The following is a 54365-nucleotide window of genomic DNA, read 5'->3' as shown; positions in this document are numbered from 1 at the left end:
CCACGGTCTCAGCGAAAACGTCGGCAAGCTCTCGCTGTTGCACGCCCCATTTTTCCTGGGCCTGGTAACGGGCGGCGCCATGATCTACTGGTTCACCGGCGCTTCCACCCAGGCGGTGAGCACCGGCGCCTACCGCGCCGTTGAGTTCATCAAGGCCAACATCCGCCTGGAAGGCGTGGAGAAGGCTTCGGTCAGCGACAGCAAGAGAGTGGTAGAGATCTGTACCCAGTACGCCCAGAAGGGCATGTGGAATATCTTTCTTGCGGTGTTCTTCGGGACGCTGTGCTTCGCCTTCGTCGAGCCGTTCTTCTTCATCGGCTACCTGATTGCGATCGCCATCTTCGGCCTCTATCAGGCGATGTTCATGGCCAACGCCGGCGGCGCTTGGGACAATGCCAAGAAGATCGTCGAGGTCGAGTTGCAGCAGAAAGGCACCGACCTGCACGCCGCTACTGTCGTGGGTGACACCGTTGGTGACCCCTTTAAGGACACCTCCTCGGTGGCCATGAACCCGGTCATCAAGTTCACCACGCTGTTCGGCCTGCTCGCGGTCGAATTGGCAGTGAAGCTGACTACCGAAGCAGGCTCGGGGCTGACCCACATCCTTGCTCTCGGCTTTTTTGCTGTCTCTTTTTTCTTCGTCTACCGCTCGTTCTTCGGCATGAGGATCGGCGGCTTGGAGAGCGCGAAAACGGCGGTTGTGGAGAAGGAAGAGACGATGGCTCATCGATAACGTGCTTTTCAGGCACCGGCCACCGACCAGGGCCGATGGTCCTCGGTCGATGGCCGCTGAGGGTCGGTGTTGTCATCGGCTATCGACAATCGACTTCCTCTGCCGACAGGCAACCGCACCGGGTAGCCCGAATTACTTCTTCTCCTCTTTCATCGGCTTGGCTGCGGATGCTTTGCCTTTCAACTCGACCAGGATCAGCTCGAGAGGTTTGTCGCCGGTGTCCTCGGGCTGGTGAGTTACGGCCGGCGTATATCGCGCCTCCCCTGCCTTCCACGACATCGGTTCCTTTTTCCCATCAGGGTAGTTAAATTCTCCTTTACCGTCAGCGAGGAACACCGCCACCGAATTGGGGTGACTATGCATCACGGACTTTTCGTGCGGTCCGTAGTGCACTTTCAGAATCCGCACTTGGTCGTTTTCCTCCACTACCTTGTAATGCTTGGGATCCACCTTGACAGCATCCTGGGCCGACAGGATCGGGGCAAGGCACAGGCACAACGCCACCACCCCATACAGCACTCGTCGCAGTTGCATGTAGTTCTCCTTCTAGTCGTATTGGTTGTTTGTGAAAGCGCAACACGCTACCCGTAGAAGTCCAACGCTGTCAATCGGAAACACTGGGAGACGATCGAGCGCCGGCTTTATTCCAGCTCCAATTCGATTTTCTTTGCCGCCGGGTCGAGGCGGGCGATGCGAAAGCTGCGCACCTGGCCGGAGCTTGGAGCCAGCGCCTTGCTCGTTGATGTTACTTTTGCAGTGCCTTTCCAGCGCGCATTCAGCATCGATGTAAGCGACGACAGATCGGGCTTGGAAGACTGGGGGCTGTCCTCCTCCTTGCCCTTCGATTCGTGCTTGTTCCCCGCTATTTCCGGGATACGGCAGGTGGCATGGATGCCTTCGCCGAGTTCGACCCGGCCTTGCGTGCCTGAAATTTCCATCAGCCTTCCGGTGACGATATCGCCGGGCTTGTGCTCGGCCAGGTATTCATCGAGACCGGTGGCCGCCAGCTGTTTCATGCCGAGCGAGATGCGGCGCTTGTCGCGGTCGAACTCGAGCACCTGGACGCGCACCGTTTGGCCCACGCGCAGTACGTCCTTGGGATGTTCAATGCGTTTCTCGGCGCTGATGTTGCCGACGTGGACCATGCCCTCGACGCCCTCGGCGAGTTGAACGAAAGCGCCGAAACTCGTCAGGCTGGTAACCGGGCCTTCCAGGATGGAGCCGGCGGGAAAACTTTCCGCGGCTTGCGCCCACGGATCGCCGAGTGCCTGCTTGAGTCCGAGCGAAATGCGCCGATCGGCCAGGTTGACGCCAAGAATGACGGCTTCGACCGTGTCGCCTTGCTTCACCACGTCGCTGGCCTTCTTAATTCGCTTGGCCCAAGACATTTCAGAGATGTGAATCAGTCCTTCAACGCCGGGCTCCAATTCCACAAAAGCGCCGAAATCGACGATGCGCGTGACCGTGCCGCGCACGCGATCGTTGACCTTGTATTTCTCCGCCGCGGAATCCCACGGATGCGGTTGAAGTTGTTTGAGGCTGAGCGCTATGCGGCGTTTGTCGGCGTCGATCTTCACCACTCGTGCTTCCAGGCTTTGGCCGACGGTGAGAACGTCCGCGGGTTTGTTGACCCGGCTCCAGGAGAGCTCGCCCACATGGAGAAGTGCGTCAACGCCGCCGATGTCCACAAAGGCGCCATAGTCGGTGAGGCTGCGGACGGTGCCGGTTACGGTGTCCCCTTCTTTCAATTCGGAGTAGCGGTGCTGCCTCGAGGCGAAAGCTTCTTCTTCGAGAACGGCGCGACGATCCACCACCACGTCTTCATCGGTAACATCGAGCTTGGTGATGCGGCAGCGGATTTCCTGGCCGACAAGCTTTTCCATTTCGGCGGCATCGCGCGTGCCGGTGCGAGAGGCCGGCATGAAGGCGCGCACACCGACATCCACGCTGACCCCGCCTTTCACCACCGCCGTCACGGTGCCCATGATCGGCGCACGCTCGGCGAAAGCCTGCTGCAGCGAAGACCAGTCGGTGGGACGCTCCACGCGTGAGCGGGAAAGCTGGTAGTAGCCCTCGGGATCGCGTCCGGTCACGGAAACCGCGACCTTGTCGCCGGCTTTTACCGCTTCGGCCGATTCCTGCATCGCGGAAAGCGGCAGGATGCCCTCGGTCTTATAACCGATATCGAGGAAGACGGAGTCGGCGGTGACGGCGACTACCGTGCCTTCCAGTTGCTTGCGCCCTGCGGTAGGCTTGCGCGCGCTTGCCCGCTCGAATTGCTCCAACTGATCAGAGAACGATTCTGGTTCGGACATGGCCATTACGATAGCAGACAGGCCGGTCCGCGTTCACGCGCGCCGGGTTTCGCGTTTACTTGGTTGCCGCTGGCTCGGTCTGCTCGGCGCTTTTGTCTCGCTCCCCGAGCCCGATCAGCATCGACATGTCCTTCGGGTAAACGACATCGCGTCCGCGGGCCAGGAAGTGCGAGTAAATCGACATCGACGCCCCGTAAACACCCATCCCGGTGCCGAGAGCGCGTGAGTGCGCGAGCGCGCCCGCGATCATGCCAACCGCTTTGAACCCGGAGGCGCCGGTCGCGACTGAGCCCCCTGCGTCACCGCCGTTGCCTCGTCCGAGGTCGCGATCATGGTCGGGTGAAGCGGAGGCCGCCGCGAGCGCGACCGCGATGCCGGTGTTCAGGTAACGAGTCTTGGGAGTGGTGACCTGTGCTCCGCCTTCGGAGTCGAGCGCCAGATTCTCGCTCCGGCCCACCGATACGCCCTCCAGGCTGGCTTGGATTTGCTGCGCGATTCCGCTGGGCGGTACCAGCTGATGAAATACGATGCGCAGCTGCCCGTTGCGTTCGAAGCGGCGCGCCGCGCGCGCTTGCAGCACGGTGCCTTGCAGGCGGGTGCCCTGGGGAACGTAAAGACGATGCTCGACGATCAGCGGTTCGGTGATCACTGCTTCCACGCTGTCGCCCGCCTTCGATGTCGCGGAGCTGAGCGGTGTCACTAGTACGGCATGGACCACCGTACCGGTGGGCGGCGCGCTGCCGATGGTCATCAGCGCTTCCGGTTCGATCGCCTCGGCGCCGAAATTCAGCGGTTGCCGCAGGTCGGCGTTAAAGGCGGTCCCAGCGTCCAGGTATTGCGGACGATACGGCAACTGGGCCAACCCCATGCGCTCGACACGATGCACCTTGCCGGGCTCGTGCAGTTGGCGTTTGGCGAAGTCCCACTCCTGCTTGGCCTGTTGCCGAGCTTGTTGAATCTTCTTCGCTGCCAAATTTTTCCCTTTGCCAAAGGTGCCGGCCGGCTCGGCGGCAGGAACGAACTCCAATACGCCGCGTGATGCGGGCGATACGTCGGCGTCGAGCGGCACCTCTCGGCCGTCGGCCAGGCGCAGCGAATGAAATTCCACGTGCGCGGCGCGATACGGCGACAGGTCGGCATTCATGGCGGAAAGAATGCGCGTCTTGGTGGAAACGCGATTGATGGCGGAGATGCTGCCCAGAACCTCTGTACCGGCGGGCACGACCATGCGATCAAAAGCGAACAAAGGCTCCAGCAGTTTTCCGTGGACCTCGTCTCCGACGTGGTGAATCCGCACATCTTTGTCGAGGCCAACTTTCAGAGGTGTTCCTGCCGGCACGGACAACGGAACCAGGGCGGGCGCTGGCTCGGCTACCGCCGTCGCGGGCGCAACCGGGGCGGGCGCGGTGGAGCGCGGGGTCAGGACTTGGGCCCATCCGGCGCTAGACAAAAACACCACTCCAACGACGCTGACTAAGGTCGTTTTCACAAGAACTCCTTCGATGAGGTTGAGCACGCCCCGGCTGGTACCAGTTTACACGGTTTTGCACGGGGTAGCGCTCCGCTAGTCGCGAGATCGCCGGCACGGGCCCGGCAGCCGCCCCTGGACATCAGTGGAGTTCAGCGATGAGTTGAGCGGCAAGTCGCTGCTGACGCTCGGAGTCAAGCTTGCGACGCTCCGAGGTGAGATAGAAAACATCCACTGCCATGTGTCCCTGGGTGTCGATGAGCGCGACCTCGATATTGCATTGTTCGGCAGCGAGCAGGGAAGCGACGTCGTAGAGCAACCCGGGCCGGTCCTGCGCGATGATCTCAATCACCGTGCTGTGCGATGAGCATTGCCCGTCGAATTCCACTTTGGGCTCGATCTTGACCGGCGGTGTGCCGGGCCGCTCGCTCCTGAGCCGGTTCAGCACCAGCTTTTCCAGGTTGGCTTCGCCGCACAGAACTTCCTCCAGGTTGCGCTTGAAGCGCTCGCGCTCGGGCGGATTCATGGTCAGGGTTCCGAAGCGGTCGGAAAAATGAAAGGTGTCCAGGATGATTCCGGAATTGTGGGAGAAGGCATCCGCCTTGATGATGCTCATGCCCCAGGCAAAGAGAAATCCGGCGATGGTGGCAAACAATCCGGGCCGGTCTCCGGTAACGACCGTGAGTTCGAACAGATCGCGATTCAGGTTCAGCGATAGCTGGATGGCGCCATTGCGAAGCTGCGAGACGAGCTGAAAGTGGAACGCGGCCTGTTCGGCGTAAGTGCGCAGGTAACGCTGCGGCAAGCCGTTGAGGAATTCACGGATTTCCGTGGCCCGATCGGGAAAGGTGGAGATAACGCGCGCCACCTGGGCTTCGTCGCCGTGGACCCGCTCCTGGTCCACGCTGTGGTTGAGGCGCCGCACGGTGGCGATGTAAAGCTGCCACAGCATTTCGGCTTTCCACGGCGTGAGCGCGGCCGGGTTCACCGACTTAATGTCCGACCAGGTGAGCAGGCACAGCATTTGCAAGCGCTCGGGCGTGCCGATTTTGTCCGCCAGGTTGCGGATGGTTTCGCTATCGAAGATGTCACGGCGCAGTGTCGCCGACAATTCCAGGTGATTGGCGATGAGAAAAATGACGGTCTCGCGCTCGTGTTCGTTCAGCCCCAGCCGCTCCAGGATCCCTTCCGCAATCGCAACACTCGATTGCACGTGCTGGTCTCCGGGGCCGCCTTTGCCCAGATCGTGCAGCAGGACGGCAAGGTAGAGCAGATCGGATTCCTTGACCTCGCTGAGCATTTCCGCGAAGCGGCGCTCGCGATCGTCGTCCGAACCGTTTAACCGCTGCAGATTTTCGATGGCGAGAAAGGTGTGCTCGTCCACCGTGTAGCGATGGTAGAAATCCCGTAGCACCAGCGAATCGACCAGCTTGAATTCAGGAATGATTTGCGTCAACAGGCCGAGCGAATGCATGGCGCGCAAGGTCGGTGCGGCGTGCGGCGCCAGCAGGATTTCCCGCAGGTGAGACCACAGCGCGGGGCCGCGCGGGAGTCGCTCCGCGATTGTCGGGAGCACCTGTTCGGCGCGGCGCTCCGTGTCAGCGCTGAGCTTGAAACCGTGGCGCGCGATGAATCCGAACAGGCGGAGCAGGAGGTCGGGATCGGAGATGGCGGTAGCCTGCTGCAGGAAGACACGCCCGCCAACTACCGAGAAATCCTGGTTCGAAACCCGCGAACGCCACTGCTGGAATTGCTGGAATAGCGAGGAACGCGCCGGTGGAATGTCTTCCAGCACCTGGCTCATGAAGCGATGAATGGCGCGGGCGTGTTGGAAATACGTACGCATCCACGAGGCCGCATCGACGGCGGCCCGGTTGGACAAGCCGATCCCGCTTGCAGCGGCCTGCTCCTGCGCGTCCCAGGTGAGCTTGTTGTCATCGCGGCCATGCCGGTAGTGAAGAAAACAGCGCACGTCGGCGAGGAATTCGCAGGCGCGCCCGAACTGCACCTGCAACGCGGAAGGCACCAGTGACGCGCGATCGGGCCAGGCGCGCTGCTTGTCGAGGGCGGCGATCAGCGCCAGCCAGTACGCGGTGTGCTGGTCGCGCAGGCCGCCAGGGCATTCCTTCACATTGGGCTCGAGATGAAAAATCGTGTTGCCGAACTTGCCATGGCGATCACGCGCAAGCTGGGCAACGCCTTGCACCAGGGATTGCCATTCCCGGCGCACCAGGCGGGGGAGCAGATCGTCGTGTAGCTGCCGAAAGAGCGCCGCGTCACCGACAAGAAAACGGCAGTCAAGCAGCGAGAGCGCGCCTTCTACGTTTCCTGTGTCGAGGCGATCACACTCCCCCAGCGTGCGCATGACCGGGCTCGCCCGCAGCCCGGCGTCCCAGAGTTCGCGGCAGAGCGTGCTGATGTTGAGTTTGACCGCAGTCGGCGGCGCCTCGGCGCACAGGAACAGAAGATCGATGTCGGAGTGTGGGAAGAGTTCGCCGCGTCCGAAGCCGCCAATGGCGGCGAGCGCGAAGCCGCGGGCTTCTTCGCCGAGCATGGTGCGCCACAGCTTAACCACCAGGGTTCCGGCCAGTTCGGTCCGTTGCTGGACGGCGAGCCGGCCGTTGCCGCTGAGTTCGAAGCCGCGCGCGATGCGTGCCGTTTCCGAGGCGTAAAACTTATCGAGCGCGCCGGTGCTTGAGGCCGTGGACATGGAATTCCTCTCCGGCGGACGCGGTCATAAGGCGGTGACTCCCCGCTCTTCATTGCGAATGCGAATGGCTTCGTCGACGCGGGAGAGGAAGATCTTGCCGTCGCCGATTTTGCCGGTGCGGGCGGCATTCAGGATGGCCTGCACGGTGTTGTCCACGAGTTCGTCGTTGAGCACGATCTCGATCTTGATTTTGGGCAGCAGGTCCACCGTGTATTCGCGTCCGCGGTAAAACTCGGTGTGGCCCTTTTGGCGGCCGTGGCCGCGGGCCTCGATCACGGTCATGCCGTCCACCCCGATTTCCAGCAGCGCGTCTTTCACCTGGTCGAGGCGGGACGGTTGGATGATGGCTTCGATTTTTGTCATAGAAACTCGTCGTCGATGATCGGTAATCGGTGATCTGGAGGCACCTGAACACGGAACCTGAACGCGTTGAAATCCCGAAAGCCTGCAGCCTGCAGGCCCGAGGGCTGCGTTATGGCGTCGTGGCTTCCCAGTAATAGCCTTCCTCTCCGTGCTGCGTCAGGTCGAGGCCCTGGGCTTCTTCCTCGGCGGAGACGCGCAGGCCTACGACCAAATCTACGAATTTCAAAATGATCAGCGTCCCCACGATGGCAATTACCCACGCGATCGCGATTCCGGCCAGCTGGTTTCCCACTTGGCGCCAGTTGCCGTCGATCAAGCCCACGGCGCCGGCATTGCCCTGCGCGTCGTGGAACATAGGGTTGACCATGCGCGAGGCGAAGATGCCGGTGAGCAGCGCGCCGATGGTGCCGCCGGCGCCGTGGACACCGAAGGCGTCGAGGGAATCATCGTAGCCAAATTTCGTTTTCACCTTCGCCACCATGGCGTAGCAGGCAATGCCTGCGATCAGTCCCATGAGCAGCGCCGACATCGGTGAAACGAAACCGGCAGCGGGTGTGACGGCGACCAGTCCGGCAACCGCTCCGGAGATCGCTCCCAACGCGCTGGGCTTTCCGTTGCGAATCCATTCCGCCGCCGCCCATCCTAAGGCAGCGGTGGCCGCGGCAAAATGCGTGGCCACGAACGCGCTGGTGGCTAGACTTCCGGAACTGAGCGCGCTGCCCGCGTTAAAGCCGAACCAACCCACCCACAGCAGGCAAGCGCCGATGAAGCTCAGGACCACGCTGTGCGGCGGCATCAATTCCTTAGGGTAACCGAGACGGCGCCCCAGATAAGTGGCGCAGATGAGGGCAGACACGCCCGAGGTGATGTGAACCACCGTCCCGCCGGCAAAATCGAGTGTGGGAAAACGCCCGCCCAGGGCCGCGTTCAGCAGTCCACCCTTGCCCCACACCATGTGCGCCATCGGCGAATAAACCAGCAGCGACCATAGGATCATGAACAGCGCCATGGCGCTGAACTTCATGCGCTCGGCAAACGCGCCGGTGATTAATGCCGGCGTGATGATCGCGAACATCAACTGGTAAATCATGAACGTCTGCTGCGGGATCGTCGCCGAGTAATCGGCGTCCGGGGCAGCGCCGACTCCGTGCAGGAATGCGTGGCTCAGCCCTCCAATGAAGCTATTGCCCGGCGCGAAGGCGAGGCTGTAGCCGATGATCGCCCACAGCACGGTGACGATGGCCATCATGGCAAAGCTTTGCATCATCGTGCTCAGCACGTTTTTCTTACGCACCAGGCCACCGTAGAAAAGCGCCAGTCCCGGCCCGGTCATCATCAGCACCAGCGCGGCGCACATCAGCATCCAGGCATTGTCGGCGGAACCCTTGGCCTCGGCCACCTGCTGCTCGAGCTTTGCAATGCGGTCTGCCGGCGACTGGACATCCGCCAGCAGGGCGGTAATTGCCGTAATCGGAGGGGCCGTCGTGACGGCGAACGCCGAGCCTGTGGAACAAAGTATGAGAACCGTTACCACTGCCTTGATGCACAAATTCCGCATCGCAAAAACACTCCTACGATCGTTTGCCGGCGAAGGCGTATCGGAGAGAAATCCGACATCGAGCCTAACCTGTGGGGAAGGCGCCGGTCGAATTCATAAATTCAATCGAGCAGATAAATGGTTCTTATGGCAGTCGATAGTCCCAACCAGCGGCCGACGACTGGGGACGAACGGCTGCTGATAAGCTACCTGGGTGTCGCGCTCGGTGAAGGCCCACATTCTGCTGGTGCTGGTGACGCTGGTCTGGGGGGCGACCTTCGTTCAGATCAAGGACGCTCTGCGCGATATCTCGCCGCTGCTGTTCAACGCGGTCCGGATCACGCTGGCCTCGGCACTCTTGGCGTTGTTCTACAGGAGGGAGCTCGCTGCCATGTCGCGTGATGCGGTTCGCGCTGGCGTGCTCGTGGGTATCCCGCTGTGGCTGGGGTTCTCCTTCCAGACCACGGGCCTGCGCTTGACCACGCCGTCCAAGTCGGCTTTCTTAACCGGTTTTTCCGTGATTCTTGTGCCAGTACTGCTGGCGCTGGTCTGGCGCAAGAAAGTGAACGCCTGGACGGTGGCGGGCGTCTTCATCGCCTTTGTCGGTCTTTATTTCATGACGGTGCCGGCTGCAAACGGGAGCGGTTGGAACCTGGACAGCATCAATCGCGGCGACCTGCTGACCATAGGGTGCGCGGTTATGTTCGCGCTGCAGATCATCTTTATGGGACGCGCCATGCGCAAGCACCGCTTCGAAGGTGTCGCCACGGTGGAGGCGATTACTTGCGCCGCCATGATGTGGGCAAGCATACCCGTGCTCGAGCATGCGCATGCGCTCTGGTCCGGGCGCGTCATCGCGGCGATCCTGGTCACGGGAATCCTCGGCACCGGTGCGGCATTCACCATTCAGGCTTGGGCACAGCAATTCACCCCGCCCACGCACACGGCGCTCATCTTTCTGCTCGAGCCGGTGTTCGCGTGGATCACTTCGTATATCGTGCTGCACGAACGGCTGGGCATGAGAGCCGGCGCCGGCGCAGTGATGATCTTGGGCGGGATCGTGGTGTCGGAGATCAAGGGCAGCGAGGCCGAGCTCGAAGCGGAACTCGGAGAAGAAGTCACCCCGAGTGCCTGACACCTCTGCGCAACCTGTCCCGTGAATCTTATGGTTCCTCCCGCGAGGTTTCTTAGACTTTTCCATCCCCTGTACGTCTAATCAAAAAGAGGGAATTTCGCAAACCTCCGCCGCTGTAAACACGTATTCATGTTCATGGGCGAACCTTCAGGTATATCAGTGGAGGATCCGAGTGCTGTTCGAGATCGATGCTGCTTCTGATGTTACGGTGGTGCGCTGCTCAGGCCGGATCGTTCAGGGTGACGGGCGGGATGACCTGGTCGATGCGGTGATGTCGCAGGATTGCCCTCATATTCAGATTGATCTTCGCCGCGTCACTGCCATCGATGCCAGTGGGTTGGGAGCGCTGGTGGCGTTAGAGCGCTGGGCCAGGGACGGCGATCGCAAGCTGGAGCTGATCAATCCGTCAAAACGGGTTCGCCAGACCCTGGAGGCCACCAAGTTGAATTCAGTGCTGCACATAACCCCGTCCCAGGGGCGTGGACAGGCGGCGTAGTCATAGCTGGCGAATTTGTTCGGCAGAATCGGCGCGTTTCACGAGCTCAGAATGGTGCTCCACCTGATGTCTCGTGGGATACTTCACCCGATACGTACCGCTTTGGCCGAGTCTTCTTCGCGTAGCACCTTCAAGCGCTGACCTCCTATGGAGAGCACGGCGCCGCTGGGAATCGGCGTTTTTTCCCGGGCCATGACAAAGGTCCCGTTGGTCGAGCCCAGGTCCTCGAGAAAAAAGTCTTCCCCACGGTGGTACACCTTCGCGTGCGACCGGCTCATGGCCGTGTCCGTCGGAAAGGTGTAGGTGGCCTTAGTGCGGCCCCAGGTGGTCTGCTGGTCATAAATCGGGTAGCGCCTTCCATCCGGATTGAGCGAGGTGAACTCGGCGACGGCGCCATGCAGCATGGCGGTGAGTTCGCCCAGCCCTTTGCCGATCTGTGCCGCTTCGGCGAGCGCCGCCTCGTTTTCCTGGAACTCGAGCACCTGCGCGCCAAAGCTGATCACGTCTCCCTGCTGCAAACGATAAGTGCCGACCAGGCTGAAGAAGCAATCGGCATCGGGCATTGGTTCCAGGAACAATTGCCCTGAGTCGACCAGCATGCGCGCGTGCGCCGGCTGCATGTACTCGTCGTTGGGGAAGGTGAACTCACCCTGGGTGCGCCCGATCATTATCGGCTTCGACGTGATCTCGAAGTCGCGGCCGAGCTTTAGGTCGTTGCGAAGCTGCGCCAGCCTGTATTTGACCTGGAGCGGACAGACCATGGCGACCATGCTGTGCGAAGTAAGCGGCAGGGCGGCGTCGCGCCAGATCACTTCGTAAAGATCGCTCGCCTCAGCTTTCCCCTTCAGCGAAAACTTGCCGGCGTGACGCACCCGGAAGCGGCTGGCTGCGCCCAGCGCCCGTTGCAGCGTGTCGGAGATGAGGATTTGCTCCGGGCTGGCGGCCCCTTCCACCCGCGATGCCACGTTCACCACATCGCCAAATACGTCGTTCGACTTAACGAAGCCCATGCCTCGATTGATGCCGATGCGCACGGTGATGCGGTGCGCCTCCGGCTTGGCGGCGCTGTCGGCGGTGATTCCTTCCTGCATTTCGATGGCGGCGGCCACCGCTTCGGCGGGGTCATCGAAGGCGGCCATGATGGCGTCGCCGATGGTTTTGATGACGCGACCGCCGTGGCCCTCGACGCACTTGGCAAGCAGCGCGTTCACCTGGAACACCATCAGCAACCCCGCCGCATCGCCGAACTTCTCGAAGTAGGCGGTGGAACCCTTGATGTCGGTGAACAGCACGGTGATGTTGCGACGGAGTTTTTCCAGTTCCGCGGCGCGGTCCAGTTGTTGGGCGTCGAGGTTCAGGATGCGGGTAACGCCGTCATTAGAACTCATTGCAATCCCGGTTCCGTTCAGACCTCAGCGGCCTAGAAATTTCTCCAACGCCTCAAGGTCGGACGCCGCCATCGACGAATATCGTTTCGCGCGTTCCAGGTCGCTGTGGCCGATCGCGTCCTGGGCTTTGGCGAGGTTCAGTTTCATGCTCGCCGCTTTCGACGCGATGTCTCCTCGCAGCCCGAGCCCCATGCTCGCCTGCTGCCGTTGCAGGTTTTCAATGCTGCTGTTGGCCGATGCGGCGCGCCCGGTGAGCTGATCGATTTCGTGCTCCACTGCGTCCAGTTCGGCGGCGCGAGCTTTGGCGGCAGCTTCGGCGGCGGCCGCAGCTTGGGTGTCGGCGGCGGACAGTTGTGCGCCCGTCTTGCCCATCGCCTTCCTGGTGCTCGCCACCGGTTTGGCAGGCTCAGGCGGTGGAGCTTCAGCCGCTTTTGTTTCTGGCTGCGCCGCCTCCGGCGGGGGTGGTGACGCCGGCTGTGCTGGGGGCGCTGCCGGCTGCTTTATGGCTACCGGCGTTTCCGGCGCGGCCGAGGCTTTCCTGGTTTTCGGGATGTAGAGTCCGGCCAACACCAGCGCGACCAGCACGACCACCGCACCCAGGCTGATAAACAGCCCGCGATTGCTCGACGACGGCGCCGGCGCATACCCAGCCGGCGCTGCGGCCGCCGGCGTGGCGGGCAGCGGCGCAGGAGTGACTTTTGTGGTCGGCGCGGTTGGAGCCGCGGCCGACGTTGCTGCGGCCGGCACCGGGGTCGACGGCGCTGTTCTCGGCCTGGTGATCGGCGCGGTGCGGATGGCCGGGAGAGGGGTACGCGAGCTTACAGAGGTCGCGTCCTGCGATCCCTGCATCACCGTCTTGGATTCCTGCACGTCGCGCAGCACAATGCGCACCGCGTTGCGGAATGCATCGGCGGACTGGAAGCGCTGTTCCGGCACCTTCGCAATCGACGTCAGGATGATGCTGTTCAGACCTTCCGGCAGGTCCGGTCGCAGTTCAACCGGCGGGGTCGGCGTTTGGTTGATGTGCGCTGCCATCAATGAAAAACTGCTGTCGCCATGAAACGGGCGCTCACCGGTGACCATCTCGTAAAGAGAAATGCCGAGTGAATAGAGATCGGACCGCTCGTCCGTGCGCTCTCCTTTCACCTGCTCCGGCGACATGTAATTCATGGAGCCCAGCGTCGAGCCGGGCGCGGTCAGCAGGGTGGGTTCGTTCTCCGAGCGCGCAATGCCGAAATCCATCAGCTTGACCATCCCATCCAGCGTGACCATCATGTTGGCCGGCTTGATGTCGCGGTGGATCACGTGCTGCTGGTGCGCGTAGCTCAGGGCGTCCAGCACCTGGTCAATGTAGGTGAGCGCCTCCGGTACGGGGATGGGGCCGTTGGCGAGCAATGCCGAGATCGGCTGGCCTAAGACGTATTCCATGATCATGACCAGCTGATTGTCGATGGTGAGCGCGGTATGAAGCCTGGCGATGTGCGGGTGATTGAGCGCCGCCAGCACCTTGATCTCGCGCAGAAACCGCGCTGCCACCTCTTCCTGCCCGCTGATTTCCGGCAGCAGGACCTTCATCGCCTCAATGCGGTCGGTGATGACGTTGCGCACCTGGTAGACCCGGCCCATGCCTCCGGCGCCGAGAACTCTCAGGATTTCATAATCGCCAAGCCGTTGCGGGGTGTCGCTGGCCATGCTCGACTCCTGGATGAGACGGTGAAGCGGAATTGAAAGAAGGTCGCTTCGGCGATACGATTACCATCCCGAAGAGAGCAGGATTATGAGGTCATCTGGCGCGGGGGTCAAGGGCACGTGCGGGCTGCGGCAGCCATCCCAGCTCGCCCGAGAGAAGCAAATTTCGTGACCAAATTCGACCGGTTCACCGAATTTGTAGCAACGAATTTATTAAGAGCGCGTCTAAGCAGGTGTCGAGCTAATCGGGCGTAACCTTGAACTCATCCACCGTCACTTGCAATAAGTTTCCCTCTCGTGTATCGAATGAGTTCGAGAGCCGGAGGAATTAAGAAGATATGATTCTGCGCGCCAGCGCTTTTTGGCAGCGATTGAAGTCGCATCGATGGGCATCAACGTTCGCGGTGCTGTTCACCCTGGCGGTGGGCATCCTGATCGGAACCATCATCTCGTACGGCGTGAAGGGGCAGGAAAAGAGCAATGCTGCCGCATCTGACGCCACGCCGCTGACCGTCCCGTCCCCCAAGATGATCTCCAACCAGTTCACCCAGATCGCAAAACAGTTGGAGCCGGCGGTGGTGAATATCAATACCGAGTCGACGGTGCAAAATCCGCATCGCCGGCGGATGCCGGCTCCCAACACGCCGCAAGGTCCCGGCGGCGATGAAGACAATCCCTTCCAGGACTTTTTCGATCGTTTCTTCGGGCAGGGCCAGGGCCCGGGCGGTCCCATCCGCCAGCGCTCCCTGGGATCGGGGGTGATTGTTGATCCCAAGGGCTACATCGTCACCAACCGCCATGTGATCGAGAAGGCGGACCGCATTCGGGTGAAGTTCCAGGACGACCCGCAGGGTGCGCCCGGCCACGATGCAAAGGTGATCGGCAGCGACTCGGAAACCGACCTTGCCGTCATCAAGGTGGATGTGCCGAAGACGCTCCCCTACGCCAAGATCGGCAATTCCGATGGCATGCAGGTCGGGGACTGGGTGTTGGCCATCGGCAGCCCCTTCGGGCTGAACGCGACCGTTACCGCCGGCATTGTCTCTTACATCGGACGAAACATCGTTCCGGGCCGGCAATTCCAGTCCTTCATCCAGACCGACGCGGCCATCAATCCCGGTAACTCCGGCGGCCCCCTGGTCAATATGGACGGGCAGGTGATCGGGATCAACACCGCCATCATCACCGGAGGAGAAGGCTACGAGGGCGTCGGGTTCGCGCTGCCCTCAAATACCGTTGCTCAGGTCTACAACCAACTGATTGGGCCGGAGCACCGGGTCACCCGCGGCTCCATTGGTGTCGAGTTTGCGGCCGAGGCCAATCCTGCTGTTGCCCGTGTCTACGGCGTCAAGTCCGGCGTCACCATTGCCAACGTTGTTTCCGGCAGTCCGGCCGACAAGGCGGGATTGAAGGTCGGCGATACCATTGTCTCGGTGGACGGAAGGCCAGTGAAGAACGGCGATGAACTGGTGGGCGACATCTCCAGCCGCAGGCCGGGCTCAAACGCGAAGATTGGATACGTGCGCAATGGCAAAGAAGGCACAGCCAACGTGACCATCGCCAACCGCGCCAAGTTGTTCGCCAGCCGGTTGGGTGGGGAAGAAGGCGAGGAGGGCAATGAAGAGGCCCCGCCGACTCCCAGCAAACTTGGGCTGTCGGTGCAGAACGTCAGCCGCGAAATCGCCGAGCGGCTCTCGATTCCACCGGGTAAGGGCGTCATCGTCAGCGACGTCAAGCCGGGGTCCTTTGCCGACGATGCTGGGCTCAGCCGCGGCGACGTGATCCTGGAAGTTAACAAGCAACCTGTCAACAGCGAAGACGACTTCCGCAACGTCACCAACGCTCTCAAGAGCGGACAGGATGTGGTTTTCCTCGTCCGCCAGGGCCGGGGACGCAACCAGGGAACGATTTTCCTGGGCGGAACTTTGCCTTAAACCAGTAATAAACTGTGAAGGAGCACAAGGGCAGCCAATGGGCTGCCCTTTCTTCTGAAGCGTAGGTTTAGCGGAATTCATTCCGCCGACCTCGACGGCAAGAATTCCGTCGCTACCCAAGGGGATGTGAAAATTCAGGTCCTATTGACCGCAAATTGCCCGAGAGCGCCTAAGGCGAATTACTGGTTCCGCCGGCGAATGACACCGAGACGGCGCCGGGCGTAAGTCCACCAACTCTGGTGCAAATCGCCGGGGCCAGTTTGGCAAACTTTTTTGATTCATCTACTTACAATCAGGCAGCTTACGTGCTGCTTCAAGGCTTCCAAGTACATGACCGTCAGTGCCGTGGGCAGTGGCTGGCGGTTTGTGCTTGAATGGCGCTGACTACGCCCATTACAATTCCGGCTTCGGCCGAAATTCTAGAGGTGATGGTTTGAAGACCTACCGATATCGTCTTCTCAGTACTGCACTGTGCCTGTTGCTTCTGACGGGTATGGGCTACGCGAAGACGCACAAGTCGAAGAAGGACACAGCTTCGGCGAAATCGGGCAAGGTACATCGTTTCTCGCGCAAACGCGGCCAGCAGGCCATGAATCCGTCGCGGGTCAGGGAGATCCAGGCGGCGTTGATTCGCGAGAAATACCTTGACGGTCAGCCGACCGGCATCTGGGACCAGCGCTCCAAGGAAGCCATGCAGAACTTCCAGTCCAAGAATGGCTGGCAAACCAAGGTGATTCCCGATTCACGCGCCCTGATTAAGCTGGGATTGGGCCCCGATCATGCCAACCTGATCAACCCGGAGACGGCGGCCACATCGTTCATTCCGGGCGGTGGCAGCCCTTCCCACAAGGAAAGTTTTTAGAGTTCTCGCCTCCCCCGTTTCTCCCCTACGAAATGTATTCCCGGATGTACTCATCGCGGGAAGCTGCCAATTCCAGTGTTGTACCGTCGAATATGACTTTGCCGTCACGCAGGAGGAGGAACGTCGATTCCAGGTTTACCTTGTTCGGCCCGAGCGGCCGCATCCTGTTTGCCTGGGTGTCGAAGTAGTGGGTGGCCATGGTGTAGGCGTCCTGCATGCGGTGTGTGACCAGAAGCGCGCTGGTGTGGTAGACGTCGCGCTGTTTCACGATCAGCTCGATGATGGTGGTGGAAGTTACCGGGTCCAGCCCGCCGGTGGGGGAATCGTAGAGCAGCACCTCGGGCTGGGTTACGATGGCACGCGCAATTGCCACCCGGCGCCGCATGCCGCCGGAAAGCTCGGCCGGAAAAAGATCCAGGGTGTGTTCCAATTCGACGAATCGAAGCGCCTCGCGCACCCGCCGCTCGGTCTCTTCCGGGGGGACGTGCTCCTCGATCAGCCGGTAGGCGACGTTTTCCCGCACCGTGAAAGAATCGAAGAGCGCGCTCTCCTGGAATACCATCCCGATCCGCCGCCGCAGCGCGAACAGGTCTTCTTCTTTCATCTCGGTGACGTTTTCCCCCAGCACATGGATGCGCCCGCGGTCCGGTTTCAACAATCCCATCGCCAGTTTCAGGATTGTGCTCTTGCCGGATCCGGCAACCCCGAGCAGCATCTTGGTTTCGCCGTGAAAAAGCTCGAACGAAACGCCGTCGAGCACCACATTCTCATCGAAGGCGATTGCCACGTCCTCGAAGACGATGATGCGCTCTTTTTCCTGGCCGTTCGCGGGCTGGGCGGGTATAGGAGCCATCAGTGCATGCCGAAAATGATGAGCAGCAGGCGGGTGTAGACGGCGTCCATCATCAGGATCACCACGGAGGCGGCCACCACTGCCTGCGTCGTGGCGCGACCGACGCCTTGGGTGCCGCCGTGCGCCGAGATTCCGTAATAGCAGCCCACGGTCGAGAGGATGAAGCCGAACAGCAGCGGCTTGGTCAGACCCATGAACACGTCTGCGTACACCAGCGACTGGTACGCCGAATTCCAGTACTGGTAGCTGTCCAGTCCGAGAATGAAGTAAGCGATCAGGAATCCGCCGCACAAGCCGACCAGGTCGGAAATGATGGTCAAGAAAAACAACATGAACACCGACGCGATCACCCGCGGCGTTACCAGCTTCTTGGTCGGATCGGTGCCCAACGCGCGCATGGCGTCAATCTGCTCGGTTACCTTCATCGAACCCAGTTCGCTGGCCATGCCCGAGGCATTTCGGCCTGCCACCATCAAGCCGGTCAGCACCGGTCCCAGTTCGCGCACCATGGAGAGCGATACCAGTTGTCCCGTCAGCGAGAGCGCGCCAAACCGCGCCAGGGAATTCGCGCTCTGCAGCCCAAGCACAATCCCAGTAAACAAGCCGGTCAGCACCACCACCGGCACCGAGCCGACGCCGATACTGTCAGCCTGCTGCAGGGTGTCGGAAAGATAGCGCGGGTGCGCAAAGATGTTGGCCACTGCGCGCCACGCCAGCTCCGTGTATTCCTGGACCCGCAGCACGCTCTGTTTGGCCGCGTCGATGGGCGAGATCAATTCCATGCGGAGCCTCGGAATATAACAGTGGGCGGTGCTCAGTGGCTAGTGGCATTGCGGCGCGAGAGGGTCGCAAGAACAAGGAAGAGCGTAGACGAAAAATGGGCCGCACTTGGCGGCCCATCACAATTTTCAGAAATCCCGGTCGCTTACCATGGCCAACGGCGATACTGCCCGTTGCCGTAACCGTATGAGCCTTGTCCGTAACCTGCCTGGTAGCCCTGTTCGTACGCCTGACGATATGCCTGCTGGTACGCGCCCTTGCTGCCGTAGGCTCCGTTGTAACCTCTGGTCGCGCTCCGGTAGTTGTGGTCAGACGTCGGACGGAAGCTATGACCGCTCATCCGGTCGTTGCGCCCGTCGTTGATGCCATCCTGATAGCCGATCTGGCTGGCTTGGTTGCCGCCGTAGTATCCGTACCCGCGGTTGCCGTAGTATCCATACTGCCCGCGGTCGCCGTAATAACCGTTGTTGCCGTTGCCGTAATATCCGTACTGCCCGCGATTGCCGTAATACCCGTTATTGCCGCGGTAGTAGCCGTTGTTGCCGTTATAGTAACCGTCGTTGCGGTAACGATCCCGGTCGTGATCGCGGTCCCGGTCGTGATCCCGGTCGCGGTTGCGATCGTGGTCCCGGTCGCGGTGGTACTGTTTCTGGTCGTCACGATCATGGTCGCGATCGTGATCCCGATCCTGGGCCAGCGCGATTCCGCTCATCCCTATACTCAATGCAAGACCTGCCACCATTGCCTTCCACTTGTTCATGTCCATCCTCCGGCTGGCTCCCGATTTGCGAGACTTAGCGTCAATCACCGCATATGGAGTTCGTACCGTTACTAACTTAGAACCCCGTTCCGGGCGAAGCGACGCTGCAGACTTCCCAAGCCTGAGGTAAAAATTTGTAAGCTAGTTAAAGCACTGAAGCTCGGGTATTTAGCGGAGTCAAAGCTGAACCACAATGCTCAATTGTAGGCAAGTGCAGAGTACGTCAGACTAGCGCCAAGGCTGGCGGCTTCCGCTCCCAAGCACGCGCTCAAGGACATGACCGAGCGTAATTTGTGATAGTTGCCCGCCGGGACAGAAACTAGACGTACTCGAACCGGACGAGGAAATTAATGCAGCAGGTCAATATCCCCGCGGAACCTAACTCCAGGGTTACCGTTCTCACCCGATCTCTGGTGCATCGCAGGGCCGAACATAGCACGGAAACCAATCTGGACCTGCAACCGAAGCTGGCCACCGACATCGAGATGGCGGCGGGTTGTGAAATGGTCGCCAAGTTCCTGCTGGGCACCACTCGGGCCAGCGGCGTTTCCATTGCCCTGCTCGATGAAACCGGCCTGCACTGCCGCGCCAGCGCCGGGGAAGCGCCCCAGCCAGGCACTGCGATCCGCATGGAAAACAGCATCTCCGGGCAGTGCATCCGCAGCGGCGCATCCTTCCACTGTGACGACACCCTCACCAAATGTCCGAACGCATTGCCGGCAAGGTCCATTTTGCTCCTGCCCATCATCTGGGGACGCAACACGCGGGGGTTGGTCGCGCTGTTCTCACGACAACCGCAAGCCTTTGGTTCGGCGACTGCGGCGATCGCCCGCTCGGCGGCGGCGATGCTCGCCATCGCGCTGAATGCCTGGACTCCGCAACTCGATGCTCCTATTGACGGCCAGGTGCTGGAGGCCGACATCGCAGAGCCGCTGGAACCTCCCGTTCCCGCGAAGCTTCCTGCGCCCGCAAAATTGAAAGCCGCTCCGCCAGCCGCGCCCGAGCAGCCGGTTACGCGGCTCAGCCGCGACGGCGTGCGCCAGACCAAGGTTCTCTGCGGGCTGCCTTGCGCCGAATGTGGCGCATACTTTGCGGCCGCCGAGCAGACCTGTCCGGTGTGTCAGACCCCGAGGCCTTGACTCTGCTTCTAATTTCAGAGTTTTAACTGCTCGCGTGCCTTCCCGAGCGTTCTCGCTTGCATTTCATGCCTGCTTTGCCTTACACGTTCTGTGCGCCGGATTGATCATCGCGGATTGTGCGGCCGCCGGGTAGTGACCTCGAGCCGCTGACCATTCCGCCACGAGCCACCTTTTCGATCGAGGAACTTCATGATTCTCTCTGCCCGTATGCGCGCTACCGCTCCACTGATCCTGTTCGTCGCCTTGGCGTGCGTTGGAAACTCCGCAGCGCAGGCACCGGCGCAGTCGCCCGCTTCCGCTCTGCCCAGCGAGATGCCGCCCAAGTACAACGAGGCCACTGACAGCTTCGATTACGTCAAGCGCGACGTCATGATTCCCATGCGCGATGGTGTGAAGCTGCACACTGTCATCATCGTTCCGAAGGGCGCAATCCATGCGCCTATCCTGCTCACCCGCACACCATACAGCGCCAAAAAACTCACCAGTCACAGCGACAGCTCTCACATGGGCCCAATACTGGCCGGATACGACAATGCCACCGATGTCATCATCGAGGGGGGATACATTCGCGCCGTCCAGGACGTGCGCGGCAAATACGGTTCCGAGGGTGATTACGTGATGAACCGCCCCCTCCGCGGCCCTCTGAACCCGACGCCCGTCGATCACGCTACCGACACTTATGACACCATCGACTGGCTGGTGAAGAACGTTCCCGAAAGCAATGGCAGAGTTGGCATTCTCGGCATCTCCTACGACGGCTTTCTCCCCCTCATGGCCCTCGTCAACCCGCATCCGGCCCTCAAGGTTTCCGTCCCCATGAACCCGATGGTGGACGGCTGGATGGGCGACGACTGGTTCCATAACGGCGCCTTCCGCGAGCAGGGTCTCGGCTACATCCACGACCAGGAAGCTTCGCGCGATTCCAGCTTGAAGTGGTGGACCAGCCACTACGACATGTACGACGAGTTCCTGGCAGCTGGTTCTGCCGGCGAGCTCGGCCGCCAACATGGTCTGGAGCAGGTCGGATTCTGGCGCAAGATCCTGGAGCACCCCAGCTACGACGCCTTCTGGCAGGATCAGGCCGTGGACAAGCTTCTTGCCCGGGAACCGCTCAAAGTCCCGGTCATGCTCGTGCACAGCCTTTGGGACCAGGAGGACATTTACGGTGATATCGCTGTCTACAAGGCGATCAAGCCCAAAGACACCGGCAACGACAAGGTATTTCTTGTTCTTGGTCCGTGGCATCACGGAGAGGAAATCCGCGACGGCAGCAGCCTTGGCGACATCAAGTTCAACAGCGATACCGCGCTCTATTTCCGGCAGCACATTCTGGGGCCGTTTCTCGCCCGCTATCTCAAGGACGGGGCTTCCGGTCCTGACGTCGCCCCCGTCACTGCATTCGAAACCGGAACCAACCGGTGGGTGCGGCTGCAGGCCTGGCCCGCCGGATGCGCCAACGGCTGCGCGCCGCGTCCGACGCCGCTTTACCTCGGCGCTGGTCTGAAACTCGGTTTCACCGCGCCCAAGGACGGCGAGACCGCATTCGACGAGTACGTCTCCGATCCCGCCCATCCGGTGCCGTTCCGCTTGCGCCCGATCGATTCCGATTACGCCAGCCATGGCAAAACCTGGTCGCAGTGGCTTGCCGATGACCAGCGCGAATTCTCCAGCCGCACCGACGTTTTGGCTTTTGTCTCCGACCCGCTGGCCGCTCCGCTGAAGATCAGCGGTCAGCCTGTCGTCAACCTCGTCGCCTCCACCAGCGGCACCGATTCCGACTGGGTGGTGAAGCTCATCGACGTTTATCCCGACGAGGTTGCCGCGGAGCCCTCGATGGGGGGATATCAGCTGATGATCTCCGCCGACATCTTCCGCGGCCGTTATCGCGAAAGCCTCGAGACGCCCAGGGCCATTGCTTCCGGCAGGGCGCTGCTTTTTCGCTGGACGCTACCCACCGCCAACCACGTTTTCCTGCCCGGCCACCGCATCATGGTGCAAGTGCAGTCGAGTTGGTTCCCGCTCTATGACCGTAATCCGCAAACTTTCGTGCCCAGCATCTTCTGGGCGAGACCGAAAGATTTTGTCAAAGCCACGCAGCGCGTTTATCACGCCCCAGGGCAGGCGAGCTTTATCGACCTGCCGATGGTAAGCGGATGGTAGCCAGGATTGGTCACCGTTGGTCGGCGATCGGCTCCGTCGGGCGGTTACTTGATTTTTGATACGACGGCAACGCCGCCACTGAGGTTTGCCTCATAAAGTCATCCCGCGGATTACGCTGCGAGGAGGTGCAATGCAGAAGCGAAGACTAGGAAAGCGCAACCTGGAGGTCTCGGCCATCGGCTTTGGCTGCATGGGCATGAGCATGTCGTACGGTCCAGCCGGCGACAAACGCGAAATGATCGCTCTTCTCCACACTTCCGTGGAACGCGGGGTCAACTTCTTCGACACCGCCGAGGTTTACGGTCCCTATGTCAACGAGGAGCTCGTCGGAGAGGCACTCGCACCAATTCGCGACCAGGTGGTGATTGCCACGAAGTTCGGATTTGACCTCAATCCCGACTTCGATATCAAGGGCGAGCGCGGTTCGCCGGGCCTCAACAGCCGGCCCGAACACATCAAGCGGAGCGTCGAGGGCTCACTGAAGCGGCTGCGGACCGACGTCATCGATCTCTGCTATCAGCACCGCGTCGATCCGAACGTGCCCATCGAAGACGTGGCCGGCGCGGTCAAGGACCTGATCGGCCAAGGGAAGGTCAAGCACTTCGGGCTCTCCGAAGCAGGTGTGCCGACCATCCGTCGCGCGCACGCCGTCCAGCCGGTCACCGCGGTGCAGAATGAATACTCGATCTGGTTCCGTGACCCCGAGGACGAATTGCTGCCGGCACTGGAAGAACTCGGGATCGGTTTCGTCTCATACAGCCCGTTGGGCCGCGGCTTCCTCACCGGCAAGATGGACGAGAATACGCGGTTCGACAAATCCGATTTCCGCAACAGCCTGCCTCGCTTCACGCCGGAGGCGCGCAAAGCGAACATGGCGCTGGTAAACCTGATCGGAAAGGTCGCGCAACGCAAGAAGGCTACACCCGCGCAGATCGCGCTCGCGTGGCTGCTGGCGCAGAGGCCGTGGATTGTTCCCATCCCGGGCACGCGCAAACGGGAGCGGCTCGAAGAGAACATCGGAGCGGTCAATGTCGAGCTTACGCCCGAGGACCTGCGTGACATCGATGTCGTCGCCAGCAAGATCCCGGTGCAAGGCGCGCGCTATCCCGAAACGCTGCAGCGGATGACCGGGCGCTGACAAATCGGACTTCGACCTAGTGCGATGATCGCGCCCGGGCTCGTCCGCGATCATCTTGACGAGCGCTCCGAAAAGCTCCGTCGATTCATGTTTCCGGAGTAGTTGTTGCCCTGGTATCGCAACCCGCTCGGATAGGCGGGGCCATTGTAAGGGCCGCCAGGGCCGCCGTAGTACCCGCCGTTTGGGTAGTATCCACCGTTTCCGTTATACCCGCCGTTTCCGTAGTACCCGTTAGGATCGTAATAGCCGTTGGCTGATTGGTTGTAGTACTCGTTGGCACGCCGGCGCCTGTCGATTGCGTAACCGGCCGATGCGCCGACTCCGGCTCCGATCCATGCACCAGTCGCTCCGCCAACCTTGTGTCCGATGTATGCGCCTGCCGCGGTTGATCCGCCGATAATGGCGACGCTCTTCCACGTGTCGGAGCTCTGAGCGTGCGCGGGCTGCGTCGCCACCAGCACCAGGCTGAGAATCATGGCAAATGCGATCAGCCGGCTGCTGGTGATTACCCGAGTGGCAAGTTCTGGCACTGATCCAGCGATTTTGCTGTGCGTCATGGGACAGTCCTCTCACGACTGAAACACCGCTCCCATGGCGGTGTTGCGGCATTCTAAGGGTTCCAAAATGTAAAGAAATGTAAGCGTTGCCCTTGGGCTGTTCTACTGCCGCACCATCAGCTCATCCGTACGCGAACGGCGACGTCGAACTTTGAATAGTATTTCTTCACGTCGCTGGCGTACTTGGCGCGGAATTTCTCGACCACCGACGACACCTGCTTGGGGTCCGTGATGGGAACTGCCTTGAATTCAGCCCGGTTGCCGCGGGCATCGATCCCAATTTTTGGCTTCTGGAGCAGGTTCTTGTACCACTGCGTATCGGATCCCTGCACCGGCAACAGATAAAGCGTGTCGTCCTCGGAGATGAACCAGACCGGGATGGATATAGCCTTTCCTGACTTTCTGCCGGTAACAGTGATATTGATTTGGCGATAGCGGGAGAGGCGGTCTTTGAGAGCTTCGTTGCGCGCCGGCATGTGCACCTCCTGCGCTTGGCTATTTGGCTTAGATTCCTGGCGCGTGGCGAGTCGTCATCATTCCTTTCGTCCTGGCATTTCGTTCTTGAAAACTTTGCCGTCTTTCATTACGAAGCCAACATTCTCCAGCGCCTTGATGTCGCGCAGCGGATCGTCGGAAACCGCGATGATGTCGGCATAAGCGCCCGGCGCAATCACACCGATCTGCCCCACCATCTCCAGCATCTGCGCCGGCATTGACGTTGCCGACTTGATCGCGCCCATCGGCGTCATCCCGAACTCCACCATGCGCGGAAACTCCTGCGCGATCGGCGAGTTCAGGTCAGTCCAGGGAAAACTGCCAACGTCAGTGCCAAAGACGATCTTCACGCCTGCTCGCAGCGCTTTCTGGAATGACGGCCCATGAACTTCGGCTCGCTTGCGGTCACGCTTGCCTTGGGGCGTGTTTTCCGGCGCCCACCAGTAATAATAGGGCGAAAGCGTCGGGCAGTACCACGTCCCCTGTTTGACCATCTGCGCGATGGCGGCATCGTCCAGTTCCAGCCCGTGCTCGATGGAGTCGCAACCGCCGTCCAGGGCGCGATGCAGCCCGATACCGTTGTAGGCGTGGCATGCCACCTTGCGGCCCCAGCCATGCGCTTCATCGACCACGGCCTTGATCTCGTCCAGGGTCAACGTGGGTTGCGATTGCAGCCGCCCCTGCGCGTCCACCCAGGAACGATGCGTCATGTAGACCTTGATCCAGTCGGCGCCGTTGGCCAGCTGTTCGCGCGTCGCCTTGCGGAACTCGACCGGACCGTCGGCAATCTGCACGCCTTTGGGCAGGTCGTATTCGGGCGCGTAGCCCTCCAGCGGATAGCCGCCGGTGGTGGAAAGCGCGCGCGTCACCACGAACATGCGCGGGCCGGGAATCCAGCCCTCGTTGATTGCTTCCTTGATGCCGACGTCGCCGTACCCAGCGCCTTCGGTTTCGACGTCGCGAATGGTAGTAAAGCCCTGCTCGAGGGCGCGGCGGGCCGCCACCGCTGCCCGCGCGGCGCGATAGGCAACCGGATGGTCAAGCAGGTTGGCGTCATAGCCGCCCTGTGCCGGGTCTTCGCCCTGCAAGAATATGTGAGTATGCGACTCGATCAGGCCCGGCAGCATGGTCGCGCGCGTAAGATCGATGACCTGCGCATTCGGAGGCAGCTGTGCGGACGCGGCGTCGCCGACGCTCTCGATTCGATTGCCGCGAATGAGGACCAGTTGGTTGGCGCGCGGCTGGTCGCTCTTGCCGTCAATGAGCCGGCCGGCGCGGATGGCGATCACTTGCGGCGGCGCGGCTACGGCGGTTGGCGTCCGGCCCGGCGAGAACTGGGCGGACGCGGATGCGGATGAGAACAACACCAGGGCAATGCCAATGCGGGCGATGCGCATAGTCACCTCGCGAAGCGAGGTATTGTAACGCCTGGGAAGCGAGACTGATCCTGTGACTAACTTCCAGCCGTTAAACCGTGGGTGGCCGCGATTTCGAAGTGCTTCGACTTGGTGTCGTAGCGTGACAGGTATTGCTTGCGTTCGTCGGGGATAACCGCGCTTTCGTAATCCGGACCGGCAACCGCGCGGATGTTGTCGAGCGAGTCGAACAGCAGGATGGTGATGAATTCGACTTCCGCGCCCAGGTTTCGGCGCATCAGGTAGCTGCCGCGATAGCCTTTTGCCGTGCTGATGCCGGGCAGAAGTTCCGGTTTCAGCATGGACTCGTAGGCGTCAGCATGCTCGGAACGCGTGAAGCCATGCCAAATTCGGGCGATCATGGATCCTCTCCGGACGTGAATTGCAAACCTCAAAGCTCGGTCTGATCGTAACATCGCGCCCCAAAAAAGTAGATCCTGCGTGGTAAGAAATGTCCACGCAGGATGAGGCCTTGGAAGGTTCGTTTGCTCCGGCTGCGCACCAAGCCGGCACGGCTCAGTGTTTCATCTCGTCTTTGCCCTTGCTGTCTTTGTCGCTTTTGCCGCCGGTGTTCATGGAAATCGACATGACATGGGCTTCGCCTTTATCGGCGTAAAAGTGGGCATTCATCTTCACGTGATGTCCCTCGTGACCCTTGACGGCTTCCGGGTTCACCAGCTTCCAGGTTTTATTGCCCTTGTCGCTGGTGAACGACGTGCCATCCTGGCTAATCGTGCCCACCACGTCCTTGGCCTTGGGACCCGCGCTCTTGGTGTCTTTCTTATCCATGCTGCTGTCGGAGCCATACTGGGCTACGGCGGACATGGAAAGCACAACCATTAAAGCAAGCAGGGCTACGGCTAATTTCTTCATTCCTTCCTCCTTGTTTCATCCACATGAAAAGCGCCGAACATTGTAGGTGGCTGCCTTCGGGAATGACAAGTGAAAGGGACGGGCGGGGAGTTGGGGCAATGCAAGACTTTACCGTGGACGAACGGCCGCAGCCATGCCCCAAAAAAAGTTCGGCCCCGGCGATTGTGCCGGGGCCTGGGGGAGGAGAATTCAGCCTTACTGTTGCGGCGAGTTGGCAGTAGCGACCTTGGCCTTGTCTTCCGGGTTCAGTCGTGTCACATAGGGAAACACTGGAGTAATTTCAAACGGCATCTTCTCGCGCGCCGAGACCAGCGGGACGCGATTGCTCTTGGTCATTTCGATCTTGTCCGACCATGCATCCATGTGAATGCGGGCGCCGAGCGGCAGGGCGGCAATCTGGTCCAGGTTCCGAACTTGCAATTCTGGCGCGCCCTCCATCAGTTCGTGCATGCGCAGCCCATTCTTCATGGCCACACTGTTGCCGAGATGCGCGCGCAGTAGGTTGGGCAGGTCCTTCTCTCGCGTTTGCAAGGCTTCCAGGAACAGCCCGGCATTTCCCAGCTTGTCCTTGTAAGGAGAGTTCTTGAGGTATTCGATGGCTTTCGCATCCGCCTCCGACTCGGAGTGTTCGTCGCGGGCCATGTTGATGCGGCGGAAGGCCTGCTCGTCGGTGAAGATCATGCGATCGCTGAATGAATACGCGGTATCCATGTTCTGGCCGACGCTGATGTGCGCCAGCTCGTGGGCGACAACCGTGGCCAGCGTGGCTTCGTCGGGCAGTACGTCAATCAAGCCGCGGCTGAGCACGATGGTGTGCCCAACGGTGAACGACTCCAGCGGGGCAGTGAGCAGCACGCGGGCGTGCACTTCCGGCTGAATGTTCAGGTTATTGGTGATTTCCAGGTTGTTGATGACGGTCTCCAGGACCTTGTCCACGTCGCCGGATGGCGCCAGCAATCCGGCGACTTCCAGCCTATCCAGGACGTTCGACTCCGCCAACCGTTCCCAGGCGCGCTGCGCCATCACCGGGGAGGCGTCCTGCGCAGCTTCGCTGTCGTCCTTCACGCGCGGGGAGTCAACGGTGATGGCGGAGAACTCATCATGGTGACCGATATGCGCCTGGTCATAGCCCCACAGGCGGGTCTGCGACTTGAAGTGCACGCTGCCGACAAGATGGTTGGGCAGGGCCGATTCTTCGCTGTAGATGTAGGCTGGCAGCCAGACTCCGGGGCGCATGTTCAGTCGCCAGCTGTCGAAATGCAGATAGCTGGAGAACTTCGGGGCGGGAGCGTAGGTGCCGTTGAAGCGAACGATGTTGTAGTCCTGGTCTTCCACCCAGATCCGGCCTAGGAAGCGGCCGTTGCCGGCGCCCTTCTTGGGCGAGACGTCAATCACAATGCAACGCACGTCGCCGAGAAATTCGCGGCGGGCAAACTTGAAATCGTAGTGGCCGCGGTCGAAGCTGTTGTCGTCCAGCACCACCATCTGCATGAAGCCCAGCGGCAGGTACTTCAAGGAGTAGAAGGAGGTCATCCTCTCGAAGAAAGCCTTCATCCGGCCCGGCTGCTTCATGAACGATTGATTACGGCGCGTGCCGCTGCTCATGTCCATGCGGCCAAGGAAGTAAGTGTCCTTGTCTGGAACCAGGCCAAGGTCATTGTCCGGGCGCATGTTTTGGATGTAGGTTTCGACCACCGGCGAATACTTGCGCAACTCCTGCAGGGTTGCCTTTTCGCGATTGGTGACGCGGTCCACCACCTGGTCGAAGGCGGTCTGGGAAGCGGCGTCGGGCGTGGGTGCCGGTTGGGTCTTGGATTCGTCGTTGGCGGCCACCAGCGGCAGGCTGAGGCACAGCACCAAGGCTGGGAACAGTAGCTTGGCTATCCGCATTGAGCTCCTACCCGTCGTCCGTCGCCTGGGGATGGCGCAGAGCCAACGAGTTCGTTCTGGTTCATGCCATCTGAAAAACAATGTGCAACGTCGCGGTGAAATCGACGGGAGTTCCGCCGCGAGTTGCGGGTTTATAACGAATATGTTCGGCGGCGCGGATCGCGGACTCGTCGAGCCCGTGGCCAAGTCCACGCACTACGCGCAACACCTCGAGCTTGCCGGAGGCGCTGAACACAACCTCGAGCAGGACCTCGCCTTCAACGTGGGCGGCCCGTGCGTCGGCGGTGTAGCTGGGCGTCGGCTTGGAAAGAATTTGCACCGGGAGTGTGTCCGATTTCGGCGCTTCCTCGCGGCGAGCTACTTGCTTCACCGGTTCGGACTCGGTGAATCCGGCTTGCTTCACAACCCCGCCTCGGCTGCCGCCACCGCTACCGTTGGCGACTCCATTTCCGAATCCGGCGCTGGTGACCACGGCGCGCGCGCCTCGGCTCCCGCCGGTGCCATTGCCGTAACCGGGGCCTTGCGGCAGTTCAAAGGAACCAAGCGCCGCGATATTGACGCGACCACTGGTGTTGTTGCCCGCCGGCACGCCGTTGGGATCGCCAAAGCCGCCGGTCTGAACCTTGCGCGCGTCGAGCACGGCGGTCGGGGTGGCGGAACTGCCGGTGGAAAAGTTGCCGGTCTTCACCTGCGGGGAAGGCCGCGGCGAAGGACGCTCGGTGGCCACGGTCGGGAAGCTGGGCGCCGGTTTGGGCGCGAGGGGTTTCACTTCCGGCATGTCGGGCTTGCGCACCGGCAGCTCGACCTTCGGAGGTTCCATCTTTGCGACTACCGGCCGTTCGATGGGTCTCGGTTTCGGAGCCGCCAGCAGTTTCGGCGGAATGCGCTGCGGCTCATGGTTTACCGGAACCGGCGGGGCCAGCGAGATGTAGACATACTGGTGCTTGGGCAGAATGGCGGCAGGGCGAATGAGACCCATGAATACCAGGACAGTCAGGGCGATCGCCTGTACAACAAAGCCGGCGAAAAAAGCCTTGCGGCGCTTTGGCGCCGTCGGCAGTCCGGCGAACATGGGCACGGTTTTCGTATTCAGGCCGCTCATGGTTCCTGACGGTGACGGCGGTGAGTTTTGGGGGAGTGCCGGCCACCCTGCAAACCGCACATTAGCAGCGGCGCAGCGGCCCCACAACTACCCAAAGGGATATCGAACGTTGGTGTACCCAGTAACCCAAGTCCGCACGATTGACAAGTACCCTTAACTCACAAGTTACGGACGCCTGGGGGAGGCGAAAACTCGGGAAGGGAATTGCAGCTGCCCTGTGGGAAAGCGGTAATTTGCACTGGATAGTTACCGGTCCGTTAATAGCAAGATGATTCCCTTGTTGGCAGCGAGCGGTGAACTGGTTAATTAAACACACCGCGCTCCGCCTTTGGACTCGTATGAATTTACTGCCGCGGTTGCAGTGGGGCCGTAAATTGCTCGAGCGTGATCGATGGCGAAAGTACTTTAGCCCGTGCGAAGATTTGGTTGCGATCGGCCTCCGACTTGGCAGCGGCGTAGCGGCGGCGCAGCGAACTGATCTTGTCCTTCCGGGTGCGGCGGCGGCGGATTTCGGGACGGCGGCTCGGTGCGGACATTAAAGGACATCCTCCTGGTTTCATGTTCTACATGGCGCGGTCAGGCGAATGCAAGTACGAGCTGAAAAAGACCTGCCGCTGATTCACGCCGATCGACGCGGATCAGAAAAACAAAATGAGTAAGATCCGCGTGGATCGGCGGAGATCCGTGGCCGCCTTTCTGCTTCTTTGCTGCGGAAGTCAAGGTGACGCCCAGCGGCTTTTCAGGGACAGCAGCCATCGCGACCCACGAATTAACGGCGGCGTTAGTCGCCGATGATTTTGAGAATGACGCGCTTCGACCGCCGGCCATCGAATTCGGCGTAGAAAACGCGCTGCCATGTGCCCAGGTCAAGCCGCCCGGCGGTGATCGGCAGAATGACTTGGTGGTGCACCAGGATAGCTTTCAGGTGCGAGTCACCGTTGTCCTCGCCGGTTTGGTGGTGACGATAATCCTGCCGGAAGGGGGCCAGCGTTTCCAGCCACTGATCGATGTCTTCGATCAGGCCGGACTCGTCGTCGTTGACGTAGATGCCGGCCGTGATGTGCATGGCGGACACGAGCGCGAGGCCATCCTGAACCCCGCTCTTTTTTACCGCCGCTTCCACTTGCGGCGTGATGTGGACGTACTCGCGATGTTTTCGGGTATGAAAAGTGAGGTATTCAGTGTGCGATTTCATGGCGCTCCTCGGAAGACATTAAATCGCAGCAGCGCAAAAGCTTCTGCAGACTGATTGCCAATCGGCGAATGATGAATCCAAAGTTCCGCAAGCCGACTATCCAATCATAGGTTCAAACTGGGCCGCATTCCCAACCTCGGGAGTCATCGCGTCTTCTTCAATTCGGTGTCCAGCTTCAACCGCGGCAAACGGTGCTACTACTTTGGTGTCAACCGATAACGAGTGTTCGAGCGCGATGTGGCGTTAGAGTAACTCTGCGTCTCGCAAAGCCCCAAACCATCGGGAAACCAGAACAAGGAGAGGGAAAGCAGAAATGAGAAAGCTGATTGGAGTCGTTATCGTACTGTTGGTGGTTTCAATCCCCGTGTTATGCCAGGAGAGTCCCCGCGCCGAAGTGTTCGGCGGCTATCAATACACGAGAATCAGTCCCGGCAGCGGAATCAGTGGCCAGAACTTCAACGGCTGGGACGCTGCCCTGACCGGGAACTTGAACCGCTGGCTGGGTGTGACCGGAGACTTCAGTGGAGCGTACAAAAGCATCAGCGGCGTAAGCCTCAAGCAGCATACATTCATGTTCGGGCCGAAAATTTCAGCGCCCGTTTCCGACAAGTTCACGCCCTTCGTGCACGCGCTGTTCGGAGGAGCGCGCTCCTCGGCGTCAGCGTCGGGCGTCGGCAGCGTGAGCGACACAGCATTCGCGACGGCGCTGGGCGGCGGTGTGGATGTCGGCGTGAAGAAATTCTCCGTCCGCATCGGACAATTCGATTACTTGATGACGAGGTTCGGCGGCACATCGCAGAACAATTTCCGTTATTCAGCGGGAATTGTGTTCCGCTTCTAAATTGGGGTTGGCAAACACGGAGAGCGGCGGCCACCGGGCCGCCGTTACTTTTTCGAGTCGCTGTCGAGCGCTGCGCGGAGTCCGGTTCCACTTCTCTAGCGCAGGGATTGTTCGACTTCGTCGATCCAGTCGGGGCGCTTGAGGACCTCGCGTGGCTTGGGACCGTCCGCCGCGCCGACGATGCCGTCCTTCTCCATCAGGTCGATCAGATGCGCCGCCCGTCCGTAGCCGATGCGCAGGCGTCGCTGCAGCAGGGAAGTGCTGGCCTTGCCGAACTCCAGGACCAGGCGCACAGCATCCTCGAAGAGTTCGTCGTTTTCGTCGTCCGCTCCACCCGCGGCGCCTGAGTTGCCGCCTTCCGCCTTGCCGTTTTCGTCCTTGGGCGCCTCCAGGAATTTGTCCTGGTACTGCGCCAGGGCCTGTGACTTCCAGAACTCAACCGCGGCGGATATCTCCTTCTCGGTAACAAACGGCGCGTGCAGACGATGCACTCGCGCCGAGCCGGACGGAAGGTAAAGCATGTCGCCGCGTCCGAGTAGGGCCTCGGCGCCATTGGCGTCGAGAATGGTACGCGAGTCAACCTTGGTGGCGACGCGGAACGAGATGCGCGCCGGGAAGTTGGCCTTGATCAGGCCGGTGATGACGTCCACCGACGGACGCTGCGTCGCCAGTACCAGGTGAATGCCGACGGCGCGCGCCATCTGCGCCAGGCGAGTAACGGATTCCTCGACGTTGTTGCCGTCCAGCATCATCAGGTCGGCGAGTTCGTCGATGATGATGACGATGGAGGGAATCGGGCCTTCGCGCTCCTCGTTGTTGTCGAAAAGGCTCGGCGTGCTGCCCTCGAACAGCTTGTTGAACTGCTCGATGTTGCGCACCCCTTTTTCGGCGAGCAGCTTGAGCCGGCGCTCCATCTCGCGCACCGCGTTGCGCAACGCATTGGCGGCGAGCTTGGGCTCGGTGATGATCGGGGTGTAGAGGTGCGGCACGCCTTCGTAGACGCCGAGTTCGAGGCGCTTCGGATCCACCAGGATCAGGCGGACCTGCTCCGGGGTCGCCTTGTACAAGATGGACATGATCATGGCGTTGATGGCCACGCTCTTGCCCGACCCCGTGGAGCCGGCTATCAGCAGGTGCGGCATGGTGGCAAGATCGGCGACCACCAGCCGGCCATTGATGTCTTTGCCCAGGGACAGGGTCAGCTTCGATTTGCCGGCCAGAAAATCGTGTGACTCGACGCACTCGCGCAGCCAGATGGTCTCGCGTTCGCGGTTGGGCACCTGGATGCCGACCGTGGACTTGCCCGCCATGCGCTCAATCAGGATGCTCTCCGCCCGCAGCGCCAGGCAGAGGTCGTCACAAAGGCTGGTAATGCGGCTGTACTTGATGCCCGCTTCCGGCTTGAGCTCGAAGGTGGTGACAACCGGGCCGGGGTTGATCTGCGTGACTGAGCCATGCACGTCGAACTCGGCGCACTTCTGGGTCAGCACGCTGGCCAGGGTTTTCAGTTCGTCTTCGTTGATCGCCTGCTGCTCGTCGGGGCGGTGCAGCAGCGCGCTGGAAGGCAGTTTGAAACCGCCGGCAATCTTGGGCAGCGTCGTCTTCGCCTTCTGGTTCGTGTCAGCGCGCTCGGAGACTTCCGGAGATGGTGGAGCAGCGGAATCGATGGGCTGATTGAGGACCGCCGAAATGGGCTCGATTTCCTGCTCCGGTGATTCGACTTCTTTCTCGATGCCGGTTTTTGCCGGTTCGCTAGGCACGCGCTTGGCCGGCACCAGTTGGGCGCTGACCACCGGCTTCTGCTGCGCGCGCCGCTTCTCCAATTGTTTTTGCGCCTTGACCTTGGCGCGAGCGGCACGCCAGTCCTGGAAACGATCGCGCAGCGCGAAAGCGAAGGCAAACCGGGTCTCCAGCCACAGTCGAAGCGCGCCGAAAGAAAACGCCGTCGAGAGATAAAGCGCGACCGCAATCGCGCTGGCGCAAACCAGGTAAGCGCCGATCAGGTTGAAGAAGTGGATCAGAACGTCGGCCACCACTCGTCCGAGCAGGCCCTCCACCGGGATGGCATGCAGCCATCGCCAATGCCACGGCAGCAGTCCCAGAAAAGCCGACGCGAACACGAGCAGGGAAGCGGCGCCGAGAAAGCGCGCGCCGGGGGATTCAATTTTCCGAGAGCGGAACCAGCGTATGCCGAGCAGGCAGAGATATACGGGCACGAGGAAAGCGGCCACCCCGGCCAACTGGAGCAGGAGATCACTTCCGTAAGCGCCGGCGATGCCGATCCAGTTGCGCGATGGACGCGAGGGCAGCGGGGCGGAAGAGGTGTTGAACGATGGATCGAGGGGAGAATACGACGCGATGGCGAGGAAAAGGAGGAGCGCGGAGACGAGCAAAAGAAAGCCCACCAGCTCGTTGAGCCGGCGATTGTTCGTCGGGGTGAACACCCGGGGAAAAAACGTCATGAGGCGTATCGCGAGTTGCGATAGCCAGAGCAGGGGAATTATGGCAGGTTTTCGAGAAATGCGGTGATGAAATTTCGTGGAGGTAACCGGAGGCGCAAGACGCGCCGTGCCGACAAATTCAAGCGCCTGACTTGAGAATCCAGATGAAGACCACCGCGCCTAAAATGATGCGGTAAATGGCAAAGGGGGCAAACCCGCGCTGGCGCACCCAGCGCATGAACCAGGCAACCACCACGTAAGCGACGATGAAAGACACGACGAAACCGAGGAGCAGGACGACCCATTCTTCCGTAGTCCTGGGAGCGACGCCGATTTCCCCACCGACGCCGGGCTTGTGGCGCAGCGATTTCAGCAGGTCGTACCCGGTGGCGGCGATCATGGTGGGGATCGAAACCAGGAACGAGAATTCCAGTGCTGCTGGACGTGACATGCCGGCCAGTTGTCCGGCGCCGATGGTGGACATGGAGCGCGAAGTGCCAGGGAACACGGCCGACAGAATCTGGCACGCGCCAATCCAGATGGACTGAGCCAGCGTCATCTGGTACACGGTTTCGGTGCGATGTCCGCCGGCGGCAGCACCGAGCGATTGCGCCGAACGAGAGTTGGCGGGAACCACGCGCGGCTCGCCATAGATTGCGTCCACAATCCACATGACGATGCCGCCGACAATCAGCGCCGCCCCCATCACGTAAAGGCTCTCCAGATTCTTGCCGATGACTTTGGTCAGAAAGTACGCCGGGCCTGCGGTCACCACGAAGGCCACACCGGTCAGGGTAACGGGATGGTTCCAGAAGTTATGCCGGCCATCAGGACCTTCCGGAAACGTCCGGATGAACTCCGCCAGGCGCGAACGAAAGTAGATAGGCAGGCACAGGATGGCGCCCAGTTGGATGACGATGGAGTACATCTTCCAGTAACCGCTGGCGAGATCCAGACCCATGGCGCGTTCCACGATGCGCAGGTGAGCGGTAGAGCTGACGGGAAGAAACTCAGTGAGGCCTTCCACGATGCCAAGCAAGATGGAGAGAAGGTAATGGTTCAACGAAAGCTCCCTGCAAGAGGTTTCACGTTCCGCGTTTCAAGTATCGCGTTGGAAGAATGCAACGAAGGCTTGGCAGGTTCAAGTGTTTCAAGCGCTACGTCTCAAGTTTCACGTTTAATGTAGGGCCTCACGAACTCAGGTTGTTCGACCTCGTGAAACCGGAAATGTCATTCCACTGCACTTCCGTAGGTGGGGATTCCTTGCTCCAATTTATATAACAAGGTTTGCGCGCGGTCGGCCCAATCGCTCTGCGGAAAATTACTGATGATGCGCTGGGCGAGGGCGGCGGCTTTCGCTTTGGCGTCGCCGATGTGGTTCGTTTTGCCTTCGCTCTTGTACAACTCGATCAGCGCGGAGCGGCGATAGGCGGCGTTGAAGAGGGCCTCGGCGGCAACCGGCGATTGCGGGTGCTCGTTGGCGTATTTCTCGTACACCTCGGCTTCTTTCTCCGGACATTTGGATTCGCCCTGCCAATCCCCGCAGATCTTGTTGTCGAGCAGGTGGTACTCGGCAAGCTCGGCCCACTTCGTGTGGGGAAATTTCTTGATGACTTGCTTCATCAGCTCTTCATCGATGCCGGAGAGCCGGTTGCGCGGATCGCCTTTCCCTGAAGGACGGCCGAACAGGTCAGCGCGATCGATCTGCCAGCGGATATCGGCAGCCCGGTAGAGAGCTTCGCCTGCGACCGGCGATTGTGGGAAGTACTCGGCGGTGCGGTAGTACAGGCGGAGGGCTTCCTTATCGGCGCCCTTGCGACCGCCGCGCCGGCTCGCTTCTTGTTCACTGGCCACGGCTTCACCAAACAGGACCTTGTCGCCGTTGGGGGTGGAGGCGCGAACGATGCCCTTATCGAGGATCCAGCCGGTGACGTCCCGCCCCTCGCTGATCTCGGTGGGCTCCGAGATACTGGCCAGAACGTGCGCCCACTCGCGTGACTTCTCCAGCACGGCGACTTCTCGGCCTCGATCGATGGTGGCGAGCCGGGCGGAAGAGGCGTCCGGCGACAGATAAATTTGCGCCACGCGGACCATGACGCCGCGTTCGGTGGCAGCCGCGAAGCTCAACTGCGCAACCGCCACCATGGAGATCAGGAGAAGAAAGCGAAACTTCATGTGAGCTCCTGGAACAATTCGATTCTAGCAGCAGAAAAAGAACGTAGGAAAACCTCAGAGCCCCGCGCTTCCATCCGCGAGCACGCGGGAGAGCAGCGCGGGATCGATGTTGCCGCCGCTGATGACGGCGACTGATTTTTGCGACGCCGGAAGTTGAGGCCGGCGAAACAGAAAGGCTGCGAAGGTGACCGCGCCGCTCGGTTCGGCGACAAGCTTCGCATTCACCGCGAGGAGACGAATGGCTTCCAGGATTTCAGGCTCTGTCACGGTGACAATGTCGTCCACGAAACGGCAAATATGTTCGAAGTTGATTTCTCCGACGGATTGCGTGCGCAGGCCATCGGCAAGGGTGCGCGAAGTCTGGTCGGCGGAAATTTCAATGATGTGACCGGCGCGGAAGCTGGCCTGTGCGTCGGAGGCGAGTTCGGGTTCGACCCCGATGATTTTTGCTTTGCAGCCGCCAAGCTTGATGGCGGTAGCAACGCCGCTGATCAGGCCTCCGCCCCCGACGGGTACCAGAATCGTGCCGGCGTCGGGAAGGTCCGCGAAAATTTCCAGGCCAGTGGTGCCGGCGCCGGCGATGATCTTTTCGTCGTTGTATGGAGGAATGATGACGTAGCCGTGCTGCGCCGCCAGTTCCTCCGCTTTCGCCTTGCGTTCTGAGCTGGCTGGACCGACGAAGACAATCTCGGCGCCGAGCGCGCGCGTGCTGTCGATCTTGATCTGGGGCGCGTTGCTCGGCATGACAATGACAGACTTCACGCCGAGCGCGCGGGCCGCGTAGGCGACACCCTGGGCGTGATTGCCGCTGGAGTAACTGATGACGCCGTGTCCGCGCTCGCCCGCCGAAAGCGAAGCTATCTTGTTGTAGGCCCCGCGCAGTTTGAAGGACCCGATAGGCTGGAAGCTTTCGGGCTTCAGGTAGAGTTCGCGGCCGGGTTGCTGTTGCGGGAAGGGAAGCAGCGGCGTTCGCACCGCCAATCCGCGAAGCCGGGATGCGGCAAGCTCGATGTCGTCAAGCTGGACCATCGCCCGCAATTATATTGGCTGCTGATTTTCAGGAACCGACCACGAGTTGAGGATGGGCTACCCGTGGCTGCCCGCTCAAGCCTTCTCCTGGCTTGAGTGGAAAATAAGAACCGCTCGAGCAGATCGCCAAATTTGACAACCTTTTCCCGTCGCCTCTAATCTAACCCCAGCGAAGAAAAGGCGAATCTCCCGCCGCCTCTCGAGTTTCCCGTGATTACCCTGCCGCTGCTGGAAGAATGCGAGCCCACATCGTCTCTGGTCGGAATCGCGCGCCTGGCCGCCGAAGGCCAGTCAATCTCAGGGGGCCACGACGTCGAATTCTTCACCCTGGCCTCGCGATCGCTGCTCAACCGCTGCACGGCGGCGCGCATGCCGTTCACCTGGACCATCAATCCCTACCGCGGTTGCGAGTTTGCCTGCAAGTACTGCTACGCGCGATATACGCACGAGTTCATGGAAATGCGCGACGGTGTGGATTTTGAGCGCAAGATTTACGTCAAGCAACGCGCCGCGGAGTTGCTGAAGCGTGACCTGCGCAAGGTCAAGGCAGGCGAGGAAATCGCGATTGGAACAGCGACTGATCCCTATCAGCCGGCCGAGCGGAAGTTCGGCGTCACGCGGACAATCCTGGAGGTGTTTGCCGGCCTCGCGGGCTTCGACATCGGCATTGTCACCAAGTCGGACCTGGTGCTGCGCGATACGGAGTTGCTGCGTGCGGTGGCGAGTCGTAACCAGTTGTTCGTCAACGTGACAATAACCACCTTGAACACAGATCTCGCCAGGATTCTCGAGCCGCGAGCGCCGCGTCCCGACCTGCGGCTTGGGGCGGTGCAGAAGCTGAGCCAGGCGGGAGTGCCGGCGGGCGTGATCTGCGCTCCGGTCGTGCCGGGAATCACGGACTCCACGCGCGACCTGGATGCATTGGTGAAGGCGACGAAAGAAGCCGGCGGTCAGTACATTTTTGCCAACGCCTTATTTCTGAAACCGTGCTCGGCGGCGATTTTCCTGCCGTGGCTGAAGCAGGAGTTTCCGCACCTCGTCCAGACTTATCACGATCGTTACGGGGACCGCGCCTATCTCGGGCCCGCGTACCGCAAGCGCATTTCGCAATTGATGGCGCGGTTGCGGCGGAAGCATGGCATCGGCGCGCTGAATTCCAAGAATTCCCAAACCACCCACGCGCGGGACGGCTTCCCGCCGGCTGCTTCCGACGCCAGCACGAAGACGCCGCCGTTCCAAGCGCAGCTGAGTCTGTTCTAACCTGCGCGCGTCTACGCCGCTTTAGTGCGGCGAGCGGACTGTTGAATTTCAAGGGGCAGACCCGGATCCATAAGCGCAGCCCCACCATCGACGTGAATTAATTGTCCTGTCACCCAAGCCGCCTGTTCCGAGCACATCATGATCACCGCTTTGCCGACGTCGGCCGGCGTGCCCAGCCGCCCCATCGGTGTCCATCCTTGCTGGTGCCAGTCGCGAATGGCGTCTTGCGCAGACGACGGCAGACTGTTGAGCACGCTGTCCTCGATCCATCCCGGGCTCAAGGCATTGACGGTGATTTGCCGGTCCGCCAGCGCGACAGCGAAATAGCGGCACAGTACTTCCAGCGCTGCCTTCGCCGCGCCCATCGCAACCCATGGCTGCCAACTGCCGTAAATTCCTCCAGGCGCGTACGTGATCGCGATGATGCGGCCGCCGTCGGGCATGAATGGGATGGCCTCACGCACGCCAACCAGGAACGCGGTGGCTTGCGAATGCAGAGCCGTCTCCCACTGTTGCAGCGTGATCTCCAGCGGGCCGGAATAAAAAGTAGGAGGCTCGGTGCGGGCATTGTGGACCAGTACGTCGAGCGCGCAAAACTCGCGTTTCACATCCTGGAACAACCGGCGTATTTCTTCCGTGCTGCGGATGTCAGCCTGCACCGTGAAGCCGTCGCCGCCAAGTTCCCGTATTTTGGCCAACGTGTCATTGGCCGCCTTCTCATTCTGAAAATAGTGGACGGCGACGTTCGCTCCTTGTTGCGCTAGGGCGAGCGCGATTCCGCGTCCAATGCCGCGCGAACTTCCGGTGACGAGCGCATGTTTTCCTCTGAGAGACATGGTCACCCCCTTTCGGATGGGGGGCGAATGTTAGGTCTGCATCTTGCTACTGTCAACCGCGGAAGCTGTCACGGACCTGGCGGAAGGGCACTGAAACTGAGCGGCGGGGAGAGAGTCAGGGTGGTGCGACGCTCGTCGTGTCTTTGGCGGAAGTGGGTCATGGCGCGCCGGCCCCAGGTGCGAACAAAGTAGTAGTTGAGCGTGCCGCCGATAGCGGAGCTGACGACGGGAATCACACGACCGGCCCAGCGCTCCACAACCTCGCCGCTGGCCTGCAGCGCAATGCGCTGGATCACGCGCGGAACGAAGCGGTTTACCACTTCTTTTTCCAACAACTCGCGGCTGATGTCCACACCGGCGGCGGTGGCGGCGGCTACCCACAAGTCGGCGACCTCGGAATCGGTCGCGAATGGAAAGCCGTAAATCAGGCTGAGCTTCTGGATCGTGCGGATGGTAATGCCGGCCAGGATGCTCAGGTCAGGCACGATGGTCAGCAACCCGCCAAGACCGAAGCCCGCACCTTCGACGGCGGCAATCTTCATGCCGGAACGAACCACGTCAACTGCGATCCGGTCGAGCTGTTCTACCGGAACCGAGAAGACGCCGCCGTAGGTGCTGATCGGTAATCCGTAACCGGTACGCAGCTGCAGAAGGAAATTTTGCGGGTCCACTTTGACGGTGTCATAGGCTTGGGTTAGGCCACGACGCAGTCCTTCCTCCGCGCGCAAGCGGAGCCAGGATTTTTTCTCGATTGGCATTGTGTTCAGGATAACAGCGTTTCTTTAACGAAGAATGCAGAATGAAAAATGCAGATTGCACTACTGTCGCGTCCGTTCATTTTTCATTCTTAGCTCTTCATTCCGCATTGCAAGTTGCTGTCGCAGCATCACGATCACTCGCTGTGTGCTAGCATCTCATCTCAAACCATGCCTGCTGGAAAGCTCCATGTCGTGCCGCTCGGGGGACTCGGCGAGTTCGGGATGAACTGCATGGCCTTGCGTTGGGGCGATGACATCATTGTGATCGATGCCGGGCTCATGTTCCCGGAGATGGAATTGCTGGGGGTGGACATTGTCGTACCCGACATTAGCTACCTCACGCAAAACCGGCAGCACGTGAAGGCGATCGTGCTGACCCACGGCCACGAGGACCACATCGGCGCTTTGCCGTGGATCCTGTCGGAGTTGAACGTGCCTGTCTATGGCACCGAGTTCACGCTGGCATACGTGGAGGACAAGCTCGACGAACACGAGTTGCTCGACGATGCCACTCTGATCGAAATGCGCCCCGGCGAGACCGTCACTCTAGGTCCCTTTAAGATCAAGCCCATCCACGTGACGCATTCGCTGGTGGACTGCGTGTCGCTGGCCATCCACACCCCACTTGGGGTCATTATTCACACCGGCGACTTCAAGGTGGATCCCACTCCCACCGACAACAAGCTATTCGACCTGCACACCTTTGCCGAGTACGGCAAGGAAGGCGTGCTCGCGCTGTTCCAGGATTCGACCAACGTCGAACGTCCTGGGCACACGCCCAGCGAGCGCGCCGTGGGGCGCAGGTTTGACGAAGTGTTCGGGCGCACGTCGCGTCGGCTGTTCATCTCCTGCTTTTCCTCCTCCATCCATCGCATCAAGCTGGCGATCGACATGGCGTACCAGCACCGGCGCAAGGTGGCGCTGGTGGGGCGCAGCATGAACGACTCCACCGAGATCGCGCAGGACCTCGGGTATATCGAAGTGCCCGACGGCCTGTTGATTCATCCGGGCGAGATCAAGAACTTTGCGCCGGAGCGAGTGATGGTGCTGATCAGCGGCACCCAGGGCGAGCCCATGTCCGGCCTGTCGCGTGCCGCAGTCGACAATCACAAGCACGCCAAGATCGAGCCCGGGGACACGGTGGTGCTGTCGTCCCGCATCATTCCGGGCAACGAAAAATCCATTTACCGGATGATTGACCACCTCTACCGGCGCGGCGCCAACGTCATTTATGAAGACGGATCGTATCCGCCCGTTCATGTGAGCGGTCACGCCAGCCAGGAGGAGCTGAAGCTGCTCATCAACCTGGTGAAGCCGCGCTACTTCATTCCCATCCACGGCGAGTACCGCCAGCTGAAACGCCATGCCGACCTGGCCGCGAGCATGATCGGCGCGGTCGGCTCGGTGATGATGATCGAGAGCGGCGACGTGCTGGAATTCGATGAGCTGGGGGCGCGAAAGAACGGACGAGTGCCGGTGGGCCGGATCTGCATTGATTCCGGGTCCCGCGGCGATGTCGTGGAGGATCTGATCATCAAGGACCGGCGGCATCTCAGCGAGGATGGCATCGTGCTGCCGATCATCGCCATCAACAAGTTGACCGGGCAGATCGAATCGTCGCCGGAAATCGTGATGCGCGGCTTTGCCGCCGCGGGCGCCGACAACGGGCTCATGACCGAGGCGCGCCAGATCATCATGGATACCCTGGAGCACTCGACCGAGGAAGAAAAGCGCGATTGGGGCGTGATCAAGGAGAAAATCCGGCAGGACCTGAAGCGCTTCATTGTGAAGAATACCCAGCGACGCCCGCTGATCATGCCCGTGATCCTGGAGATTTAGGCGTAGCCAATTGGGTGGTTACCTCGGTACTGTCGCATTGCTCAAGGGAGTGATTGACAGACGGCCTTCAACAAAGGTACTGTCGGGGTATTGATGGAAGCGATTTTGAACCGCACGTTGCCAATCCGCCGCGTTGCCCCAGCGCTGGCGCCGGCGTGCGGGCTTGTCTCGACAACAACAGCGACAATTACAACAGCCGGCACAGGAGCGCTCGGCGGATGAAGTAGTTCAGGCAATTCAAGTTTTGAAAAGCCACCATCCGCCGGACGCGGAGGTGGCTTTCGTGTTTTGTGCGACGCATATTGGCCGGATTTGAAGGGGCGCGGCTTTCGCCGCGCCGCCCCGGCCCGTAAATCTGGCGGCTTAGCCGCTGATGGGTAGTGAAACGATGAGCCTAATAACGATGAAATTCGGAGGAACGTCAGTCGGGTCGGCGGAGCGCATTCGCCAGGCGGCGGAAATCGTGCGCGATGCCCGGCGCGATCATGCCCTGGTGGTGGTCATCTCGGCGCTCAGTGGGATCACCGATCTCATCATCGCCGCGGCCAACGACGCTTGCGCCGGAAACAACGCCTGTCTCGAGGAACACCTCAAGCAGGTTGAACGGCGGCATGATCAGGTAATCGGGGAGCTCTTCTCCGGCGAAAGCCGCGCCTGCGTCCAAGCCGAGGTCGCGACCGTTCTCAACGACCTGCGGGAATTTTGCGGCGCCCTTTTGAAGTTCCGCGCGGTAACGCCGCAGTTGCTTGATGTCGCGCTGCCCATGGGCGAGCGGATGTCGGCGCCCATTGTCGCAGCCGCGCTGCGCCAGCTTGGCGTCAACGGGAAAGCCTTCGACTCCAAGGAATTTCTGATCACCAACGAAAATTTCGGCGACGCCGTTCCCGACATGGACGCCACGGCGCGCTTGAGCGGCGAACGGTTGCTGCCATTCGTCAACCAGGGTGGCGTGCCGGTGGTCACCGGCTATCAGGGCGGGACGGCGGCCGGGCAGGCGACGACCTTGGGCCGCGGCGGTTCCGACTATTCGGCCACGATCCTCGGCGCCGCGCTGAACTGTGACGAGATCTGGATCTGGACCGATGTTGACGGTGTCATGAGCGCTGATCCGCGTATCTGTCCCGACGCCACGATCCTTCCGGAAATCACTTTTGCCGAAGCCATCGAGATGTCCTACTACGGCGCCAAGGTGGTCCACCGCAAGGCGGTCCGCCCGGCTATGGAACGCGGTATCCCGGTGCTGATCAAGAACTCCTTTCGCCCGGATGTTGAAGGGACGCGTATTGCCGCTCAGGCGCAACGCAACGGTCACGTGGTGAAGGCCGTCACCGCGGTTCATCCGGCGGCGCTGCTCACGCTGACGGTTCCCAACGTCGGACATTTCGAAGATCTTTTCGGCCGCCTTTTCCTCAGCCTCGGCCACGAGCGTATTGACGTCCTGTTCTCGACTCACTCGTCTTCGGAAAACGCGCTTGGCCTCGTATTTCGCGAGCAGGACCTGGAGCGCGCGTTGGCCGCCGCCGATCGCGTCTTCCGCACCGAAATCAAGCACAGCGTGATGGCGCCGATCGCGGTACAGCGCGATATCGCGGTCATCGCGGTGCTCGGCGAAACGATGAAAGGAAAATGCGGCGTGCTGGCGCGCTTGTTCACCGCCGTTGCGCGCTGCAACGTCAGCGTGATTGCGGTGGCGCAGGGCGCCAGCGAACTGAACATTTGCTTTGCCGTGTCGGCGGCTTCGGTCCCGGTGGTGGTTCGGAGCGTGCACGATGAATTCCTGCGCCAAGCCGCCGATCCGCTTCACGCGCATCGATCGGGAGATGACGATGAAAAATACTTCGCCAGCCGCTGCTGTTCCTGAAAATGCGGCAGCGCGGGTTCGCTGTTTTCTCTGCCACGCAGTCCAGGCGGAAGTGCGGCCGGACTTTCGCTGTGCCGAATGCGGCGGACTAGTGGAGGTCGTGTACCCGTGTCAGACTTCTTCCGCAATCGAACTTAAGCAGTTGTGGCGAGAGCGGAAGATGTCAGGCTTGCCCGCTGACCGCAGCGGGGTATGGCGTTTCCGGGAGTTGCTGCCCATTGTTCAAGCAATGGATGAAGTGGTCACCCTCGCCGAGGGCAACACGCCTCTCTATCCCATGTCCCAGGCCGCGCGCCGCCTCGGAATGAAGACTTTGCTGGCCAAGCACCAGGGAATGAATCCGACCGGGTCCTTCAAGGACACCGGCATGACTGCGGCGCTGTCGGTGGCGCGCGAGCGCGGGTACCGGTGGGTGGCATGCGCGTCGACGGGAAATACCTCGGCATCGATGGCGGCCTATGCGGCGCGCGCCGGAATGCGTGCCCTGGTGCTGATCCCGGAAGGAAAAATCGCTTGGGGAAAATTGTCGCAGGCGCTGGAATACGGTGCGGTGACGCTGCAGCTGCGGGCCGACTTCGATGGTTGCATGAAGGTTGTCACCGAACTGGTTCGAAGAGTGAAGATTTATCTGTTGAACTCAATTAACCCGTACCGTCTTGAAGGCCAGAAAACCGCCGCCGTCGAAATGATGGAGCAGTTGGATTGGAAAGCGCCCGACCACATCATTGTGCCGGGAGGAAACCTGGGTAACTCCTCGGCTCTCGGCAAAGGCTTGTTGGAAATGCACCGGCTGGGCTTGATCGCTCGCCTGCCGAAGCTCTCCGTCGTGCAGGCCGAGGGGGCAAACCCGCTGTACCGCTCCATGCGTGAAACCGGCGGGAGGGAACTGACGGCGGTCCGCGCTGAGACCATGGCGACCGCAATTCGCATCGGCAATCCGGCCTCGTGGCAAAAGGCGGTCTCGGTCTTGAACCAGACCGGCGGCGCGTGCGAGCAGGTAAGCGAGGAAGAAATCGCATTGGCGAAAGCGGCGATCGGCGCCGAAGGTCTGGGGTGTGAGCCGGCGTCAGCGGTCACCTTGGCTGGACTCAAGAAGCTGTTGCGCAGCGGCTTCGTCGATCCCAACGACACGGTAGTGCTGGTTTTGACGGGGCATGTCCTGAAAGATCCCGAATACAGCCTCAAGTTTCACGCGGGAGAGTTGTTTGGCGGAGCCGCGCAGCTCAGCGGCTGGCGCCGGCCGCCCGTCCCCGTAGATGCGGACGTGGAGAAAGTAATGGCGGTCATCCAGCAAATGCAGGGGGAAGCATGAGTGAAGTTGGCAAAAACGGAGCGGGGGCGAATCGCGGTTCCCGGCCCCGCGCGATCCAGATCAAGCTGCCGGCCAGTTCGGCCAATCTGGGCCCGGCCTTCGATTCGGCGGCGATGGCGCTGGATCTTCACCTGCATGTGCGCGCGGAAGTGGCGGGCGCATTTGCCGTGGAGGCGCGTGGGCGTGATGCTGCTTTCTGCAGTAAGGCCAATGGCAATCTTATCCTCGATACTTACCGCGAGGTTCTCAAGAGCGCCGGCGTAGCCTGCTCGCCTTTGGTCCTGTCTGTGGACAACGAAATCCCCGTCGGAAAGGGTTGCGGCTCATCCGCGGCAGCGCGATTGGCGGGCATCGCGCTGGCAGTGCACTTCGGCCGGCTGAACTGGACGGAGGAGCAGATCCTCGACGAAGCCACCCGGCGTGAAGGTCATCCCGACAACGCAGCGGCATGTTGGCTCGGTGGGCTGGTCATCGTGCAATCCAACCGCGATCAGCAGGGCAGGCGCGTACACCCGGTTCGGCTCGAAGTGGCCCGCGATTGGCCCATGCTGCTGGTGCTTTCCCCCGGTGGACTGCCGACCGGCAAATCACGCGCCCTTGTGCCCATGCTTTATGGCAGGGAAGTTGTCGTGGCCAATCTGCAAAGCGCGATGGCACTGGTCGCGGCCTACACGTTGGGGCGCGAAGCGCTTTTCGCGACCGCGCAGCACGACGCGCTGCATCAGCCCTATCGCGCCAAGGCATGTCCGCTGTTGCCATGCCTGCAACCGCTGGCGGGCAGCGCGGGAATCCTGGCCGTGACTTTGAGTGGCGCAGGCAGTTCGGTGGTCCTCACCTTGCGCGAAGCCGCGTCGCAGCAGCAGGTGCGCGAAGCGGTCTGCGAGCGCATGCGGGCCGCAAATCTCGAAGGCGAATTGGTGTTTACAAGGATGGCTACCCAAGGGGCGTGCTGCGTGGAGCTGCCGGAGCGGGCATCAGCAGGGGAGAGGGCATGAAAACTGTGAATGTGGGGATTGTCGGATTTGGAACCATCGGGCAAGCGACTGCGCAACTGCTGGCTGCCAACGCCGCCAGTATTGAAGAGCGTAGCGGCGTGCGTCTGGCCGTTAAGGCGGTGTGCCGGCGCTCCGCGCTCGCGGCCGATGCTATTCCCGCAGGCGCGCGCAACTGCGCCGCCTGGCAGGAAGTCGTGGATGCCGCCGATGTGGACATCGTGGTGGAAACCATGGGCGGCAATGGCACCGCGCAGGAGGTCGTCAAGAGCGCGTTGCTGGCCGGCAAGCCGGTGGTGACTGCGAACAAGAGCTTGATTGCCGGCCACGGCGACGAAATTCTTTCGCTCGCTCACGAGCGCGGTCTTCCGGTCGGAATCGAAGCTACCACCGCCGGCGGGATTCCCATCATCCGTGCCCTGCGCCGGACCGCCACCAGCGATCGCATCTCCAGAATTTACGGGGTGCTGAATGGGACGGTGAATTACATCCTCAGCCGCATGGAGAGCGACGCCCTGGAATTTGGCGCCGCCTTGGCGGAGGCGCAGCGGTCAGGTTACGCCGAAGCCGACCCCGGTCTCGATATCGACGGTATCGACGCCCGGGAAAAGCTGTGCATCCTGGCGCGCATGGCCTTCAATTTGCGCCTTCATCCGGAGGATATTCCGACCACCGGCGTCCGCCACATTTCCCAGGTGGACCTGCAATATGCGCGGCGCCTGGGCGGGCGCATTCGCCTGGTGGGAGCCGCCGAGCGCCAGGACGAAGGAATGGCAGTGACGGTTCGCCCATGGCTGGTGCCGCACAACTCCATGCTCGGCAAAGTGGAAGGCGTTTTCAATGCCGTCTTTGTTGAAGGCGAACGCAGCGGGACTCAGATGTTTTATGGCCGGGGCGCCGGCGGCGACGCCACCAGTACGGCGGTGGTCGCCGACTTAATTGGCATCGCGCAGGCCATGGAAGGCAAGACTTCGGGAAGAGGACCGATGCCCGGTTTCGGCCCGATTTCAGCGTTGCCGCTTGCCGCTTGCGGCACCACTTCCGAGTGGTATCTTCGGCTGACCGTGCGCGACCATCCCGGAATTATCGCCAAGGTGGCGTCGGTGCTCGCCGAACTCGGCATCAACATCGATTCCGTGCTGCAGGAGCCGCACCTGCCCAAGGAACGCCTCTCCTTCGTCATCACCGTGGAGGCGGTCACGGAATGCACCATCCGCAACGCCATCGCGCAAATCAATGAATTCGAGTTTCTGACGGAACCGGTGTTGCTGATGCGAATCTTCGCAGGCTAGGCGGCGCGGGCAAAGTCGGCCAGGGTCTCGACACGCGCCAGGAAGTACTCCAGTTTCTCCTCGGGCCACAAAAGGCCGCGGCAGTAGGTACGCGGCAATGGCCGATTGACAGACACCAGCACGCCAACAATCTGGTCAGGATGCTTTTCCTGGATTTCGTCGCAGAACTCAGCCGCGCGGCGGATGTCTTTGTGAACCGCAACCAGGACGATGAGGTAACGTCCGGGTCTCCACAGTTCCCGTGCCTGCTCTACAGTACCGGCAACTTCGACGCTCAGGCCGCGTCGCACCAGGAGCTTGGCGCGGGCCCTTCGCTTGGAGGTGCTGTCATCCAGCAGAAGGATGATTCCCCTATCTTTGCCGTCACGTCGGTGTGGTTTTGCTCGAATCGCGATCATACTGGCGCCGTCCCGAAGCGGTTAATTATGCAAAGGCGACGGCCGCAGAGCCAGCGCCGACCTCTGCCACGGTAATAGATGCACATTTTGTTACTTCGGCGGCGGTTCGGGCGGCTTCTCAAACAATTTCGCATTCACGCCAGGGTTAACCTGGTAGGTCTCAATCTGTTCCTTCGCGCTGGGCTGACCATTCTCGGTGATGGTGCGTTGGAATGGCACCTTGATGCCATCCACCGCGCGCCAATCCGAGTAGCTGATCACGCGCTCGACGGGTCCCCGCTGCCCGGCATCCCGGTAGGAAACCTGCAACAAGCGCGCGCTCTGCGGCTCCAGCGCCCACTTAACGGCAATACCGTTTCCCCAAACGTTGACCTCCTGTGCCTCGGTATTGCCGATATTTACGGTTCCGCCGAGGGTGAATACGTATGCGGGATCGCCGGCGTGCTGCGCGATGGCAAGCCATTCGCGCTTCAGGTTGTTCAAACGATCTTGCTTCAACGACGACGGCATGTCATGCGTGCCCGCTCCCGGCATCGTCATGAACGACGACGAGGGAGACACCACGATCACCATCTCACCCGGCATCTGTTCGGCGGTGACCGCGGCGCGCAGTTTGTCGGGGAATTCAATGGTCAGGTCGTTGTTGAAGGTGATGGCGCCCTGCGGCGACTGTTGCGTGCTGACAAGCTTCTGGTGGACCGCCTTCACTCCATCGAGCTTGGTGGCGCCACCGATCGAGGTGACAAACTTCTGCACCAGGTCGCGGGCTTTCGGGTCGGACTTCGACGGCGTGCTCGGTCCGGCGTTGGCCGGCGCGCCGGGCGCCGGGATGGAGATGTCAATCGTCGTTACCGGCCCCAGCGACGACAGCGGCTTGGCGAATTCAGCCTGGTTGCCGACCACCAGCACCGCGAATTGTTGCGGGTGAATGTACTTCTGTGCGACGCGGTTGGCCTCTGCAGGCGTGGTCTGCTCGATGCCGGCATGATAGCGCTGCAGAAAGTCGGCGGGATAACCGTGGAACTCGTACAGCATTCGTTCGCCCAGGACCTTGTCCTTGGAATCAAAATGGAAGATGAAGCGGTTGAGGATTGAGTCCTTCGCCTCGCGAACCTCCTCGGCGGTGATGGGCTGGTCGGTGCGGATGCCTTTCAGTTCCGCGTAGAGGGCCTGGATGGCATCTACCGTGGTCGGACTCTTGGTTCCCATGGCAATGCGCGCTATGCCGGGATGGCTGAACGCGGAGCCAATGCCTCCCCCCACCGAGTAAGCCAATCCCTTCTCCGTGCGGATCGTCTTGAACAACCGTGAAGCGAAACCGCCGCCCAGCACTTCGTTCATCACATCCAGCGAAAAGTAATCGGGATTGTTGCGCTGGATCCCGAGCGTGACCATGCGAATCTCGCTCTGCGTTACATCCGTCTTCTCGATGTAATAGAGCCCAGGCTTGGGATCGTGAAATTGAATTTCCCCTTTGGGCGGCACCGGCGCCTGGGGCCAGGAATCAAAAGCTTGGTGCAGCCGGCGTTCCATGGCGGCAGGGTCAAAGTCGCCGAAAATACCCAGAATAATATTGTTCGGATGAACGAAGGTGGCGTGCCACTTTACGAGATCTTCGCGGGTGATCGCGGCAACGGTCGAATACTCCGGGATCCGCGCGTAGGGATTGTCACGGCCGTAGGCGAGGCGGACGGATTCCCGCCCCGCAATTTCCCCGACATCATCGTTGCGGCGCGCGATGTCGGTATTCATCTGTGTCTTCGCCAATTCGAGTTTGTCGGGGCGAAACGCAGGCTCGCGTAACACTTCAAGGAAAACCGGGAACACTTCGTCGAGCTTGTCCTTAAGGCAATCAAAACTAATGGTCGTGGAATCGGCGCCACCCCCGGTTTCTACCTTGGCGGCACGGGTTTCCAGGAAATCATCGAGCTCATCGCCGGTGCGTTTGGTGGTGCCGCCGGTACGCCACACCGCGCCGTAGGCTTCCACCAGCCCGACCTTCTCGGCGGGTTCCTGGATCGATCCGCCGCGAATCCGCATCGTGCCGCCGACCACCGGAAGCTCATGGTCTACCTGCAGAAAAATGATCATTCCGTTCGCCAGCTGGATGCGCCGCGGCTCCTGGGGATGGAATGGCGGTAACGGCGGGATGGGAATCTGCTTCCAGGTGGCGGACGGTCCGCCGGTGCCGGGCTTGTTGGTCTTCGCGCCCGTGGGCGCATGCGTCGTCGGCTTGGGCGAGGGCTTCTGCGTTGCCATTTGTGTCCAAGCGGCGGGTGCAACCCACAACACCAAAGCCAGAGCAGTTGCACGGAAGAGATGCTTATGCTGGGCGCTAAACCGGAGGAGCGTGAAACGTGAAACGTGAAATTCGAGACCTGGTTTCATGGCTTCTCCTCCGGTTTTTGCGCCGGAGCGGCGCCTGCCATCCTGGTGCTCTCGATGATGCCCACAGTGCGATTCGCCGGCACGAACGTCTTGTTGGCGACGCGGCGAATGTCCGACTTGGATACTTTGTCGTAACGCTCCAGCTGCCGGAAAAGCTCGCGCCAATCACCGAAGCGCGCCTGGAACGTCGCCAGTTGCGCCGCCAGCCCAGAGTTGTTGCCCAGGCCGCGGATCAGATCCGCCTTGGCGCGCGTCTTGAACATCGCCAGCTCCTCGTCGCTTACATCGGCGGTTTTCAGCCGCTCGATTTCCGCTCGGATCGCGTCGCGAACCTCGTCGTTCGTGTGCCCCGGAGTGGGCACCGCGTAGAAGGCAAACAAGTGCGGATACTTGCTTCCCGGCCAGCCGCTGAAGCCGGCTGATTCGGCGGCTATTTTCTTGTCGCGAACCAGCGCGCGATAAAGCCGCGAGGTGCGTCCATTCGACATGATGTCGGAGATTGCATCGTAAACCGCATCGTCAGGGTCCCGGTAGTCGGGCCGGTGATAGCCTTCGATGTACAGCGGCTGCGCGGTTTCGCTGAGGACGACGCGGCGCTCGGCCTGCTGGGGTGGCTCCGTCGTCGGGTCTTCAGTCGGAAGCGGCGCCTTCGGCAGGCGGCCAAAATACTTTTCCATGATCGGCAGCGCTTGTGCTGCCTTGATGTCGCCGACTGCGGCGACCACCATGTTTGCGGGAACGTAATAGACATGGAAAAAGTGTTCGGCGTCGGTCGCGGAGAACCGCCGCAGGTCGGAAGCCCACCCGATCGTCGGCCGGTGGTAAGGATGTGCGATGAATGCGGAGGCGATGAACTGCTCGATCAGGCGGCCGACCGGGTTGCTCTCGGTGCTCATGCGCCGCTCCTCAAAGACGACGTCGCGCTCCTTGTAGAACTCGCGCATGACCGGTTCTATGAACCGCTCTGATTCCAGGTATGCCCACAACTGCAGCCGGTTCGACGGGAATGAATAGTAGTAGACCGTCTGGTCGTCGCTGGTCTGGGCGTTCATGCCCACGCCGCCGTTCTCCTCGATGATCTGGGGATAGGCATTGCGTACCACGTACTTGTCCGCTTGATGGATGGCATCCTGCCAAGCTTTTTCCAGTTCGGCGACCTTCTTGTCGTCGCGGCCGACACGCCTTTCCGCCTCGTGGATGTAAGCGGCGTAAGCCTCTTCGACTTTCTGCAGCGCAACTTTTTCTGCCGGCCAATTGGTGGTGCCGATCGTGGTTGTCCCCTTGAACGCCATGTGCTCGAACATGTGCGCCAGGCCGGTTTCATCCTTCGGGTCCTGCACCGACCCTGCGTCTACCATGGTGTAGCCGGAGAAAACCGGTGCCTCGGGACGTTCCATCACCAGCAGCGTCAGTCCGTTGGCAAGCTTGCGGACGGTCACGCGCTTTTCAAACGACGCAACATCCTGACCGTGAAGCGGAACCGAGATGAAGACGAGGGAAGCGGAAAACGAGAAAAGGAAGGCGAACAGACACGAGAACAGCCTTCGCATGCGACCTCCGTACAGCAATCACAAAACTTACGCCGCGGCTGAAATGGCTGTCAAACCGGCAGGAAATGAAATTGTCAGAGGTCGAAGACTCGGTAGGCGCGGGGCGGGTCCTCCGCCTGCAGCAACCCGAGCGCGACGTTGTATACCGGGACGCCGCCTACGGTCTTGCCTTCGGCCGTGCCGTGATGTGCGTGACCGTGCACGATCAGGTCGGCGCCGTGGCGGTCTACGACCTCCGCCATGCGCGAAGTGCCGAGATAAGGAAAGATTTCCGGCGCCTCGCCTTTTACCGTCGCCACGATCGGCGCATAGTGCAGGATGACGACTCGCTTGTTCGTCCTCAGCTGAGAAAGTGCGCGCTCCAGTTTCAGGCTCTCGTCAATTGCTGCCTGGACAATGGCTTTGACCTCGCGCTCTCCGAATGCGGTGAGCACGCCCCGCCCAAACCCTCCGATGAAGCCCTTGGTGCCGGCAAAGCCCACGCCGTCGCGTTCGTAGCCGGTGCCGTCCAGGATCTTGATGCCCTCGGTGGCCATCATCTTCATCAGCTCCTGTTCCTGGCAGCTCTCGTAATCATGGTTGCCGAGCACGGCAATGATGGGAATGCGCAGGCGGACCAGCAGGTTCAGCAGCGGCTCCATCTCGCTCGTCTTGCCGTAATTGGTCAGGTCTCCGGCCACGATCAGGACGTCGGCTTCATCGCGCACGCGTTCGATATGGGGGCGGATGTGCTCCCAAACCGGCGGGTTGAAATGTAGATCAGCGGTGGCAGCGACTCTCATCTTCCTCTTGCGGCGCTTTTTGTGGATCGGTTCTACGCCGCCGGCTCCAGCTTGGGCATGCGTTTGGCGCGGTAGACCTCCAGCAGGTCTTCCATGCCCCATTCGTTGACGTCGATGGCGAACATCTTCGGATCAATCAGGCTGCCGCGGAACAGCGGACGCTCGCCGGGCTGGTCCAGCGCTTTGCCCAGGCGGCCCAGCAAATCGTCCCACACCCATCGCGGCACAAAATCGGAGTGCGCCGGATAAACATAATGAAAGAGGATCAGGTCCCAGAACAGCATCTCCCAATGTTGGCCGACAAGGCCGAGCAGCCGATGCCAGTCAAGGCTGCCTTTTGCGCTGAAAACGACATGCGCGATATCAGCTCCATCGAAGCGCTCGCGGCGTGTCACGAAAATCTTGGAAGCAATCAGTTCCTCGCGCGCCAGCACTTTGACGGGGACACCGAAACTCTCCGACGGCACGCCGCGCTCAATCCACGACTGGTCCACGACGATCACCGCGTTACTCATGCCGGTAATCAGGTCCACGTAGTATTCGCCGCGGTGGGCTTTCGCCAGCCAGACCGGGTCGGTAACCTGGGTTTCAAAGCCCTCTTCTTTCAAGGAGCGGAGGGCGGCATCCACGTGCTCGGCGCATAGAAAAAGGTCCAGGTCCTTGGTGTCGCGGCAGATCCCGGTGTGCAATTGGAGCGCGGCGGCACCGGATACCACGTAGGGAACACCCGTATCGTTCAAGTGCTGCAGGACGCCACGGAACAGCTTCACCTGCTCGGGTGCGAAGTCCGGCGGCATGGACGAGCTGACGGGGAGCGTCTTTTCCTCTGTGCCTGGCACAGAGCATTGGATGGCAGCGGGTTGAGGTGAGTTGTGGCAGGTTGCCCAGAAACAGCGCACATTACGCAGGATTAACCGCAGCGGTATGCTCGCCAACGCATCCAAGAAAGTGGATATGGCCAAGGAAACCACCATCGAGATCGAAGGCCGGAACCTGAAGCTGTCCAACCTGGACAAGGTGCTGTATCCGGGGGCCGGCTTCACCAAGGGCCAGCTCATCGACTATTACATCCGCATCGCGCCCTACCTTCTGCCTCATTTGCACGACCGCCCGTTGACCATGAAGCGCTATCCGGAGGGCGTCGGCGGATTCTTCTTTTACGAAAAGAACTGTCCCAAGCATCGGCCGGAATGGGTGCAAACGGCGAAGATCTGGAGCCACGGGAACAATCGCTGGATGGATTACTGCATGGTGCAGGACGTGGCGACTCTGGTGTGGGCAGCGAACCTGGCCGACATCGAGCTTCATACCTCTCTCAGCCGGGCCGCCAACATTGAGCAGCCAACAGTGCTGGTCTTCGATCTCGACCCCGGTGCGCCCGCCAACATCGTGCAGTGTTGCCAGGTCGGTTTGTGGGTGCGCGAGATTTTCGCCAAGCTCAGGCTGCAGGCCTTTCCCAAGACCTCGGGTTCGAAGGGCCTGCAGGTTTATGTCCCGCTGAACACGCCCGTCACCTACGACGTCACCAAGCCCTTTGCCCATGAGCTGGCGCGGATGCTGGAACGCGCCTATCCCGACCGCATCGTCTCTGACATGAAGAAGACTCTTCGCGTCAATAAAGTGT

General features: G+C 60.9%; 48 protein-coding genes (1 of these 48 only partly in view). 16 read left to right on the top strand and 32 right to left on the bottom strand.

The window, feature by feature from the left end; genetic code table 11:
• Window positions 1-733, top strand: a 733-nt coding sequence (locus tag VFI82_04615; protein ID HET7183942.1) for a sodium/proton-translocating pyrophosphatase, incomplete at its 5' end; no start/stop codon positions are given.
• Window positions 734-865: 132 nt separating this feature from the next.
• Here VFI82_04615 and VFI82_04610 read toward each other — a convergent pair.
• The 6 genes from VFI82_04610 to VFI82_04585 all read right to left on the bottom strand — a co-directional run bounded on the left by VFI82_04610 (window position 866) and on the right by VFI82_04585 (window position 9147).
• Window positions 866-1267 (bottom strand): cupin domain-containing protein, encoded by a 402-nt coding sequence (locus VFI82_04610; GenBank protein ID HET7183941.1) that lies wholly within the window; start codon window positions 1265-1267, stop codon window positions 866-868.
• A gap of 107 nt (window positions 1268-1374) precedes the next feature.
• Complete coding sequence (locus VFI82_04605) at window positions 1375-3048, bottom strand: 30S ribosomal protein S1 (GenBank protein ID HET7183940.1); 1674 nt, start codon at window positions 3046-3048, stop codon at window positions 1375-1377.
• 55 nt (window positions 3049-3103) lie between these two features.
• Window positions 3104-4537: a hypothetical protein gene (locus VFI82_04600; protein HET7183939.1), complete on the bottom strand. Its 1434-nt coding sequence runs from the start codon at window positions 4535-4537 to the stop codon at window positions 3104-3106.
• Between the two features lie 121 nt (window positions 4538-4658).
• The gene (glnD, locus tag VFI82_04595; GenBank protein ID HET7183938.1) at window positions 4659-7226 is read right to left on the bottom strand and encodes a [protein-PII] uridylyltransferase; all 2568 of its coding nucleotides are present in this window, start codon (window positions 7224-7226) and stop codon (window positions 4659-4661) included.
• Between the two features lie 24 nt (window positions 7227-7250).
• Window positions 7251-7589, bottom strand: a complete 339-nt coding sequence (locus VFI82_04590) for a P-II family nitrogen regulator (protein HET7183937.1) — start codon at window positions 7587-7589, stop codon at window positions 7251-7253.
• A gap of 109 nt (window positions 7590-7698) precedes the next feature.
• On the bottom strand, window positions 7699-9147 hold the full coding sequence (locus VFI82_04585; protein ID HET7183936.1) for an ammonium transporter: 1449 nt from the start codon (window positions 9145-9147) through the stop codon (window positions 7699-7701).
• 193 nt (window positions 9148-9340) lie between these two features.
• On the opposite strand from VFI82_04585, the gene VFI82_04580 reads away from it, so the two are divergent.
• Together VFI82_04580 and VFI82_04575 are read left to right on the top strand one after the other, a co-directional pair.
• Window positions 9341-10261 carry a DMT family transporter gene (locus VFI82_04580; protein HET7183935.1) on the top strand — a complete coding sequence of 307 codons (921 nt, stop codon included), beginning with the start codon at window positions 9341-9343 and terminating at the stop codon, window positions 10259-10261.
• Between the two features lie 172 nt (window positions 10262-10433).
• Window positions 10434-10757 (top strand): STAS domain-containing protein, encoded by a 324-nt coding sequence (locus VFI82_04575; GenBank protein HET7183934.1) that lies wholly within the window; start codon window positions 10434-10436, stop codon window positions 10755-10757.
• Window positions 10758-10840: 83 nt separating this feature from the next.
• Here VFI82_04575 and VFI82_04570 read toward each other — a convergent pair whose 3' ends face one another.
• Complete coding sequence (locus VFI82_04570) at window positions 10841-12145, bottom strand: adenylate/guanylate cyclase domain-containing protein (protein HET7183933.1); 1305 nt, start codon at window positions 12143-12145, stop codon at window positions 10841-10843.
• Between the two features lie 24 nt (window positions 12146-12169).
• Entirely contained in the window at window positions 12170-13837 is a 1668-nt protein-coding gene (locus VFI82_04565) for a serine/threonine-protein kinase (GenBank protein ID HET7183932.1), read from the bottom strand.
• A 335-nt stretch (window positions 13838-14172) separates the two neighbouring features.
• Here VFI82_04565 and VFI82_04560 point away from each other — a divergent pair, with 335 nt between their 5' ends.
• Together VFI82_04560 and VFI82_04555 are read left to right on the top strand one after the other, a co-directional pair.
• Window positions 14173-15768, top strand: coding sequence for a Do family serine endopeptidase (locus VFI82_04560; GenBank protein ID HET7183931.1), 1596 nt, complete (start codon window positions 14173-14175; stop codon window positions 15766-15768).
• A 433-nt stretch (window positions 15769-16201) separates the two neighbouring features.
• The gene (locus VFI82_04555) at window positions 16202-16630 is read left to right on the top strand and encodes a peptidoglycan-binding domain-containing protein (GenBank protein HET7183930.1); all 429 of its coding nucleotides are present in this window, start codon (window positions 16202-16204) and stop codon (window positions 16628-16630) included.
• A gap of 25 nt (window positions 16631-16655) precedes the next feature.
• Here VFI82_04555 and VFI82_04550 read toward each other — a convergent pair whose 3' ends face one another.
• The 3 genes from VFI82_04550 to VFI82_04540 form a co-directional block, all read right to left on the bottom strand.
• Entirely contained in the window at window positions 16656-17483 is an 828-nt protein-coding gene (locus VFI82_04550) for an ATP-binding cassette domain-containing protein (GenBank protein ID HET7183929.1), read from the bottom strand.
• Window positions 17483-18265: an ABC transporter permease gene (locus VFI82_04545; protein HET7183928.1), complete on the bottom strand. Its 783-nt coding sequence runs from the start codon at window positions 18263-18265 to the stop codon at window positions 17483-17485. Before VFI82_04545 ends, VFI82_04550 begins: the two co-directional genes overlap by 1 nt.
• A gap of 143 nt (window positions 18266-18408) precedes the next feature.
• Window positions 18409-19023 carry a hypothetical protein gene (locus VFI82_04540; protein HET7183927.1) on the bottom strand — a complete coding sequence of 205 codons (615 nt, stop codon included), beginning with the start codon at window positions 19021-19023 and terminating at the stop codon, window positions 18409-18411.
• Between the two features lie 350 nt (window positions 19024-19373).
• Between VFI82_04540 and VFI82_04535 the strand changes: the two genes are divergently transcribed.
• From VFI82_04535 to VFI82_04525, 3 genes are all read left to right on the top strand, one after another.
• Window positions 19374-20162 (top strand): GAF domain-containing protein, encoded by a 789-nt coding sequence (locus VFI82_04535; protein HET7183926.1) that lies wholly within the window; start codon window positions 19374-19376, stop codon window positions 20160-20162.
• A gap of 189 nt (window positions 20163-20351) precedes the next feature.
• Window positions 20352-22322 (top strand): CocE/NonD family hydrolase, encoded by a 1971-nt coding sequence (locus tag VFI82_04530; GenBank protein HET7183925.1) that lies wholly within the window; start codon window positions 20352-20354, stop codon window positions 22320-22322.
• A 130-nt stretch (window positions 22323-22452) separates the two neighbouring features.
• On the top strand, window positions 22453-23460 hold the full coding sequence (locus VFI82_04525; protein HET7183924.1) for an aldo/keto reductase: 1008 nt from the start codon (window positions 22453-22455) through the stop codon (window positions 23458-23460).
• A gap of 50 nt (window positions 23461-23510) precedes the next feature.
• On the opposite strand, the gene VFI82_04520 is transcribed toward VFI82_04525, so the two are convergent.
• From VFI82_04520 to VFI82_04475, 10 genes are all read right to left on the bottom strand, one after another.
• Window positions 23511-24017 carry a hypothetical protein gene (locus VFI82_04520; GenBank protein ID HET7183923.1) on the bottom strand — a complete coding sequence of 169 codons (507 nt, stop codon included), beginning with the start codon at window positions 24015-24017 and terminating at the stop codon, window positions 23511-23513.
• 116 nt (window positions 24018-24133) lie between these two features.
• Window positions 24134-24493 (bottom strand): nitroreductase family deazaflavin-dependent oxidoreductase, encoded by a 360-nt coding sequence (locus VFI82_04515; GenBank protein HET7183922.1) that lies wholly within the window; start codon window positions 24491-24493, stop codon window positions 24134-24136.
• Window positions 24494-24550: 57 nt separating this feature from the next.
• Window positions 24551-25909: an amidohydrolase family protein gene (locus tag VFI82_04510; protein ID HET7183921.1), complete on the bottom strand. Its 1359-nt coding sequence runs from the start codon at window positions 25907-25909 to the stop codon at window positions 24551-24553.
• Between the two features lie 56 nt (window positions 25910-25965).
• The gene (locus tag VFI82_04505) at window positions 25966-26289 is read right to left on the bottom strand and encodes an antibiotic biosynthesis monooxygenase (GenBank protein ID HET7183920.1); all 324 of its coding nucleotides are present in this window, start codon (window positions 26287-26289) and stop codon (window positions 25966-25968) included.
• Window positions 26290-26443: 154 nt separating this feature from the next.
• On the bottom strand, window positions 26444-26800 hold the full coding sequence (locus tag VFI82_04500; protein HET7183919.1) for a hypothetical protein: 357 nt from the start codon (window positions 26798-26800) through the stop codon (window positions 26444-26446).
• 195 nt (window positions 26801-26995) lie between these two features.
• Window positions 26996-28690, bottom strand: a complete 1695-nt coding sequence (locus VFI82_04495) for a M48 family metalloprotease (GenBank protein ID HET7183918.1) — start codon at window positions 28688-28690, stop codon at window positions 26996-26998.
• Window positions 28691-28751: 61 nt separating this feature from the next.
• The gene (locus VFI82_04490) at window positions 28752-29792 is read right to left on the bottom strand and encodes a TonB family protein (GenBank protein ID HET7183917.1); all 1041 of its coding nucleotides are present in this window, start codon (window positions 29790-29792) and stop codon (window positions 28752-28754) included.
• A gap of 344 nt (window positions 29793-30136) precedes the next feature.
• Window positions 30137-30328 carry a DUF6800 family protein gene (locus VFI82_04485; GenBank protein ID HET7183916.1) on the bottom strand — a complete coding sequence of 64 codons (192 nt, stop codon included), beginning with the start codon at window positions 30326-30328 and terminating at the stop codon, window positions 30137-30139.
• Between the two features lie 40 nt (window positions 30329-30368).
• On the bottom strand, window positions 30369-30548 hold the full coding sequence (locus VFI82_04480; GenBank protein HET7183915.1) for a hypothetical protein: 180 nt from the start codon (window positions 30546-30548) through the stop codon (window positions 30369-30371).
• A gap of 25 nt (window positions 30549-30573) precedes the next feature.
• Window positions 30574-30987 (bottom strand): secondary thiamine-phosphate synthase enzyme YjbQ, encoded by a 414-nt coding sequence (locus VFI82_04475; GenBank protein ID HET7183914.1) that lies wholly within the window; start codon window positions 30985-30987, stop codon window positions 30574-30576.
• A 313-nt stretch (window positions 30988-31300) separates the two neighbouring features.
• Here VFI82_04475 and VFI82_04470 point away from each other — a divergent pair, with 313 nt between their 5' ends.
• A complete protein-coding gene (locus tag VFI82_04470) occupies window positions 31301-31828 on the top strand; it encodes a hypothetical protein (GenBank protein ID HET7183913.1) in 528 nt (175 codons plus the stop codon).
• A 95-nt stretch (window positions 31829-31923) separates the two neighbouring features.
• Here the strand turns inward: VFI82_04470 and VFI82_04465 are convergent, their stop codons facing one another.
• The 4 genes from VFI82_04465 to VFI82_04450 form a co-directional block, all read right to left on the bottom strand.
• Window positions 31924-34290, bottom strand: a complete 2367-nt coding sequence (locus tag VFI82_04465) for a DNA translocase FtsK 4TM domain-containing protein (protein HET7183912.1) — start codon at window positions 34288-34290, stop codon at window positions 31924-31926.
• 118 nt (window positions 34291-34408) lie between these two features.
• Window positions 34409-35332 carry an undecaprenyl-diphosphate phosphatase gene (locus VFI82_04460; GenBank protein HET7183911.1) on the bottom strand — a complete coding sequence of 308 codons (924 nt, stop codon included), beginning with the start codon at window positions 35330-35332 and terminating at the stop codon, window positions 34409-34411.
• Between the two features lie 167 nt (window positions 35333-35499).
• Window positions 35500-36444, bottom strand: coding sequence for a hypothetical protein (locus tag VFI82_04455; GenBank protein ID HET7183910.1), 945 nt, complete (start codon window positions 36442-36444; stop codon window positions 35500-35502).
• Between the two features lie 54 nt (window positions 36445-36498).
• The gene (locus VFI82_04450; GenBank protein ID HET7183909.1) at window positions 36499-37473 is read right to left on the bottom strand and encodes a threonine/serine dehydratase; all 975 of its coding nucleotides are present in this window, start codon (window positions 37471-37473) and stop codon (window positions 36499-36501) included.
• 210 nt (window positions 37474-37683) lie between these two features.
• Here VFI82_04450 and VFI82_04445 point away from each other — a divergent pair, with 210 nt between their 5' ends.
• Window positions 37684-38733, top strand: a complete 1050-nt coding sequence (locus tag VFI82_04445; GenBank protein HET7183908.1) for a radical SAM protein — start codon at window positions 37684-37686, stop codon at window positions 38731-38733.
• A gap of 11 nt (window positions 38734-38744) precedes the next feature.
• Here VFI82_04445 and VFI82_04440 read toward each other — a convergent pair whose 3' ends face one another.
• Both VFI82_04440 and VFI82_04435 read right to left on the bottom strand, forming a co-directional pair.
• On the bottom strand, window positions 38745-39569 hold the full coding sequence (locus VFI82_04440) for an SDR family oxidoreductase (GenBank protein ID HET7183907.1): 825 nt from the start codon (window positions 39567-39569) through the stop codon (window positions 38745-38747).
• 68 nt (window positions 39570-39637) lie between these two features.
• Window positions 39638-40327 carry an EcsC family protein gene (locus VFI82_04435; GenBank protein HET7183906.1) on the bottom strand — a complete coding sequence of 230 codons (690 nt, stop codon included), beginning with the start codon at window positions 40325-40327 and terminating at the stop codon, window positions 39638-39640.
• Window positions 40328-40495: 168 nt separating this feature from the next.
• On the opposite strand from VFI82_04435, the gene VFI82_04430 reads away from it, so the two are divergent.
• The 5 genes from VFI82_04430 (at window position 40496) to VFI82_04410 (ending at window position 47623) form a co-directional block, all read left to right on the top strand.
• Complete coding sequence (locus VFI82_04430) at window positions 40496-42166, top strand: ribonuclease J (GenBank protein HET7183905.1); 1671 nt, start codon at window positions 40496-40498, stop codon at window positions 42164-42166.
• Between the two features lie 373 nt (window positions 42167-42539).
• A complete protein-coding gene (locus VFI82_04425) occupies window positions 42540-44027 on the top strand; it encodes an aspartate kinase (protein ID HET7183904.1) in 1488 nt (495 codons plus the stop codon).
• 160 nt (window positions 44028-44187) lie between these two features.
• Window positions 44188-45339: a threonine synthase gene (thrC, locus tag VFI82_04420; protein ID HET7183903.1), complete on the top strand. Its 1152-nt coding sequence runs from the start codon at window positions 44188-44190 to the stop codon at window positions 45337-45339.
• A complete protein-coding gene (gene thrB / locus VFI82_04415) occupies window positions 45336-46334 on the top strand; it encodes a homoserine kinase (GenBank protein ID HET7183902.1) in 999 nt (332 codons plus the stop codon). Before thrC ends, thrB begins: the two co-directional genes overlap by 4 nt.
• The gene (locus VFI82_04410) at window positions 46331-47623 is read left to right on the top strand and encodes a homoserine dehydrogenase (protein HET7183901.1); all 1293 of its coding nucleotides are present in this window, start codon (window positions 46331-46333) and stop codon (window positions 47621-47623) included. The genes thrB and VFI82_04410 overlap by 4 nt, the downstream gene beginning before the upstream one ends.
• On the opposite strand, the gene VFI82_04405 is transcribed toward VFI82_04410, so the two are convergent.
• From VFI82_04405 to VFI82_04385, 5 genes are all read right to left on the bottom strand, one after another.
• Window positions 47620-48021, bottom strand: coding sequence for a hypothetical protein (locus VFI82_04405; protein HET7183900.1), 402 nt, complete (start codon window positions 48019-48021; stop codon window positions 47620-47622). The two genes, VFI82_04410 and VFI82_04405, sit on opposite strands and share 4 nt — an antisense overlap.
• Window positions 48022-48111: 90 nt before the next feature.
• On the bottom strand, window positions 48112-50280 hold the full coding sequence (locus VFI82_04400) for a pitrilysin family protein (GenBank protein ID HET7183899.1): 2169 nt from the start codon (window positions 50278-50280) through the stop codon (window positions 48112-48114).
• A gap of 125 nt (window positions 50281-50405) precedes the next feature.
• Window positions 50406-51959, bottom strand: a complete 1554-nt coding sequence (locus VFI82_04395; protein HET7183898.1) for a pitrilysin family protein — start codon at window positions 51957-51959, stop codon at window positions 50406-50408.
• A 74-nt stretch (window positions 51960-52033) separates the two neighbouring features.
• The gene (locus VFI82_04390; protein ID HET7183897.1) at window positions 52034-52741 is read right to left on the bottom strand and encodes a metallophosphoesterase; all 708 of its coding nucleotides are present in this window, start codon (window positions 52739-52741) and stop codon (window positions 52034-52036) included.
• 32 nt (window positions 52742-52773) lie between these two features.
• Entirely contained in the window at window positions 52774-53580 is an 807-nt protein-coding gene (locus VFI82_04385; protein ID HET7183896.1) for a nucleotidyltransferase, read from the bottom strand.
• Between the two features lie 85 nt (window positions 53581-53665).
• On the opposite strand from VFI82_04385, the gene ligD reads away from it, so the two are divergent.
• Window positions 53666-54365, top strand: the 5' portion of a protein-coding gene (ligD, locus tag VFI82_04380; GenBank protein ID HET7183895.1) for a non-homologous end-joining DNA ligase. It continues 365 nt past the right edge of the window; only the first 700 of its 1065 coding nucleotides appear in the window; the start codon lies at window positions 53666-53668; the stop codon falls past the right edge of the window.

Source organism: Terriglobales bacterium (assembly GCA_035691485.1).
In the GTDB taxonomy this organism is placed as follows: Bacteria; Acidobacteriota; Terriglobia; order Terriglobales; family Acidobacteriaceae; genus JAIQGF01.
Note: the sequence above shows the minus strand (reverse complement) of the source record. Positions and strands in the feature narration are given on the sequence as shown.

Excerpts from the sequence above, each read along its gene's own strand:
- VFI82_04480 (HET7183915.1), bottom strand. The coding sequence starts at position 30,548 with ATGGCTGCTGTCCCTGAAAAGCCGCTGGGCGTCACCTTGACTTCCGCA.
- VFI82_04405 (HET7183900.1), bottom strand. The coding sequence starts at position 48,021 with ATGATCGCGATTCGAGCAAAACCACACCGACGTGACGGCAAAGATAGG.
- VFI82_04550 (HET7183929.1), bottom strand. The coding sequence starts at position 17,483 with ATGGCTCCTATACCCGCCCAGCCCGCGAACGGCCAGGAAAAAGAGCGC.
- VFI82_04495 (HET7183918.1), bottom strand. The coding sequence starts at position 28,690 with ATGCGGATAGCCAAGCTACTGTTCCCAGCCTTGGTGCTGTGCCTCAGC.
- VFI82_04435 (HET7183906.1), bottom strand. The coding sequence starts at position 40,327 with ATGCCAATCGAGAAAAAATCCTGGCTCCGCTTGCGCGCGGAGGAAGGA.
- VFI82_04515 (HET7183922.1), bottom strand. The coding sequence starts at position 24,493 with ATGCCGGCGCGCAACGAAGCTCTCAAAGACCGCCTCTCCCGCTATCGC.
- VFI82_04565 (HET7183932.1), bottom strand. The coding sequence starts at position 13,837 with ATGGCCAGCGACACCCCGCAACGGCTTGGCGATTATGAAATCCTGAGA.
- VFI82_04530 (HET7183925.1), top strand. The coding sequence starts at position 20,352 with ATGATTCTCTCTGCCCGTATGCGCGCTACCGCTCCACTGATCCTGTTC.
- VFI82_04490 (HET7183917.1), bottom strand. The coding sequence starts at position 29,792 with ATGAGCGGCCTGAATACGAAAACCGTGCCCATGTTCGCCGGACTGCCG.
- VFI82_04510 (HET7183921.1), bottom strand. The coding sequence starts at position 25,909 with ATGCGCATCGCCCGCATTGGCATTGCCCTGGTGTTGTTCTCATCCGCA.
- VFI82_04535 (HET7183926.1), top strand. The coding sequence starts at position 19,374 with ATGCAGCAGGTCAATATCCCCGCGGAACCTAACTCCAGGGTTACCGTT.
- VFI82_04400 (HET7183899.1), bottom strand. The coding sequence starts at position 50,280 with ATGGCAACGCAGAAGCCCTCGCCCAAGCCGACGACGCATGCGCCCACG.
- thrC (HET7183903.1), top strand. The coding sequence starts at position 44,188 with ATGTCAGGCTTGCCCGCTGACCGCAGCGGGGTATGGCGTTTCCGGGAG.
- VFI82_04560 (HET7183931.1), top strand. The coding sequence starts at position 14,173 with ATGATTCTGCGCGCCAGCGCTTTTTGGCAGCGATTGAAGTCGCATCGA.
- VFI82_04500 (HET7183919.1), bottom strand. The coding sequence starts at position 26,800 with ATGAAGAAATTAGCCGTAGCCCTGCTTGCTTTAATGGTTGTGCTTTCC.
- glnD (HET7183938.1), bottom strand. The coding sequence starts at position 7,226 with ATGTCCACGGCCTCAAGCACCGGCGCGCTCGATAAGTTTTACGCCTCG.
- thrB (HET7183902.1), top strand. The coding sequence starts at position 45,336 with ATGAGTGAAGTTGGCAAAAACGGAGCGGGGGCGAATCGCGGTTCCCGG.
- VFI82_04590 (HET7183937.1), bottom strand. The coding sequence starts at position 7,589 with ATGACAAAAATCGAAGCCATCATCCAACCGTCCCGCCTCGACCAGGTG.
- VFI82_04605 (HET7183940.1), bottom strand. The coding sequence starts at position 3,048 with ATGTCCGAACCAGAATCGTTCTCTGATCAGTTGGAGCAATTCGAGCGG.
- VFI82_04440 (HET7183907.1), bottom strand. The coding sequence starts at position 39,569 with ATGTCTCTCAGAGGAAAACATGCGCTCGTCACCGGAAGTTCGCGCGGC.
- VFI82_04455 (HET7183910.1), bottom strand. The coding sequence starts at position 36,444 with ATGAAGTTTCGCTTTCTTCTCCTGATCTCCATGGTGGCGGTTGCGCAG.
- VFI82_04430 (HET7183905.1), top strand. The coding sequence starts at position 40,496 with ATGCCTGCTGGAAAGCTCCATGTCGTGCCGCTCGGGGGACTCGGCGAG.
- VFI82_04610 (HET7183941.1), bottom strand. The coding sequence starts at position 1,267 with ATGCAACTGCGACGAGTGCTGTATGGGGTGGTGGCGTTGTGCCTGTGC.
- VFI82_04570 (HET7183933.1), bottom strand. The coding sequence starts at position 12,145 with ATGAGTTCTAATGACGGCGTTACCCGCATCCTGAACCTCGACGCCCAA.
- VFI82_04390 (HET7183897.1), bottom strand. The coding sequence starts at position 52,741 with ATGAGAGTCGCTGCCACCGCTGATCTACATTTCAACCCGCCGGTTTGG.
- VFI82_04540 (HET7183927.1), bottom strand. The coding sequence starts at position 19,023 with ATGAACAAGTGGAAGGCAATGGTGGCAGGTCTTGCATTGAGTATAGGG.
- VFI82_04395 (HET7183898.1), bottom strand. The coding sequence starts at position 51,959 with ATGCGAAGGCTGTTCTCGTGTCTGTTCGCCTTCCTTTTCTCGTTTTCC.
- VFI82_04505 (HET7183920.1), bottom strand. The coding sequence starts at position 26,289 with ATGATCGCCCGAATTTGGCATGGCTTCACGCGTTCCGAGCATGCTGAC.
- VFI82_04545 (HET7183928.1), bottom strand. The coding sequence starts at position 18,265 with ATGGAATTGATCTCGCCCATCGACGCGGCCAAACAGAGCGTGCTGCGG.
- VFI82_04465 (HET7183912.1), bottom strand. The coding sequence starts at position 34,290 with ATGACGTTTTTTCCCCGGGTGTTCACCCCGACGAACAATCGCCGGCTC.
- VFI82_04585 (HET7183936.1), bottom strand. The coding sequence starts at position 9,147 with ATGCGGAATTTGTGCATCAAGGCAGTGGTAACGGTTCTCATACTTTGT.
- VFI82_04485 (HET7183916.1), bottom strand. The coding sequence starts at position 30,328 with ATGTCCGCACCGAGCCGCCGTCCCGAAATCCGCCGCCGCCGCACCCGG.
- VFI82_04475 (HET7183914.1), bottom strand. The coding sequence starts at position 30,987 with ATGAAATCGCACACTGAATACCTCACTTTTCATACCCGAAAACATCGC.
- VFI82_04470 (HET7183913.1), top strand. The coding sequence starts at position 31,301 with ATGAGAAAGCTGATTGGAGTCGTTATCGTACTGTTGGTGGTTTCAATC.
- VFI82_04520 (HET7183923.1), bottom strand. The coding sequence starts at position 24,017 with ATGACGCACAGCAAAATCGCTGGATCAGTGCCAGAACTTGCCACTCGG.
- VFI82_04525 (HET7183924.1), top strand. The coding sequence starts at position 22,453 with ATGCAGAAGCGAAGACTAGGAAAGCGCAACCTGGAGGTCTCGGCCATC.
- VFI82_04425 (HET7183904.1), top strand. The coding sequence starts at position 42,540 with ATGGGTAGTGAAACGATGAGCCTAATAACGATGAAATTCGGAGGAACG.
- VFI82_04410 (HET7183901.1), top strand. The coding sequence starts at position 46,331 with ATGAAAACTGTGAATGTGGGGATTGTCGGATTTGGAACCATCGGGCAA.
- VFI82_04450 (HET7183909.1), bottom strand. The coding sequence starts at position 37,473 with ATGGTCCAGCTTGACGACATCGAGCTTGCCGCATCCCGGCTTCGCGGA.